This is a genomic window from Bradyrhizobium sp. GW821-FHT13H05 (genome assembly GCF_058804065.1).
The window spans coordinates 673,268-727,798 of record NZ_JBXAPO010000003.1; the positions used below are offsets into that span (position 1 = coordinate 673,268).

The 54,531-nt window shown below is 64.4% G+C and carries 60 protein-coding genes and 1 pseudogene; 28 read left to right on the forward strand and 33 right to left on the reverse strand.

The genetic code is table 11. The annotated features are described in order from the left end of the window. Positions 1–1,009, forward strand: a 1,009-nt coding sequence (locus tag AC1RR3_RS12030; protein ID WP_492822653.1) for a calcium-binding protein, incomplete at its 5' end; no start/stop codon positions are given. Positions 1,010–1,446: 437 nt separating this feature from the next. Here AC1RR3_RS12030 and AC1RR3_RS12035 read toward each other — a convergent pair. Continuing rightward, a complete protein-coding gene (locus AC1RR3_RS12035) occupies positions 1,447–1,617 on the reverse strand; it encodes a hypothetical protein (RefSeq protein WP_492822655.1) in 171 nt (56 codons plus the stop codon). A 246-nt stretch (positions 1,618–1,863) separates the two neighbouring features. On the opposite strand from AC1RR3_RS12035, the gene AC1RR3_RS12040 reads away from it, so the two are divergent. Continuing rightward, on the forward strand, positions 1,864–2,286 hold the full coding sequence (locus tag AC1RR3_RS12040; protein WP_492822657.1) for a twin-arginine translocation pathway signal: 423 nt from the start codon (positions 1,864–1,866) through the stop codon (positions 2,284–2,286). Between the two features lie 21 nt (positions 2,287–2,307). On the opposite strand, the gene AC1RR3_RS12045 is transcribed toward AC1RR3_RS12040, so the two are convergent. Together AC1RR3_RS12045 and AC1RR3_RS12050 are read right to left on the reverse strand one after the other, a co-directional pair. After that, positions 2,308–3,510, reverse strand: coding sequence for an FAD-dependent monooxygenase (locus tag AC1RR3_RS12045; protein WP_492822659.1), 1,203 nt, complete (start codon positions 3,508–3,510; stop codon positions 2,308–2,310). 19 nt (positions 3,511–3,529) lie between these two features. Then, the gene (locus AC1RR3_RS12050; protein ID WP_007602543.1) at positions 3,530–3,775 is read right to left on the reverse strand and encodes a zinc-finger domain-containing protein; all 246 of its coding nucleotides are present in this window, start codon (positions 3,773–3,775) and stop codon (positions 3,530–3,532) included. Positions 3,776–4,080: 305 nt separating this feature from the next. On the opposite strand from AC1RR3_RS12050, the gene AC1RR3_RS12055 reads away from it, so the two are divergent. From AC1RR3_RS12055 to AC1RR3_RS12065, 3 genes are all read left to right on the forward strand, one after another. Then, complete coding sequence (locus AC1RR3_RS12055) at positions 4,081–5,217, forward strand: hypothetical protein (protein WP_492822663.1); 1,137 nt, start codon at positions 4,081–4,083, stop codon at positions 5,215–5,217. A gap of 120 nt (positions 5,218–5,337) precedes the next feature. Then, complete coding sequence (locus tag AC1RR3_RS12060; RefSeq protein WP_492822665.1) at positions 5,338–6,093, forward strand: alpha/beta fold hydrolase; 756 nt, start codon at positions 5,338–5,340, stop codon at positions 6,091–6,093. 793 nt (positions 6,094–6,886) lie between these two features. Beyond that, complete coding sequence (locus AC1RR3_RS12065; protein ID WP_492822667.1) at positions 6,887–7,099, forward strand: hypothetical protein; 213 nt, start codon at positions 6,887–6,889, stop codon at positions 7,097–7,099. A 68-nt stretch (positions 7,100–7,167) separates the two neighbouring features. Here the strand turns inward: AC1RR3_RS12065 and AC1RR3_RS12070 are convergent, their stop codons facing one another. From AC1RR3_RS12070 to AC1RR3_RS12080, 3 genes and pseudogenes are all read right to left on the reverse strand, one after another. Further along, entirely contained in the window at positions 7,168–7,476 is a 309-nt protein-coding gene (locus tag AC1RR3_RS12070) for an ATP-dependent Clp protease adaptor ClpS (RefSeq protein ID WP_492823151.1), read from the reverse strand. A gap of 42 nt (positions 7,477–7,518) precedes the next feature. Further along, a pseudogene (locus AC1RR3_RS12075) lies at positions 7,519–8,808 on the reverse strand (serine hydrolase); the annotation flags it as partial. Positions 8,809–8,931: 123 nt separating this feature from the next. After that, positions 8,932–10,290 (reverse strand): hypothetical protein, encoded by a 1,359-nt coding sequence (locus AC1RR3_RS12080; protein WP_492822669.1) that lies wholly within the window; start codon positions 10,288–10,290, stop codon positions 8,932–8,934. 290 nt (positions 10,291–10,580) lie between these two features. Between AC1RR3_RS12080 and cysE the strand changes: the two genes are divergently transcribed. Both cysE and AC1RR3_RS12090 read left to right on the forward strand, forming a co-directional pair. Then, positions 10,581–11,405, forward strand: a complete 825-nt coding sequence (cysE, locus tag AC1RR3_RS12085; RefSeq protein WP_008140033.1) for a serine O-acetyltransferase — start codon at positions 10,581–10,583, stop codon at positions 11,403–11,405. A 167-nt stretch (positions 11,406–11,572) separates the two neighbouring features. Then, a complete protein-coding gene (locus tag AC1RR3_RS12090) occupies positions 11,573–11,791 on the forward strand; it encodes a DUF3126 family protein (protein ID WP_007602550.1) in 219 nt (72 codons plus the stop codon). Positions 11,792–11,842: 51 nt separating this feature from the next. Here the strand turns inward: AC1RR3_RS12090 and AC1RR3_RS12095 are convergent, their stop codons facing one another. Both AC1RR3_RS12095 and AC1RR3_RS12100 read right to left on the reverse strand, forming a co-directional pair. Beyond that, the gene (locus AC1RR3_RS12095) at positions 11,843–12,238 is read right to left on the reverse strand and encodes a PaaI family thioesterase (RefSeq protein ID WP_492822672.1); all 396 of its coding nucleotides are present in this window, start codon (positions 12,236–12,238) and stop codon (positions 11,843–11,845) included. 191 nt (positions 12,239–12,429) lie between these two features. Further along, positions 12,430–13,131: a hypothetical protein gene (locus AC1RR3_RS12100; protein WP_492822674.1), complete on the reverse strand. Its 702-nt coding sequence runs from the start codon at positions 13,129–13,131 to the stop codon at positions 12,430–12,432. 223 nt (positions 13,132–13,354) lie between these two features. Here AC1RR3_RS12100 and AC1RR3_RS12105 point away from each other — a divergent pair, with 223 nt between their 5' ends. From AC1RR3_RS12105 to AC1RR3_RS12115, 3 genes are all read left to right on the forward strand, one after another. Further along, positions 13,355–13,684, forward strand: a complete 330-nt coding sequence (locus AC1RR3_RS12105) for a DUF6949 family protein (protein ID WP_492822676.1) — start codon at positions 13,355–13,357, stop codon at positions 13,682–13,684. Positions 13,685–13,759: 75 nt separating this feature from the next. Further along, positions 13,760–14,290 (forward strand): gamma carbonic anhydrase family protein, encoded by a 531-nt coding sequence (locus tag AC1RR3_RS12110; RefSeq protein WP_492822678.1) that lies wholly within the window; start codon positions 13,760–13,762, stop codon positions 14,288–14,290. A gap of 127 nt (positions 14,291–14,417) precedes the next feature. Further along, positions 14,418–16,115: a PAS-domain containing protein gene (locus AC1RR3_RS12115; RefSeq protein WP_492822680.1), complete on the forward strand. Its 1,698-nt coding sequence runs from the start codon at positions 14,418–14,420 to the stop codon at positions 16,113–16,115. Between the two features lie 11 nt (positions 16,116–16,126). On the opposite strand, the gene AC1RR3_RS12120 is transcribed toward AC1RR3_RS12115, so the two are convergent. After that, complete coding sequence (locus AC1RR3_RS12120) at positions 16,127–16,291, reverse strand: hypothetical protein (RefSeq protein ID WP_492822682.1); 165 nt, start codon at positions 16,289–16,291, stop codon at positions 16,127–16,129. Then, a complete protein-coding gene (locus AC1RR3_RS12125) occupies positions 16,288–16,518 on the reverse strand; it encodes a hypothetical protein (RefSeq protein WP_492822684.1) in 231 nt (76 codons plus the stop codon). Before AC1RR3_RS12125 ends, AC1RR3_RS12120 begins: the two co-directional genes overlap by 4 nt. A gap of 96 nt (positions 16,519–16,614) precedes the next feature. Here AC1RR3_RS12125 and AC1RR3_RS12130 point away from each other — a divergent pair, with 96 nt between their 5' ends. Both AC1RR3_RS12130 and AC1RR3_RS12135 read left to right on the forward strand, forming a co-directional pair. Next, positions 16,615–16,917, forward strand: coding sequence for a hypothetical protein (locus tag AC1RR3_RS12130; protein WP_492822686.1), 303 nt, complete (start codon positions 16,615–16,617; stop codon positions 16,915–16,917). Between the two features lie 103 nt (positions 16,918–17,020). After that, positions 17,021–17,380 carry a hypothetical protein gene (locus AC1RR3_RS12135; RefSeq protein WP_492822688.1) on the forward strand — a complete coding sequence of 120 codons (360 nt, stop codon included), beginning with the start codon at positions 17,021–17,023 and terminating at the stop codon, positions 17,378–17,380. A gap of 190 nt (positions 17,381–17,570) precedes the next feature. On the opposite strand, the gene AC1RR3_RS12140 is transcribed toward AC1RR3_RS12135, so the two are convergent. The 6 genes from AC1RR3_RS12140 to AC1RR3_RS12165 form a co-directional block, all read right to left on the reverse strand. Beyond that, positions 17,571–18,065: a hypothetical protein gene (locus AC1RR3_RS12140; RefSeq protein WP_492822690.1), complete on the reverse strand. Its 495-nt coding sequence runs from the start codon at positions 18,063–18,065 to the stop codon at positions 17,571–17,573. Between the two features lie 181 nt (positions 18,066–18,246). Then, entirely contained in the window at positions 18,247–18,978 is a 732-nt protein-coding gene (locus AC1RR3_RS12145) for an aspartate/glutamate racemase family protein (RefSeq protein WP_492822692.1), read from the reverse strand. Between the two features lie 21 nt (positions 18,979–18,999). Beyond that, positions 19,000–19,878, reverse strand: a complete 879-nt coding sequence (locus tag AC1RR3_RS12150; RefSeq protein ID WP_492822694.1) for an ABC transporter permease — start codon at positions 19,876–19,878, stop codon at positions 19,000–19,002. Positions 19,879–19,881: 3 nt separating this feature from the next. Then, a complete protein-coding gene (locus AC1RR3_RS12155; protein WP_492822696.1) occupies positions 19,882–20,841 on the reverse strand; it encodes an ABC transporter permease in 960 nt (319 codons plus the stop codon). A gap of 4 nt (positions 20,842–20,845) precedes the next feature. Next, a complete protein-coding gene (locus AC1RR3_RS12160; RefSeq protein WP_492822698.1) occupies positions 20,846–22,135 on the reverse strand; it encodes an ABC transporter substrate-binding protein in 1,290 nt (429 codons plus the stop codon). A 43-nt stretch (positions 22,136–22,178) separates the two neighbouring features. Continuing rightward, positions 22,179–23,165, reverse strand: a complete 987-nt coding sequence (locus AC1RR3_RS12165; protein ID WP_492822700.1) for an ABC transporter ATP-binding protein — start codon at positions 23,163–23,165, stop codon at positions 22,179–22,181. 270 nt (positions 23,166–23,435) lie between these two features. Here AC1RR3_RS12165 and AC1RR3_RS12170 point away from each other — a divergent pair, with 270 nt between their 5' ends. Then, positions 23,436–24,143, forward strand: a complete 708-nt coding sequence (locus AC1RR3_RS12170) for a GntR family transcriptional regulator (protein WP_492822702.1) — start codon at positions 23,436–23,438, stop codon at positions 24,141–24,143. A 17-nt stretch (positions 24,144–24,160) separates the two neighbouring features. Here the strand turns inward: AC1RR3_RS12170 and AC1RR3_RS12175 are convergent, their stop codons facing one another. After that, positions 24,161–24,370 (reverse strand): hypothetical protein, encoded by a 210-nt coding sequence (locus AC1RR3_RS12175; RefSeq protein ID WP_492822704.1) that lies wholly within the window; start codon positions 24,368–24,370, stop codon positions 24,161–24,163. 367 nt (positions 24,371–24,737) lie between these two features. Here AC1RR3_RS12175 and glsA point away from each other — a divergent pair, with 367 nt between their 5' ends. From glsA to AC1RR3_RS12195, 4 genes are all read left to right on the forward strand, one after another. Continuing rightward, positions 24,738–25,733, forward strand: a complete 996-nt coding sequence (gene glsA / locus AC1RR3_RS12180) for a glutaminase A (protein WP_492822706.1) — start codon at positions 24,738–24,740, stop codon at positions 25,731–25,733. A 64-nt stretch (positions 25,734–25,797) separates the two neighbouring features. After that, positions 25,798–27,438: an MFS transporter gene (locus tag AC1RR3_RS12185; RefSeq protein ID WP_492822708.1), complete on the forward strand. Its 1,641-nt coding sequence runs from the start codon at positions 25,798–25,800 to the stop codon at positions 27,436–27,438. Between the two features lie 393 nt (positions 27,439–27,831). Beyond that, entirely contained in the window at positions 27,832–28,395 is a 564-nt protein-coding gene (locus AC1RR3_RS12190; protein ID WP_492822710.1) for an HdeD family acid-resistance protein, read from the forward strand. A gap of 18 nt (positions 28,396–28,413) precedes the next feature. After that, the gene (locus AC1RR3_RS12195; protein WP_492822712.1) at positions 28,414–29,754 is read left to right on the forward strand and encodes a metal-dependent hydrolase family protein; all 1,341 of its coding nucleotides are present in this window, start codon (positions 28,414–28,416) and stop codon (positions 29,752–29,754) included. Between the two features lie 30 nt (positions 29,755–29,784). Here AC1RR3_RS12195 and AC1RR3_RS12200 read toward each other — a convergent pair whose 3' ends face one another. Then, positions 29,785–30,984 (reverse strand): M20 aminoacylase family protein, encoded by a 1,200-nt coding sequence (locus tag AC1RR3_RS12200; RefSeq protein WP_492822714.1) that lies wholly within the window; start codon positions 30,982–30,984, stop codon positions 29,785–29,787. A gap of 641 nt (positions 30,985–31,625) precedes the next feature. Between AC1RR3_RS12200 and AC1RR3_RS12205 the strand changes: the two genes are divergently transcribed. After that, positions 31,626–33,368: a CYTH and CHAD domain-containing protein gene (locus AC1RR3_RS12205; protein ID WP_492822716.1), complete on the forward strand. Its 1,743-nt coding sequence runs from the start codon at positions 31,626–31,628 to the stop codon at positions 33,366–33,368. 136 nt (positions 33,369–33,504) lie between these two features. On the opposite strand, the gene AC1RR3_RS12210 is transcribed toward AC1RR3_RS12205, so the two are convergent. From AC1RR3_RS12210 to AC1RR3_RS12235, 6 genes are all read right to left on the reverse strand, one after another. Then, complete coding sequence (locus tag AC1RR3_RS12210) at positions 33,505–34,131, reverse strand: transglutaminase-like cysteine peptidase (protein WP_492822718.1); 627 nt, start codon at positions 34,129–34,131, stop codon at positions 33,505–33,507. A 330-nt stretch (positions 34,132–34,461) separates the two neighbouring features. Continuing rightward, positions 34,462–35,073, reverse strand: a complete 612-nt coding sequence (locus tag AC1RR3_RS12215) for a PilZ domain-containing protein (protein ID WP_008140941.1) — start codon at positions 35,071–35,073, stop codon at positions 34,462–34,464. 68 nt (positions 35,074–35,141) lie between these two features. Next, positions 35,142–36,308 (reverse strand): MFS transporter, encoded by a 1,167-nt coding sequence (locus AC1RR3_RS12220; RefSeq protein WP_492822721.1) that lies wholly within the window; start codon positions 36,306–36,308, stop codon positions 35,142–35,144. Positions 36,309–36,360: 52 nt separating this feature from the next. Then, a complete protein-coding gene (locus tag AC1RR3_RS12225) occupies positions 36,361–37,608 on the reverse strand; it encodes an MFS transporter (RefSeq protein ID WP_492822723.1) in 1,248 nt (415 codons plus the stop codon). Between the two features lie 241 nt (positions 37,609–37,849). Then, positions 37,850–38,329 (reverse strand): GNAT family N-acetyltransferase, encoded by a 480-nt coding sequence (locus tag AC1RR3_RS12230; protein WP_492822725.1) that lies wholly within the window; start codon positions 38,327–38,329, stop codon positions 37,850–37,852. After that, a complete protein-coding gene (locus tag AC1RR3_RS12235; RefSeq protein WP_492822727.1) occupies positions 38,319–39,257 on the reverse strand; it encodes an acyl-CoA desaturase in 939 nt (312 codons plus the stop codon). The genes AC1RR3_RS12230 and AC1RR3_RS12235 overlap by 11 nt, the downstream gene beginning before the upstream one ends. A gap of 168 nt (positions 39,258–39,425) precedes the next feature. On the opposite strand from AC1RR3_RS12235, the gene AC1RR3_RS12240 reads away from it, so the two are divergent. The 3 genes from AC1RR3_RS12240 (at position 39,426) to AC1RR3_RS12250 (ending at position 41,599) form a co-directional block, all read left to right on the forward strand. Beyond that, on the forward strand, positions 39,426–40,577 hold the full coding sequence (locus tag AC1RR3_RS12240) for a zinc-binding dehydrogenase (protein ID WP_492822729.1): 1,152 nt from the start codon (positions 39,426–39,428) through the stop codon (positions 40,575–40,577). 3 nt (positions 40,578–40,580) lie between these two features. Beyond that, positions 40,581–41,063, forward strand: a complete 483-nt coding sequence (locus tag AC1RR3_RS12245) for a DUF5680 domain-containing protein (protein ID WP_492822731.1) — start codon at positions 40,581–40,583, stop codon at positions 41,061–41,063. A gap of 101 nt (positions 41,064–41,164) precedes the next feature. After that, a complete protein-coding gene (locus tag AC1RR3_RS12250; RefSeq protein WP_492822733.1) occupies positions 41,165–41,599 on the forward strand; it encodes a VOC family protein in 435 nt (144 codons plus the stop codon). 1 nt (position 41,600) lies between these two features. On the opposite strand, the gene AC1RR3_RS12255 is transcribed toward AC1RR3_RS12250, so the two are convergent. The 3 genes from AC1RR3_RS12255 to AC1RR3_RS12265 all read right to left on the reverse strand — a co-directional run bounded on the left by AC1RR3_RS12255 (position 41,601) and on the right by AC1RR3_RS12265 (position 42,742). After that, the gene (locus tag AC1RR3_RS12255) at positions 41,601–41,954 is read right to left on the reverse strand and encodes a cupin domain-containing protein (RefSeq protein WP_492822735.1); all 354 of its coding nucleotides are present in this window, start codon (positions 41,952–41,954) and stop codon (positions 41,601–41,603) included. A gap of 73 nt (positions 41,955–42,027) precedes the next feature. Continuing rightward, positions 42,028–42,528: a hypothetical protein gene (locus tag AC1RR3_RS12260; RefSeq protein ID WP_492822737.1), complete on the reverse strand. Its 501-nt coding sequence runs from the start codon at positions 42,526–42,528 to the stop codon at positions 42,028–42,030. A gap of 34 nt (positions 42,529–42,562) precedes the next feature. Next, a complete protein-coding gene (locus AC1RR3_RS12265) occupies positions 42,563–42,742 on the reverse strand; it encodes a hypothetical protein (protein ID WP_492822739.1) in 180 nt (59 codons plus the stop codon). 113 nt (positions 42,743–42,855) lie between these two features. Here AC1RR3_RS12265 and AC1RR3_RS12270 point away from each other — a divergent pair, with 113 nt between their 5' ends. Then, positions 42,856–44,850, forward strand: coding sequence for a DEAD/DEAH box helicase (locus AC1RR3_RS12270; RefSeq protein WP_492823153.1), 1,995 nt, complete (start codon positions 42,856–42,858; stop codon positions 44,848–44,850). Between the two features lie 77 nt (positions 44,851–44,927). Here the strand turns inward: AC1RR3_RS12270 and AC1RR3_RS12275 are convergent, their stop codons facing one another. Beyond that, positions 44,928–45,224 (reverse strand): hypothetical protein, encoded by a 297-nt coding sequence (locus AC1RR3_RS12275; RefSeq protein WP_492822741.1) that lies wholly within the window; start codon positions 45,222–45,224, stop codon positions 44,928–44,930. Between the two features lie 126 nt (positions 45,225–45,350). Beyond that, a complete protein-coding gene (locus tag AC1RR3_RS12280) occupies positions 45,351–45,857 on the reverse strand; it encodes a GNAT family N-acetyltransferase (RefSeq protein ID WP_492822743.1) in 507 nt (168 codons plus the stop codon). A gap of 138 nt (positions 45,858–45,995) precedes the next feature. Between AC1RR3_RS12280 and AC1RR3_RS12285 the strand changes: the two genes are divergently transcribed. Continuing rightward, positions 45,996–46,385: a COG4315 family predicted lipoprotein gene (locus tag AC1RR3_RS12285; protein WP_492822745.1), complete on the forward strand. Its 390-nt coding sequence runs from the start codon at positions 45,996–45,998 to the stop codon at positions 46,383–46,385. Positions 46,386–46,512: 127 nt separating this feature from the next. On the opposite strand, the gene AC1RR3_RS12290 is transcribed toward AC1RR3_RS12285, so the two are convergent. Then, positions 46,513–46,941, reverse strand: a complete 429-nt coding sequence (locus AC1RR3_RS12290) for a cupin domain-containing protein (protein WP_492822747.1) — start codon at positions 46,939–46,941, stop codon at positions 46,513–46,515. A 63-nt stretch (positions 46,942–47,004) separates the two neighbouring features. Further along, the gene (locus AC1RR3_RS12295; RefSeq protein WP_492822749.1) at positions 47,005–47,559 is read right to left on the reverse strand and encodes a PAS domain-containing protein; all 555 of its coding nucleotides are present in this window, start codon (positions 47,557–47,559) and stop codon (positions 47,005–47,007) included. A gap of 453 nt (positions 47,560–48,012) precedes the next feature. On the opposite strand from AC1RR3_RS12295, the gene AC1RR3_RS12300 reads away from it, so the two are divergent. After that, positions 48,013–48,837, forward strand: coding sequence for a rhomboid family intramembrane serine protease (locus AC1RR3_RS12300; protein ID WP_492822751.1), 825 nt, complete (start codon positions 48,013–48,015; stop codon positions 48,835–48,837). 188 nt (positions 48,838–49,025) lie between these two features. Continuing rightward, a complete protein-coding gene (locus AC1RR3_RS12305) occupies positions 49,026–49,454 on the forward strand; it encodes a CBS domain-containing protein (protein WP_492822753.1) in 429 nt (142 codons plus the stop codon). A gap of 6 nt (positions 49,455–49,460) precedes the next feature. On the opposite strand, the gene AC1RR3_RS12310 is transcribed toward AC1RR3_RS12305, so the two are convergent. Beyond that, a complete protein-coding gene (locus AC1RR3_RS12310) occupies positions 49,461–50,492 on the reverse strand; it encodes a patatin-like phospholipase family protein (protein WP_492822755.1) in 1,032 nt (343 codons plus the stop codon). Positions 50,493–50,739: 247 nt separating this feature from the next. Between AC1RR3_RS12310 and AC1RR3_RS12315 the strand changes: the two genes are divergently transcribed. Next, a complete protein-coding gene (locus tag AC1RR3_RS12315) occupies positions 50,740–51,813 on the forward strand; it encodes an RgsD C-terminal domain-containing protein (RefSeq protein ID WP_492822757.1) in 1,074 nt (357 codons plus the stop codon). Between the two features lie 3 nt (positions 51,814–51,816). On the opposite strand, the gene AC1RR3_RS12320 is transcribed toward AC1RR3_RS12315, so the two are convergent. After that, positions 51,817–52,710: a LysR family transcriptional regulator gene (locus AC1RR3_RS12320; RefSeq protein ID WP_492822759.1), complete on the reverse strand. Its 894-nt coding sequence runs from the start codon at positions 52,708–52,710 to the stop codon at positions 51,817–51,819. Between the two features lie 101 nt (positions 52,711–52,811). On the opposite strand from AC1RR3_RS12320, the gene AC1RR3_RS12325 reads away from it, so the two are divergent. Both AC1RR3_RS12325 and AC1RR3_RS12330 read left to right on the forward strand, forming a co-directional pair. Continuing rightward, positions 52,812–53,795: an aldo/keto reductase gene (locus tag AC1RR3_RS12325; RefSeq protein WP_492822761.1), complete on the forward strand. Its 984-nt coding sequence runs from the start codon at positions 52,812–52,814 to the stop codon at positions 53,793–53,795. A 261-nt stretch (positions 53,796–54,056) separates the two neighbouring features. Next, complete coding sequence (locus AC1RR3_RS12330; protein WP_492822763.1) at positions 54,057–54,296, forward strand: hypothetical protein; 240 nt, start codon at positions 54,057–54,059, stop codon at positions 54,294–54,296. Positions 54,297–54,531: the final 235 nt, after the last annotated feature.

Here is a 54,531-nt window from a genome sequence, read left to right on the forward strand (position 1 = left end):
ACCGTCCACCGGCGACAGCTTCACCGTGCTCTGGCAATTCTACGGCAACACCTACGGCCTTGGCAGTATCAAGTTCGCCGACGGCACCGTTTGGGACCGGACTGCGATCACATCAAACGCGTGGATTCGCGGCACTTCCGGCAACGATTCGATCGGATTGCCTTCCGACGGTGTGACCGTCGACCCGGGCGCGGGCAACGACAGCCTCAGTGTCCGCGACAACGGCTCCGATACGATCGTTTTCTACAAAGGGGCCGGTCACGATACGCTCGACAATCCCAGCTCGGGCTATAACCGCGACGACACGCTGGTTCTGCTCGACATCAATCCCTGGGATGCCCAATTCACGCGCAGCGGCGATTCCATGACGATGACGGTCGCTTCGACCGGCGACTCGTTCCAGGCCTTCTTCCAGTTCTGGGGGAATGGCAGTCAGATCCAGGGCCTGACACACGTGCAGTTCGCCAATGGCGCCAACTGGAGCCGTTCCAACATCCTCGATGCAACGTCAACATTCACTTGGGCGGGGAGCACGGCCAACACCACGCTCACAGGCAATGACTATGGCTCGAACATCTTCCAGCTCGGCTCGGGGGCTGAGACGGCCTATGGCGGAGCGCGAAGCAATGTCTATCAAGTCACCACAAGCACCGGTCAGGCCCAGATCAACCTGTCATCTGCGACCGGTTCGAAGAATGAGATCGATGTCCTCGGTAACGTCACGGATGAGAACCTTTGGTTCGAGCAATCGGGCAACGACCTGAAGATCGATCTTCTTGGGACGAACACGAGTACCACGATTAGCAACTGGTTCTCGGGAAGTTCGGGCGCGCTCCAGGAGATCACCGCCGGCGGCCTCAAGATCGATAGTCAGATCTCGCAGCTCGTGCAGGCAATGGCGACGTATTCGGCAAATAATACAGGGTTCGATCCGACCAACCCGAGCATCCAGGCTCTGCCGAACGATGCCGTGCTCCAGAACGCGGTGGCCGCGTCATGGCATGCGTAAAGTCGACGATTAAGCCACGTCCTTTCGGGGCGTGGCGTCCCGACCGCAATATTCATCGCCCCCTGGTTTGGACTGGTGCGGGCGGCCGGACTCGAACCGGCACAGGCCTTGCGGCCCCACGGATTTTCTTACCACTTCGGCTTTCGCCGCCGCCCATCCGGCGTTCGTGGTCTGGACTATCCCTTCACCCTGGCGGGTGTCCGCTGTAGGTGCTGCCCGTCTAGTCTCTACACCTTCCCCCGGGCGGGGGCTTGGCTCGGGATTGCCAGTGAAGGTTTCCCCGACTTTGAGCAGTTCTGCTCCCAAGGTTTCCCCCAGGGCACTCAATGGCTTAAGTCCGATGCGTCTACCAGTTCCGCCACGCCCGCATCGGCTCATCTATACGGCGCAAATAGCCTAAGGCAAAGAGAATACAGGCGATTCCGCACACGGTTTGATCAGACTAGCGCAGGGTCTCCCAGCTTGCCTCGGCGGATTTCCGCCACGTCCTTCTTCGGAAGCCTCTTCTTGCGCACGTTGATGGCGCCGGCGTCCAGCACGTCCTTCAGGTGGACGGCGGAGTACTTCTCGATCATCTCCACACTGGTCCGGCAGCTCTTAGCCAGCATGTCAATGTCGGCACCCTCCGTCAGGCGGAAGCAGGATGTCGGTGTGTCGCAGGCTGTCAAGGAAGCGTGCCGCTTGATCCAACGAGATCAAACACTTAAGTCCATCACCGGCCGTCTGGAATTGGCGCCTTGCGGGCCGGGTGGGTGGTTCTTCCTTGAGCGAGCCGGCCGCACAAGGCAAAGCCTCAATCCGGACATCTGTTGCTGCTTTAGGCATTCTCAATCCACGGGGACTATTCATCCGATATGGCTGCTTCGCTTTTCTCACCGCTGCGCTGTTGCGGCGCGCTTGTTGTGCTGCTCGCGGGCGCGGGGCTGTCCGGCTGTGCCGGCTTGAGCGAGACGGTCGCCCCGGCGTTTGCCGATCCCGCGGCATACGAATTGTACGACTGCAAGCAGCTCGAGACCGAGCGCAAGTCGCTCGCCAACCGCACCGCCGAGTTGCAGAAGCTGATGGAGAAGGCCGAGACCGGGACCGGCGGTGCCGTCGTGTCCGAGCTTGCCTATCGCAACGACTACGTCGCGGTGCGCGGGCGGGCGCAGCTGGCCGATGACGCCTGGCGCCGCAATAGGTGCCGGGAGACGCCGCCGAATGCTGCGCCGGTGTCCTCGGCTCCGCAGCGGCCGGACATCAAGCCCGCCCCAAAATCAGGCGGCACCAATCACTGAGTCTATACGGCTGCGTTCGTCTCAGACGCGCCAGCCGTAGATCCAGTCCTGCCGCGCCAGCATGCGGTCCGGGCCGAGCGCGCGGATCGCAACGTCGCGCGCGATCGCGAGCGGCCCCTTGAGATGATAGATGCGGCCCTGCTGCCGCGCGGTCCGCTGCACACGGCGCACCCGCGCCTGTCGTGCACGGCCATATTGCTTCAGCGCCGCGGTGATATCAGCGGTGCTCTCGGTGGTCTCCAGGCTCAAATGCTGCGCCAGCACGGCGGCATCCTCGATCGCCATGCCGGCGCCTTGCGCGGCGAAGGGCAGCATCGCATGCACGGCGTCGCCGAGCAGCGCGACCGGGCCGTTGCTCCAGGGGCAGCCGTCGGGCACGCCGAACAGCGCCCATTTGCGCCAGCTGTCGACCGTGGACAGCATCATCCGCGCCGCCGGCGGCCAGCGCGGCGCGGCGAAGGCGTCCATCACCTCCAGCGCATCGCCCGGCGTGCTCCAGCCCGGCCTGTTCCAGGTGCCCGGCAGCACCGCGACCACGTTGATCTGGCGCCCACCCGCGATCGGATAGGCAACGAGATGGGCGTTCGGGCCCATCCAGAGCTGCACCCGCCGGGCGGTAAAATCCTTCGGCAATTGCGTGGCGTCGAGCGTGCCGCGCCAGGCGATCAGCCCGGAGAAGCGCGGCCGCACCTCGGGAAACAGATGCTGGCGGACCGTTGACCAGATGCCGTCGGCGCCGATCAGCGCGCTGGCGAGATCGCTGCGGCGGATCGTGCCGCTGCGATGGACCACCGTCAGTCCCTTGGCGTGAGGCGCGACGTCTTCGAAGGTTGCACCCAGCTTCAGGTCGATATCGGGATGGTCGGCAACGGCGCCGGCGAGGGCGGATTGCAAATCGGCGCGGTGCACGACCCAATAGGGGGCGCCGGCCCGCGCGGAGGCGGTGTCACCGAGCGGCATGCGCAGCAGTTCGCCGCCGGCCCGCGCGCTCATGATCGAGACCGCTTCCGGGACGACGGCACGCAGCTTGAGCCGTTCGGCAAGGCCAAGCTCGACCAGCACGCGGCTGGCATTGGGGGAGAGTTGCAGGCCGGCGCCGACGTCCTCGAGCCGCTCGGCCTTTTCCAGCACGACGATGCGGAAGCCACGGGCCGCAAGCGCAAGCGCGGCCGTCAGTCCACCGATGCCGGCTCCGGCGATGACAATCGTTCGGGAGAGCGCCACCCCTGACCGATGGACGCGGTCAGGCCACCTTGTCCTTCAGGACGCATTCCGGCGGACGGGCTTCGCCGGCCTTCAGGTCCGCCGCGAAGCGGTACAGCGTCGAGCAGTAGGGGCAGATGATCTCGTTGTCGTTGCCGAGGTCGAGGAAGACGTGCGGATGATCGAACGGAGGGTTGGCGCCCACGCACATGAACTCTTGCGAGCCGATCTCGATGACGGGCACGCCGGCATCGTTATGGAAGTGCGGGACGACATGGTCGGACATCGTAACTCATCCTGGAGTGGCAGTGGCGGCAGACACAATCAACGCTGACGCGGTATCTTTTGCGACGCCGCGGACCATACTGGGGGGTACGGGTGATTGCTAGTCCAGTGGAACCGAAAGGTCCGCATTGCCCCATGCTCATTTGCTCATGCAAATTCGACACAATCTTGCCGCCTGAGAGAAGCCCTTCTTTCGTCGGGGACGTTGTGTCGCAATTTGGGCATACTATGTCTGTGGACGAGCGCATTTGCGACGAAAGACGAATCATCAGGCGCAGGATCTCAAGGACCGTCCGGGCTTTCAGCATGAAGTGGCTGCGAATCAGCACAGCGTTGACCGGTATTGCCGCATGCAGCTTCCTGCTCGCGCAGGTAGCGCCGCAGGCCCGTGAAGCCGGCGCGATCCTCGCCGCCCAGGACGATCCGGCCGCGCTGTCCGAGCTCAGGCTCGACGCGCTGCTGCGGCAGAACGACCATCTGGTGCAGGACAATATCGAGGCAGCCCTCGCCGCGGGCGACGCCGATCTCGCCGACAGTTTTGTTGCGCTGGCGCGCGAGCGCAACATCGCGCTGTCCGACGACCTGCTCAATCGCGTGAGCGACGCGGTCAAGGACGAAAATTCCAGCTCGCACTTCGCCAAACGGTTTGCCACCGGACTCGTGACCGGTACCGCCGACGACGTCGCGAGCCTGTCCGGAACGGTGGCCGGCGATCTCTTCGTGATCGGCGACGTCAGGGACGTCGTGCGCGAGGGCAAGCACCTGGCGATGGGCGAGGAGACCGATCGCCTCGTGCTCGGCCTTGCAACTGCCGGCCTTGCGGTGACCGCCGTGACCTATGTGTCGGTCGGAGGCGCTGCGCCCGTGCGCGCCGGGCTGACCTTGGTCAAGGACGCCCGCAAGGTGGGGCGGCTCGGTGAGGGGCTTGCGGCATGGGCCGGCCGGTCCGCGCGCGAGGTGGTGGACGCGCCGATGCTTCAGAACGCGGTCGCCAAGGGTTCGGTGTTTCGCCCAGGCGAGACCGTGAGCGCGATCAAGGCAGCGTTCCGTGCGGAGAAGGCCGGTGCGCTGGTTCGGCTCGGCAAGGACGTGACGCGCGTTGCCGAGAAGACCGGCACGCGCGGCGCCATGGATACGTTGCGCATTGCCGAAGGCCCCAAGGACGTCGCGCGCGCGGCCCGGCTTGCGGAGGCGCAAGGCAGCAAGACCCGCGCGATCATGAAGCTGCTTGGTCGCGGCGCGCTGCTGCTGATTGGCGGCGCGTTCGATCTGGCGCTCTGGCTGTTCGGGGCGGCACTGACGCTGTTCGGCCTGTTATCCTCGATTAAAGCCACCACCGAGCGCCTGACGCAAGCCTGGTGCGATCGCAGACGGGCGCGGCGGCTGCGCCGGGCGCAAATCGCAGCCGAAGCCGCTCTGGCGGACGCGGCGCTGACCGCCTGAAGCGCGATCATCGCGCTTCAGGTTATAGTTTGAGCATGATCCTGCCGGAAAACCGCTGCACACTTTTCCGGATCATGCTCTAAGATCAACCTCTCCCCACAACGACTTGCGGAACTGATGATGCCGAGCTTTCACAACGGCGCCGTTGAAATTGCCTATCTCGACGAAGGCGAGGGCGATCCGATCATCCTGGTGCACGGTTTTGCCTCCAGCAAGAACGTGAACTGGGTCTATCCGACCTGGGTCTCGGAGCTGCGCAAGAACGGCCGCCGTGTGATTGCGCTCGACAATCGCGGCCACGGCGAAAGCGCAAAACTCTACGAACCCGCGCAATATTCCATTCCCACCATGGCCGGCGACGTGCTGGCGCTGATGGATCATCTCGCGATCCCGCAGGCCGACATCATGGGCTATTCGATGGGGGGCCGGATGACGGCCTGGCTCGCCCTGAACGAACCGCAGCGCCTGCGCTCGGCGATCCTCGGCGGCATCGGCATCGGCGGCCTGATCGAGGGCAGCGGACCCGGCGAGAACGTCGCCAAGGCACTGGAAGCGCCTTCGCTCGACGACGTCACCGATCCCGTCGGACGCACCTTTCGCGCGTTTGCCGATCAGACCCGCTCGGACCGCGTGGCGCTTGCCGCGTGCCTGCGCGGCACGCGCGAGCTGATGACGAAAGAGCAAGCTGCGCGCATCGACGTGCCCGTGCTGATCGCAGTCGGCTCGACCGACGACGTCGCGGGCTCTGCCAGCGCACTCGGCGCCATCATTCCGGGCTCCGAAGTGCTCGACATTCCGAACCGCGACCACATGCGCGCGGTCGGCGACAAGGTCTACAAGTCGGGCGTACTCGACTTCCTCTCACGCCGCGGCTGAGGTTCGTTGTCTGAGGCGATGAGGTCAGGGGGCGTCTACCCCTTCGGGGCAGCCATCCACTCCTTCAAGAATGCGCAGAAATCTGAAGTCTGCTAAGGGATTGGCGATCAGCGAAAAGTTTTCGGTCCGCTCCCATCAGCGGACGATGACTAATCGTCCGCAAGCGAACGGCGGTGGGTTAGCCAATAGTCATTCTGCCACGCCTCGTAGCCAAGCAACTCGCCAAACCGCCTTTCGCGGTTGTCGGACCAAGCTCCGGGCTCGCTCAGAAGCGTAAGCATTGCATCAACCCGCCACTCGTGGCCCGGTAAGGCGTAGAATAGCCTCCGGTATTTGAGCTGCGGCAGGTCAGGGCACGGTTCAATCACTTCGTGTCTTATCAGCCGGCCTACAGCAACATGCCTATCGAACAGCCGCCAATATCGAATACAGATGTCTGGCTCATCACCAACGACATCCATGAAATATGCGAGGGGCTTCGTCCCTCTCAGCATTAGGCCGAGTTCTCTGTTGGTGTGAACCAAATAGGGCAGCTGACGAAGCCATTCGCGGTGCATGTTCGGCATCTTGACTGCACATCGTTAATTTCCGCTAAGGGGCAAGAATATGAAGAGCTCAGCCCGAGCAAATCTTGTCCGCATGCCTCATAAGCGGACCAGGTGGAGCGATGCTGCCACTTCGCCGAAGGACCACTAACGGAGCAGTCGTGCTCTAGCCATTTGGAAGGCTTTTTGGTCGAAAGGCAGGTATGCTGCAATTTGCAAGGCAAGCCCTATACCCGTGAGATGGTTCTATGGACGCAAAATCAGCCGCACGATTTAAACAGCACGTAGAGCGGGCCATTGAGGAGATGTCCCTGGCGCTCACGCTCGCCAAAGACGCCTCTCCAACAGATGAGTTTCTGGGATTGAGGACATCGGTGGGCGATATCATCGCTCGGATAGACACCGTGCTTCAGGACAACATCTACAAAGATCATCCCGGTCTGGATGGCATGAAAGACTGACCCTCATCGGAAGATTTCCTGGCGCGAAAATGCCGTCCCGACTTAATGGTTGCTACGCGCTCGGGAAATTAACCGGCGGACGCAATTCGCTCGCGTACGCATTGCAGTGGATGGCCGTGCTGGTGTGCCAGCTCGGACACCTCTGTCATCTTGGCATCAGCGACGTCGTGGCGGTAGATGCCGCATGTACCGACACCCTTCTCATGAATCTCAAGCGTGATCCGCGTTGCTGTCTCACGGTCTTTGCCGAACACCCACTCCAATATGAAAATCACGAACTCCATCGGCGTCGCATCATCATTCAGAAGCTGTACCTCACTCAGCAGTTCCGAGACCATGTCGGAGCCGTTGTGAGGTTCGGTGTCCTTCGCCTCAATTCGTTTCGGCGCGGCGCGGTCACCATTCTGGTGCAAGACAAGTCCGTCGATCGCGCCCTCGAGATTACGCGTAAATGTCATGCTGATCCCGGCGACCTTGGCGAAAAACTCATTGGGCGCCCACGGAAAAATCGGGAACGCGCCTTGTCCTGTGGCCCGCGCATAAAGCCCGTTGTTAATCCGACGCAGGTACAGCAGGAAGTTCTCGGCCAACTCGTAGGTCCCGACATATTCATCAAGTGACGCACCGGGAAGGACGATTGCCTTATATGCCGGCGAAAGCGGTGCATCGGAATCCAGCGTGGCGAATCCCAGATCATCAGGATCCGCAAACGTATTGGTTAGAACGACAACTCCTCGTTTCCGATCAGCTGTGAAACCGAAAAAGCTTCGGTAGCCACCGGTTCCGCCGTTGTGCCAGACGATTCCCTTATCGGTCTTCGTCCACGCCAGGCCGACTTTCGCGGTGTCACCGCGCGGCTGTTGCGCGAAGTTCATCGCGGCGGCCAATACCGGCTCACCGATGCCCATGTTGGCCTTCAGATAGCGCAGCATGTCATGAGCCGTGGAACGGAGGGCGCCAGCTCCTGCCAATGCGCCCAGGTCCCAGTTCTTTACCACCTTGCCTTGGTCGTCGTGACCAGGAGCGAGATGAGCACGCATTGCGGCCGTGAACGCCGTGCCGGTCATTGTCATGCCGAGCGGTTTCAGAATGCTGTCGCTGATGAGTGCGTCATAGGTGGTGGCCCCGGACTGGGCAAGCGCATGGCCCAAGAGCCCATATCCCAGATTAGAATATTCGTACGAGGCCCCCGGATCGCGTGGGAGTTGGTATCCCGCAAGAAACACATTCATCTTCGCCGCGTCGTAGTCGGCATAGGGATTGGCTGGGTCCTGTGGCGTGAAGTTAGATGGCATTCGCGGTAAGCCTGACTGATGCGTGGCAAGGTCGCCGAGCGTAATGGCTCTGTCGTCGCGGGACGGGATTTTGAAGTCCGCCAAAAGTTCTGCCACCGGCGTGTCGAGCGTCAACCGGTCCGACAGGATTGCTTGCGCCAAGAGTGTAGCCGTGAAGGTCTTCGTGATCGAGCCGATTTCGTAGACTGTTTCGCCATCAGGCGCGTTGCCATCATCGAGTTTGCCGAAGGCCACAACCTCGCTCATGTCGCCATCCGCGATGGCGAACACGAGGGTCTGGTAAGTGCCTGCCTCAATCCGTTCCTGTGCTGCCTTTTCGACCCGCTTCGGCAGGAGTGCGATGTCCGCTGATGTGCTCTTCATGGAGCCTACCCCTATGGCGCAATGTCGTCGGATCGCGCAGCGCGACGACATGCTACTCTGGTTCTTTGCCGACGCGGGCAGGCTGTTGAGCGCCGAGTCATTTCTGGATGTTCCTTTTCGATGAAAGCGATCGCTGCTCGGGCGAAGCCAAGCGCGACGATGCTCACCCCAATCTCATCCCGCCTTGCCGTCATCCCCAAACCGCCGCCCCACCGCCATCAGCACCACGAAGGTCGCAACCCACACCATCCGCGCGCCGTAGCGGTCGTGCGGGCCGGAGATCACGGCGCAGATGAAGGCGTTGCCGAGCAGCGCCAGCGTCACGGTCGCCGCCAGCAAGGTCAAATCGTCGAGCCGGCGGCTCGCGAGAGCGTTGCCGAGCAGTGCGACCAGTGCCAGCATCGAGGCCAGCGCCACCGGCACGTGCAGCCAGTTGATCGCGGTGAAGTCGAGCTGCCAGTTCTGCTGCCGCGCCGCGCGCATCGGCGCGGCCTGGGCGGGGATGTAGCGCTCGATGATGCCGCGGGTGTGCGGGATCCAGCCATTGGTGCCTTCGCCGGTCGCCACATGCAGCAATTGCTGCCCCACCGCCCGCAGCGCCGCGCCGGCCTGCCAGGCCGGATAGTCGGCGAGCGATTGCACGACGATGGTGCCCATCTCGTCGTCCATGCCCTCGAAGCGGCCGAGCGTGTTGAACATGCTGTGGCCCCACAGGAACTCGTCGGCGGTCGCCGGCAATTGGTTGCGATAGGGACAGAGCTTGAAGTTCTCGCGCGGGCAGTGGTCATTGAGAAAGCGTGCGACGATGCCGTCCTGCATCATGCGGCCGAAGGCGACGCCGGTGCCGCCGGGTGTCCAGGCCCATTTGCCCGATAGCGCGTGGTTTGCCGACACCAGCATCAGGCCGCCCACCACAATGGTCAGGCTCGCCTGCGCCAGTCCGGCCAGCGGCAGGCGCGCGCCCAGGAATGGCCGCATCGTCCAGCCGGCGGCGCAAAGCCCGAGCAGCACCCCGAGCGTGGCGCTGTGGGTCGCGGCGGCAAAGGCGGTGAAGACGAACAGCGAGATTTTTTCGAGCGGTGATGTGCGCTGTGCCCCAACGACCAGGAGAAACAGCGACAGGATCGACAGCCCTGCGAAGATGTCGGTGAGCAGCATGCTCGCAAGCCAGGGCAGCGCAGTCGACAGGATCAGCAGCAGGCTGATCGCGACGAAGCGGAACGTCTGCATCATCGAGAGCACGCGCAAGGTGAGCTGGAGCAGCCACAACGTCGCCAGCGACTGGACCGCGAGATTGATCCAGAAACCAGAGCTCTCGCCATAATGCAGATAGAGGCCGAACACGGTGGAGCGGCTGGGGACGAGATAACCCTCGTACCAGCGCGCCAGATAACCGCCGGTATCCCATTGCAACAGCGGATAGCTGTTCCAGAGTGCCGGCGCGATCATCAGGAGGGGCAGAGCCAGAGCGGCGAGCCGCAGCCAGAAGGTATCAGCGGCGCGCGCGCGCAAATGGTCGGTGGTGGTGGTCAAATCCGCTCCGTCGTCGCTGGCGACCATGCCCGCAATAAGGGTTGGGGGAGAATTCACCAATAGTTTGACGCCGCCCGGCTTGAATTTGCCAAAAGCCTGACCATTTTTAGCCGACCTTGCCGCCTGGGGGCGTCAGAAGAAACTGTTGTGTTTCAACGTGTTGGCGTGCCCCCGCGGGGCAAGGTGCTGTTCACTCTCAGGCAAGCCCGTCAGGACTTTGTCGCCTAGACTGTGCTATAGAACCCGCAAAACGCGCTCATTCGAAAGAGCAGATCCCAGAGAGAAAATCCATGGCAGTGCATCAGGTCAATCCGGGAGGAAAGCTCGCCTCGCTCGATCCGATCTGGGATCGGATCCGCGGCGAAGCGGAGGACATCGTCCACCGCGAGCCCGAGCTTGCGACCTTCATCTATTCAACGGTGCTGCATCACAGCCGCCTGGAAGATTCGGTGGTCCATCGCGTTGCTGATCGCCTCGATCACGCCGCGCTGTCGGGCGATCTGGTGCGTCAGACCTTTGACGAGGCGCTGCGCGACGACCCCGATCTCGGCAACGCCTTCCGCGCCGATCTCGTCGCCGTCTACGACCGTGATCCCGCGACCTCGCGCTTCATCGATCCCTTGCTCTACTTCAAGGGTTTTCACGCCATCCAGACCCATCGCCTCGCGCACTGGCTCTGGCTGAAGGGCCGCAAGGACTTTGCGTATTATCTGCAGAGCCGCGCCTCCGCGGTGTTCCAGACCGACATCAATCCCGCCGCGCGCATCGGCCGCGGCATCTTTCTCGACCATGCCACCGGTTTCGTCTGCGGTGAAACCGCTGTCATCGAGGACGACGTCTCGATCCTGCACGGCGTCACGCTCGGTGGTACCGGCAAGGAGAACGAGGACCGTCATCCGAAGATCCGCCACGGCGTGCTGATCGGCGCCGGCGCAAAAATCCTCGGCAATATCGAGATCGGCCATTGCGCGCGCATCGCCGCCGGCTCGGTCGTGGTCAAGCCGGTGCCGCACAATGTCACGGTCGCGGGCGTGCCCGCCAAGATCGTCGGCGAGGCCGGCTGCGCCGAACCGTCGCGCACCATGGATCAGATGATCAACGCCATGGGGCTTTGACAAGGTGGGGCTTTGACAGGATGGGGCTTTGATAGGGGCTCTGAGCTTTTGACAGGGCCGGATTCCCCGGTCCTGGTCGTCCCCAAATTCTTTGGCAATTGATGCTGGCGGTTCGTCGCGTCTCGTCCTAAAACCCCGCCAACCCAGATTTCGATTGGAGACTTGCCGTGGACGTCAAGGAAGTAAGGAAGCTCGACGCGTATTTGAAGCGCGTATTCGGCAATCCCAAGATCCGCGTCGTGCCGCGGCCCAAGAAGGACGATTCTGCCGAGGTCTATATCGGCGAGGAGTTCATCGGCGTGCTGTTCGTCGACGACGAGGACGATGATCGTTCGTTCCAGTTCCAGATGGCGATCCTCGAAGACGATCTCGTCGATCAGGAATAGTGCGGCGATCGTGTCGCTCAACGGGGCCGCGCGCGCCGCGACCCCGTCATTCTATTTCCTTGCAAGAATGCGCAGCCGCGCCGTGGCATCGGCGACAGTGATGCCCTCTGCATCGACGAGGTCGGCTTGCACGACCATGTCGCGCTCCGTCCGCTCGATGACCCGTGCTCGCGCCGTGATCAGTCCGACCGTTGCGGGCTTCAGGAAGCGCGTATCGAGGCTCTTCGTGACCACGGTCAGCTCAGGCGATAACGCAGCGAGCGCGCAAATCCCGGTGGCGGAGTCCAGCATCGCTGCCAGAAATCCGCCCTGGATCGTCCCGTGCCTGTTGGTGAAAGCCGGCTGAGCCTGGAAGCGGATCAGCGCATGCCCGCTCTCGTCGAAGCCAAGCCATTCCCGCCCCAGCAACTGGGCACCGGGTGGGAGACCTGCTGCCGCATCGTTCAAGTCGATCGCCCCATCATGGCATCATGCTCCTGTTTTGCCCGACGGGTCAAGTCGAACTTCGAAAAATACGAAAATGCTCGATGCTGCCGAGGCTTGGCTACTGTGCATGGGGTTGTTTTCGATATTTTCGCGTCGACAGGCTCCAGCTCGTCCGGGCGCACCGATATCGCGACGGGGCGTAGAGACCGCACTCAGCCCTTCGGCCCGCGTAGCTGCGCCGTCAGCTTGTCCATCGCTTCCGCCGCGTCGCGCCATTGTGACAGCCAGCTGCGCGGAAAGCGGAAGGTGAGGTCGGCGCCGCCGACCCGGCGCTCGGAGAGGCACATGCCGGGCGTCGCCGTATCGCGCGTGCAGCGCGCGGTCAGCGCCGGGCTTGCCGCGGAATAGAGATCCTCGCTGCCGTAAGGCGTCTCGGCGCGGAACATCCGCATCGTCAGCCCGTCATCCGGACTGGTCGAGGCCTGGTCGAGATAGCGCGGATAGATCGTCGCAGTCCGCTGTTCGGGCGCGAGCGCATCGTGATGGGCCGCGATCGACAGGAAGATGCGGTCGATCGGCTGCATCGTCGTTTCCACCGCATCGGCGGTGACGTGTTTCGGCGCGCCGGGCGGCTCCAGCGAGGGATAGAGGAAGTCGAGGTCGATGCGCTCCTGCGGTCCGGAGTGCCGCTGGATCTTCATCCGGATCGCCGCCGCCGGCAGGTTGAACAGCGTGCCGCCGACGCTGACCGGCAGCTTGTCCGGTGCGCTCGCGCCGCCCGCGCCCCAGGTCGGCCACAACAGATAGGCGACCAGCGCGAGCGCACCCACCGCGGCCGCAGCGCCGAGCACGATCGGCACGACATGCGCCCGGGCGCGGGGAGAGCGAGGGGAGGCTGCCGAAAACACCGTCATGATTGAAGCGCGCGTGGAACCCGAAGTCGGCCGGTGGCCGACGAATCAGCGGCGAATATGCCATGCGGCGGCGAATTCGCGGAGCGTTCCCGGCTGCGGGGACCGGGGAGGGCCCTGCGCGGGCCGGGCGGCGGCGTTAACCTTCGCTTAAGGATAATGTAGCGTTAACCGGCACTTTTTGTCACAGGAAGGCTCCGGCGTTGCGTAAAGGCGGACCGTTCCGATGACACCTGAAGCTCTCAATACATTCTTCTCGATCTTCATTGGTTTCGCACTCGCGGGCGCACTCGTGAGCGGATACCAGGCGGTCGCACAGCGGCCGGCCGGCTTCGGCCTGTTGCAGGACGGCGTGGCGCCGAAGACCTTCGCGGCGGTGCCGTTCCTGGTGTTCGCCGCGCCCTTCATCATCATGCGCAACACGCTGCGCGGCATGCGGGTGGAAAGCCGCCGCGTCGAATTCGTGATGATGGCGACCGTCATCGCCGGCTTCTGGAGCATGATGAGCGGCACCTTCTTCCTGATGACGCTGCGCGCGACCGGCGTGCTGGGCTGATATCGCCTTCGAGGCCGCCCTTTGCTTCAGGGCCGCCGTTTCGCTATGGCTGAGTCAACCTGACAGGAGACCTCCATGGCGATCTACGAGCTCGACGGGCAGGCGCCCGATCTTCCCGCCGACGGCAATTACTTCATCGCGGAGACCGCCACCGTGATCGGCCGCGTGCGCCTGAAGCCGGGCGCGAGCGTCTGGTTCGGTGCCGTGCTGCGCGGCGACAATGAGTGGATCGAGATCGGCGAGGGCGCCAATGTGCAGGACGGCTCGACCTGCCATACCGACCTCGGCTTTCCCATGGTCATCGGCAGGAACTGCACCGTCGGCCACAACGTCATCTTGCACGGCTGCACCATCGAGGAGGGCGCGCTGATCGGCATGGGCTCGATCGTGATGAACGGCGCCAGGATCGGCCGCAACAGCATCGTCGGCGCCGGCTCGGTCATCACCGAAGGCAAGGAGTTCCCCGAACGCTCCCTGATCATCGGCTCGCCGGCGCGGGTGATCCGCACCCTCGATGACGCCCAGGTCCAGAAGATGGGGAGCGCGGCCAGGTTCTATGTCGCCAACGGCCCGCGCTTCACGAAGGGGTTGAAGCGGATCGGCTGAGACGCCGATGCCGCCCCCGGACTGGCTTTGCCGCGGTTCCGTACCGTAAAAATACCGGCGCGAACTTTAAGCCTCCGCTAGCGCTACAAGGGTACCGTGGAGCCTTCTCAACCAGGGAGGCGGCGCCATGGACGCTGCGGCGCTGGGATCCCGGCTCGATGCCGGAACCCAACTTTTGAAGAAGTTCGTTCGTTTCGCGCGCGGCGCGGATACGCTGAGCGTCGCGGAGAAGGTCTACAGCATCGCCGGCTTCCTGGCGATCGTGACCACCTTTCTGCTCGTGATGTCGATCCAGTCGGTGCGCTTGCAGACGACCTACCGTCACATGCATGCCTCTTCCGCCGAGGCGGCGATCAGCGTCGGACGCATCAACACGCTGATCTACGCCATCGTGATGGAATCGCGTGGCATCTACATGTCCGGCGATCGCAGCGCGATGAAGCAGTTCGCCGACGGGCTGGTGCGCCGCAACCGCGAGCTCGCCGACGCCGTGAAGAACATGGAACGGACCGTCGGCAACGACGACGCCGCGCAATTCGCCGGCTTCCGTCAGCGCATCGCCAATTTCATCGAGTTCCGCCAGGAGCTGGCGCGGCGCGGGCTCGAGATCAGTGCGGCCGCAGCGCGCGAATTGGGCGATAATGATGCCAACCGGACGCTGCGCAACAAGCTCAACAGCGATCTCGAGACGCTCGAAGGCATCTACAGGGAGCGCGCCCGCCAGGCGGACGAGCTCGCCAACGAAAATCACTATGCCGCCGCCTATCTGTTCGTGCTTGGGCTCGCGGCTCTCCTTCTGGCGGGGCTGAACGTCGTCGTGATGCGCGGCTCGGTGGTCGGGGCACTCGCCGAGATTACGCAGGCGACCGACCGGATCGCGGACGGCGACGTCAAGAGCAAGGTGCCGCATCTGGGCCGTCATGACGAGATAGGGCATCTCGCGCGCGCCGTGCAGCATTTCCGCGATGCGGTGGCGCGTATCTTCGAGCTGGAAGAGCTCGAGCTCGGCACCGCGCAGGCGCGCGACGCGGCGATGACCGAGCGCGACCAGTTCAACGACAAGTACCAGGCCAAGAAGTGGCAGCTGTCGGCTGCGATCAACAGCATGCCGCAGGGCCTGATCATGCTCGACGCCAAGGCGAACGTGGTCGCGATGAACGGCAACTACCGGCGGATCTACAATCTGCCCGAGACGATCCAGGCCGGATCGACGACGCTCGAGGAAATCCTCCAGCACCGGGTCAAGAGCGGCTTGTTCAGCGGCGACATCGAGAAATTTCTCGCGGCGGTACTCGGCCGGATCGCGCGGCGCGAGCCGGCAACCTCTGAACTCACCTTGAACGACGGACGCATCATCAGGATCTACGAGCGTCCGATGGATGGCGGCGGCTGGGTGTCCGTGCAGGAGGACGTCACCGAGCAGCGTCAGCGCGAGCGCATTCTTCAGCGCATGGAGCGTTTCCTCGCCACCATCATCGAGAACGTGGCGGAGGGCATCATCGCCAAGGATGCCCGCAACCAGCGCTACGTCTTCGTCAACAGGGCCGCCGAGAAGATGATCGGCATGTCGCGCGGCGAGATCATCGGCAAGACAGCGCGGGAACTGTTCTCGCCGGAGGCCGCCGAATTGATCGAGCGGCGCGACCAGCAGCTTCTGTCGCAGAAGCAGCAGCTCGAACCGATCGTCGATACCATCGACAATCCCACGCGCGGTCGCCGCGTGATCTCGGCCCGGCGGGTCCAGATCGGCGGCGCGGGCGAAGAGTCCCACATGTTCGTGACCATGGTCGAGGACCGAACCGAGACGATGGTGGCGGCCGCGTAGCAAGCGACGCGTCAGCTTCCTTCGGATTCGCGCGCTTCGATCGCGCCCGCGACCTTCTCGTGGCCGGCGGCCCAGAGCGCATGCTCGTCGCTGCCGTTGAGGTAGGGATTGGCCTCAGCCGGGATGTTTTCGCGCGCGGCGCGTTCGCCCTCTGCAAAAGGATCTCGATCGGTCATCGTGGTCTGGCCTTTCTGGCTTTGGGACGCGCGGACGGCTTGTCCGCTTCACCACTGAGCCTGGCGCTCTTGCGCAGCGCGGCCCTGAGATCGATCGGGATGCCGTGCTTCTTCAACAGGTCGGTAAAGGCTTCGTCCGCGAGCTCCTGAAACGTTGCCATCCTGTCGCGCCCCAATTGCTTCAGCTTGTTGAACGTATCCTCGTCGAACGCGATCAGTTTGCGCATGATCGTGGCAGCCTCCTCGTTTCAAGCTGATGTGACCGGGTTTGTTCCGGAACGGGTCCCGGCCCGGGCCGTTGACAGGCCAAAGGAGCATTTCCGATGGCCAGATCGTCTGCAACCGTCTCAATCAAGACCTTGATCGTGATCTTCAGTCTTGCGGCGATGCCGGCCGTATCGTTCGCGCAAGCGACCGGCGGCGCGGCGGGATCGACCGGCGGCGCCGCCAACGCGCCGCCGCCGCCGCCCGGGACCAACAGCCTGGGGACCGCTCAATCATCCGGCGCGAATACGGCTCCTGGCGTCACCACCGGCACCAGCGCAGGTGCTTCGGCCGACGCCACCGTCAATACCGAAAACCGGATGCTCGACAAGAAGCTGAAGAGCATTTGCCGTGGCTGCTGATGCTCGCGCGGAAGTGAGGCAGCGTGGCTGTCAGGAATGCCTCGATGGCATTAGCTTGATCGTGCGTTGAAGCGTGGAGCGTGTCCACGCGGAGGATCGAGTGATGTTACGTAAGATGATGATGGCGGCGCTGGCCGTTGTGGCAGTTGGGTTGTCGACGCCGCAGGCGGCACAGGCGGGCGGTCACGGCGGAGGCGGCTGGGGTCATGGCGGCGGTGGCTGGGGCCATGGCGGTGGCCACTGGCACGGCGGCGGCTTCTGGCCTGGTGTCGCTATCGGCGCGGGTATCGCCGGCGCCGGTTACTATGGCGGCTACTACGGCTACGGTTACCCCGCCTACGGCAATTCCTATTACTATGGTACCGGCTACGATGATGGCGGTTATGGCGGCTGTTACGTCGTGCGCAAGCGCGTGATGACGCCTGCGGGATGGCGATACCGTCGCGTCGACGTCTGCGAGTGAGGCGGAAGGACCTGCGGGCCCACTAAAAAACAAGGTCGTTGACGCAGTATACCGTCAACGACCTTGCCAGCCCCGGATATTGAAATCGGCTCACGCCATCCGGTGAGGGCGAGCATCGCGCGGAATCATACGGGCGAATGTGATCCAGTTCACAAGTGGAAAAAATTAGAGTCGCCGCGCGGAGGCCCGCTCAGCCGCGCGAGCGCTTGCGCGCGCTGGCATGGACGCGGTGCCGCACCGGTTTCTTGCGGGTAACCGACGGCGTCTCGGCCTCGGAGGTCCGGACGCTGGCAAAGGACTGCCGCAAGCCGTCGATGGACTCGTTCAGGGTCGCCACCTGCTCCGAGAGGCGCTTGGTGTCGGCCTGCTGGGACGCGAGCAGTCGCTTCACGGTCTGGAGCTGGTCCTGCACGACCTGGAGCTGGTCGATCGATTCCTGCTGGGTCGCCTCCAGCCCCTTGGTCTTCTCGACGAGCTGCTCGGAGGCCTGGGCGGTGCGGGTCTGGAGCTGCCGCGACGCCACCACCCGGTCGGTCTCCGGCGCAGAGCCCGTATAGGCGCGCCAGATCGCGATCGAGGTCACGCCGGCGATCAGCAGGAGAAGGGCGGCCGCCGTCAGCGCGATGGGCTGGGCGCCGAGGCGAAGCAGGGGGTTGGACGGTGCGTCCTCTGCGAGATCGATCATCGCTGACAAAACCCAAATTGAAACTTGGTGAGTGGCGAAGACCGGCAGCCCGAATACGGCGGCCGGGATGTCCCGAAAGTGTTACTGTTCGGCAACAATTGGGACCAAAAAGAGGCTGAAGGTCAAAAAAGGCGGCGTGGACCCGGCTTTGCACCCCGGCGTTTGCAGCGGATCGCGGGATTCAGGGCTGAAACGGCGAAAATGGCCCGGAATAGGTCTTCGGTCGCGGCGCCGCATACGGCCCGAGGCGGGAGGTCTTCAGGCCCAGCCGCACCAGTGATTCCGCCAGCGTCACCGCGGCGGCGACGCCGTCGACCACGGGCAGGCCGTGCGTAGCGGCGAGCTCATTGGCGAGATCGGCCATGCCGGCGCAGCCGAGGACGATCGCCTCCGCGTGGTCGTCGCGGATCGCGGCGGTGATTTCCGAAGAGATTTTTGCGAGCGCATCAGTGTTGCGCTCTTCCAATGCCAGCACCGGGACCTCGGCGGCGCGAACGCGGGCGCAGCGCTCGGCGAGGCCGTACTTCTTCAGGTTATGCTCGATCGGCACGATCGAGACGCCGAGCGTCGTCACCACGGCAAAGCGCGCCGCGATCAGGCTCGCGATGTGGAAGCCGGCTTCGCCGATGCCGATCACCGGCGCTTTGGCAGCGGCGCGCGCGGCATCGAGACCGGTGTCGTCGAAGCAGGCGATGATGTGGGCATCCGCGCCGTCGCGGTCTGCGTCACGAATGCAGCCGAGCATTCCGGGGACGGCGAAGGCTTCGTCATAAAAGCCCTCGATCGAGACCGGGCCCATGGTCGGCTGGCGCGCGTCGATCGATGTGTCGGGCAGCGCGACGCTGCGCGCCGCAGCAGCGATCTTCGCTGTCATCGACGCGGTCGTGTTGGGATTGACGACGTGAAGTCGCATCGCGATCAGACAAGCCCCTTGTCAGACAAGCCCTTTGCCGGCGTCCGAACCCTTGGCCGCCTGCCGCTTGTTGAGCACGTGGATGGTGCCGAGCGCAAGGCTGATCACCGTGAACGAGACGGCGGAGATCACGGTGCCGAGCGCGTAGATGTCGGGGTTCGTCACGGTGGTGGTGAGGCCCTGCAGATCCAGCGGCAATGTATTGACCGCCCCGATCGCCTGGCTGGAGCGCGCCAGCTCGTCCCAGGACAGCGTGAAGCCGAACAGGCCGATACCGATCACCGAGGGCAGGATGATCGGCAGCACGACATGACGGAAGGCCTGCCACGGCGTCGCGCCGAGATCGCGCGCGGCTTCCTCCAGCCTGGGATCGAAGCGGTTGAAGATCGCAAACATGATCAGCAGGCCGAACGGCAGCGTCCAGGTCAGATGTGCACCGAGCCCGGAGGTGAGCAGGCCCATCGAGGTCTCGAAGTTCTCGTTCCAGTGCGCCTTGATCAGATCGTCGATGATGCGGAATTCAAGCGAGATGCCGAGCGAGGTGATGATCGAGGGCACGATGAGGCTCGCGATCGCAGAGTAAAATAGAATGCTTTGCGCCTTGAACTTGCGCCGGAAGGCCATGCCGGCGGCGACCGACAGCACGACGGTGACGATCATCACGATGATGCCGAGCAGCAGCGAACGGCGGAAGGCCGCCCCGAGATCGACGATGCCGGTGCCCTGGAACAGTTTTGCGATCCAGAAGGTCGACACGCCGTTCATCGGGAAGGTGAGGCCGCCCTGCGGGCCCTGGAACGACAGCACATAGATCGCGATCATCGGGCCGTAGAGGAACAGCGTGTAGGCCGCGAAGAAGATCGCGAGCACGTAGAACGAGCGCGGGCGTCCTTCCTTCATGCTCTAGAGCTCCTTCTTGATGTCGACGATGCGCGACATCATGGTGATGATCAGGAACGTAATGATGAGCAGGATCACGGCATTCGCAGCGGCCGCCGGGAATTGCAGCGCGTTCACCCGGGTCTCGATAATCTTGCCGGCAGCTGCAATCTGCTGGCCGCCCATCACGCCGATGGTGATGAAGTCGCCCATCACGATGGTGATGACGAAGATCGAGCCGATCACGATGCCGGGCTTGGCGAGCGGGATGATGACGTTGACGAGCGTCTGGAAGCCGGTGGCGCCGGCATCATAGGCGGCCTCGATCAGCGACTTGTCGATGCGCACCATCGAATTGAAGATCGGCACCACCATGAAGAAGGTGAAGAGGTGCACCAGCGCCAGCACCACGGAGAATTCGGAGAACAGCAGCCACTCCAGCGGCTGGTTGATCAGCCCTGTCTTGACGAGGCCGGAGTTGACCAGGCCATTGCGGCCGAGCAGCGGAATCCACGCGATCATCCGGATCACGTTGGAGGTCCAGAACGGGATCGTGCAGAGCAGCGACAATCCCATTTGCCAGGTCTTGGACTTGACGTGGAAGGCGAGGAAGTAGGCGACCCAGAAGCCGATGAAGAGTGTGATCGCCCAGACCATGAAGCAGAGCTTCAGCGTCATCACATAGGTTCGCCCGATCGTGCAGAGATCGGGGAGCTGCGCGATGCAGCCTTCGAACGTGTCGGTATAGCCGCGGCCCGAGAAGGCCGGCAGCAGCTGGTATTCGTTGTAGTCCCAGAACGAGACGATGACGACGAACACCAGCGGGATCAGGAAGAAGGCGAGAAACACCAGCATCATCGGCCCGGCCTGGAGCCAGGAGACGAACGAGGGCGACAGGCGCGCCGCCTTGGTGCGGCGCGCCGTCTCCGATCCCCGGCCAAGGTCCGGAGATGCCTGTTGCAGGATGTCCTCTGAGGTGTCCATCACGTCAGGCCGCGATGAACTCGTTCCACTTGCGGACCATGTAGTCGTTCTCGTCCATCACCGCGTTCCAGCAGGCGACACCGCCCATGCGGTCCTCGTAGGAGCCGCCGTCACGCACCGCGCCGGCCTTCTCCAGCAGCGAACCGTCGGGCGCCTTGATGTCCTTCTCGGCCGGCTTGCCTTCCATCCAATAGGCCCACTCGTAGGGCTCCATGTGCGCCTTCGCGGTGGAGAGCACGGCGGAGTAATAGCCCTGGCGGTTGAGATAGGCGCCGGCATAGCCGGACAGGAACCAGTTGACGAACTCATAGGCCCATTCGAGCTTCGCACCCGAGACGCCCTTGGAGACGCAGAAGCCCGAGGCCCAGGAGCGGTAGCCTTCCTTGAGCGGCTGGAAGGTGCAGGCGATGCCCATCGAGCGCACCTTCGTCACCGCCGGCGACCACATCGACTGGATCACCGTCTCGCCCGAGGCCATCAAATTGACGCTCTCGTTGAAGTCTTTCCAGAAGGCGCGGAACTGGCCGGCCTTCTTGGCTTCGGTCATCACCTTCATGGTGAGATCGATCTCTTCCTTGGTCATGTTGCCCTTGTCGGCATATTTGTACTTGCCGGTGGCTTCGACGACCATCGCGGCATCCATGATGCCGATCGAGGGGATGTTGAGGATCGAGGCCTTGCCCTTGAATTCAGGGTTGAGCAGCTCGGACCACGAGCTGATCGGGCGCTTGATGATGTCGGGGCGGATGCCGAGCGTGTCGGCGTTGTAGACGGTCGGAATCAGCGTGACGAACTCGGTCGCCGACGTCGCGAACTTCTTGGAGTCCTTGCCTTCGAGATAGAGCACCTTCCAGGGCGCGGTGCCCTGGTTGCCGATCTTCTTGCCGCCAGGCGTCTGGCCCTTGGTGAAGACCGGTGTGATGTTGTCGAATTCCTTGATCTTCTTGGCATCGAGGGCAAGGATGTTGCCCGACGGCACCAGCTTCTTCAGCGAGAAATATTCGGTGTCCAGCACGTCGAAGGAGTTCGGCTGGGTCATCACGCGCTTGGTGACGTCGTCGGTGGTCGCGGTGATGTATTCGATCTTGATGCCGGTGTCCTTCAGGCACTGCTTGGAGATGTCGTCGCCCTCGTTCACGGCGGTGCCGAGATAGCGCAGCACCTTCGGCTCGGCCGACATCACGTAGGGGAAGCCGGTGATGGCGCCGGAGCCGGCGGCGAGGCCGGCGAGACCCGCGGTGCTCTTCAATAGCGTGCGGCGGCTGACGCCGGTCTTTCTGGTCGTCTCGGTCATATCGCTCACTCCTCTGTGTTGCGCATTTTCTAAGATGAAGGCGCTATTGCAGGCGCTGCGCCTTGGCGGGATCCCAGGTGGCCAGCACGCGATCGCCCGGACGGAACGGGTGAACGTCGAAGGCGGCCTCGGAAACGTGGGAGAACAGGGACGTGCCGTCGTCGAGCGTCAGCGAGACGGCGACATAGGAGCCCTGGTACTCGGTCTGGGTCAGCAGCGCCGGCGCGCCGAACGCGCCGTCAGTGAACGGCACGATGCCGAGCTGATCGGCGCGCACGGCGATGAGCTTGCCGGCGTCGCTGAGGACGTTGTGGCCGCCGATGAAGCGCGCCACGAATTCGGTGCGGGGGTGGTGGAAGATGTCGCGGGCCGAGCCCTGCTGCTCGATCTTGCCGTGATTCATCACCACGATGTGGTCGGCGAGCGCCATCGCCTCTTCCTGGCCGTGGGTGACCTGGATGAAGCTGATGCCGAGCTCGCGCTGGAGCCGCTTGAGCTCGCCGCGCATCTTCACCCGCAGGAACGGATCGAGCGCGGACAGCGGCTCGTCGAGCAGCAGGATCTGCGGCTCGGTGATCAGCGCCCGCGCGAGCGCGACGCGCTGCTGCTGGCCGCCGGAGAGCTGCGCCGGCAGCCGCGCCGCATAGGGGGTCATCGCGACCAGCTCGAGCAATTCGCCGGCGCGCTTGTGCCTGGTGGCGCGGTCGACACCGCGCATTTTCAGGGCAAACGCGACATTGTCGAGCACCGTCAGGTGCGGAAACAGGGCGTAGGACTGGAACATCATCGCGGTGCCGCGCTTGGCGGGCTCGAGGTCGGTGACGTTCTGCGGGCCCAGGATGATGTCGCCCTCGCTGACCGCCTCATGGCCCGCGATCATGCGCAGGGTCGAGGTCTTGCCGCAGCCGGAGGGGCCGAGCAGGCAGCAATAGGTGCCGGCCGGGATCTTGAGGTTGACGTTGTCGACGGCCAGCGTCGTGTCGTAGCGCTTGGTGACGGCGACCAGTTCGAGAGCGGCAGGAGTGGCCATGGCGTGTCCGCTGGGAGGGCGATGCTCCGACTTTCTCCGCAAGGTCCGTGCCAACCGCCCGGAGACTGCCGAATTCCAAAACTGTGCAGTGGAGTCAGCTCGTTAGATCGAATCCGGCGCAACGGCGCGGCGCGCGGCGTGGGCAGCAATATGCACACAAAATGTGCTCGGATTGTATAAAGTTTCGCCTGTGATTGGATACAGCTCGTCGACTAACATTCGAGACCGAACGTCGCCGATCGAGCCCTCAAGCCCAAGCCCCTCGAAGTGATGGCCGCCAACACCCGCCCAAAATCCGATGCGCCAGACGCGAGCGATCGCGTCAGCCGTATCAGGGAAGGCGTGACCGCGGCGATCCTCGAACATCGCCTGCTGCCGGGCACGAAGCTCGGCGAGGACGAGATCGGCGAGATCTACGGTGCGAGCCGCACGCTGGTCCGCACCGCGCTCCAGCAGCTCGCGCATGAGGGCATCGTCAACATCGAGAAGAACCGCGGCGCCTTTGTTGCACGTCCGACGCCAGCCGATGCCCGCGAAGTGTTCGAGGCGCGCCGCCTGATCGAGCCCACCATCGTCGACCACGCGATCGACGCGGTCTCGCCGGCCTGGCTCGATCGCCTCCAGCGTCATCTCACCGAAGAGCGTGAGGCGGAGCTGCGCGGCGACGCGCGCGCTTCGGTCCGCCTTTCCGGCGAGTTTCACAAGCTCGTCGCCGAGATGTCTGGCCACAGCATCTATCTCGGCTTCCTGAAGGAGCTGATCGCGCGCTCTTCGCTCATCATCCTGCTCTACCGCCGTCACGACACGCCGGCCTGCGGCACCGATCATCACGCCGGCATCGTCACCGCGATCCGCAAGCGCGACAAGCAAGCCGCTCGCGCGCAGATGCTGTCGCATCTGAACGAGATCGAAGCCGAGCTGTTCCTGAAGGATCCCGCCGCTGACGAGTTGCGGCTCGCGGACGTGCTGGGCGCGTAAGCGAACCGCACGGTCGTCTATGGCAGCGAAGATCCTTCGTTTCGCCCGACGATCTTCAGCACCAGCAAGCCGGCGCCAAGCACAAGGAAAAGGATGCCGACGAAAGTCGTGCCGCTGGATTCAAAGGTTACGCCGACCGCGGTCAGCAGACATCCGATGATGATTGCGAAGAGTCCGCCGAGTTTCTTGACCAGCAGGACGTGTCCGTCACTCGTTTGTGCCGCCATGTTGCGCCTCGCACTTGATAAGCGGTCTGCTTTCAAAACTCGCCTCTGGCCCCATCCCGTTGAGCAGGCCGCGAGATATCGTACGCCTGTGTGAGGTGGTTGCAATCTTGCGTTGATCATAGGTTAGACATGATGTCGGCCTTTTGATTAGAGTTCGATGCAAGCGAGACAGAAGAGCTTACGTATTTGCCGCAAATTGCGACGCGAATGCACAGTCCGCGCATCCCTCATGGAGTCGTATGGCTGAGTTGCAAAATCTTCCTATGGTTGCAAATTGACTCCGCGAGGACGTAGGCATCAACTTGAGGCAGTGTCGAGTTCTAGAACGGAGCCGACAGCAGTTGAATCCGTTCTGCGGAGTTCTGCCATGGCACTAGCTCTGGCTGACGAACGAGAGACCGCCTACGTTTCGACCGGCCACTTGCCCGCTCCCGAGATCGTGCAATCGCTGGTGAACGAGGCTCAGCGGCGCTTCAAATCAAATCGTGACGGTGACAATTCGCAGGTCTATCCGGCGCTTGCCCGGGTTCCGGGCGATCTGTTTGGCGTCTGCGTCGTCGGAACCAGCGGGCAGGTCTACGGTGCTGGCGACGTCGACCACGAATTCTCCATCATGAGCGTGTCGAAGCCGTTCCTGTTCGCGCTGGTCTGCGAGACGATCGGGCCGGAGCAGGCGCGCGCCAAGCTTGGTGCGAATGCGACCGGGCTTCCGTTCAACTCGCTCGCTGCGGTCGAGCAGGGCAGCGGTCGCACCAACCCGATGGTGAATGCCGGCGCGATTGCGACAACCAGCCTCGCGCCGGGAGCTACGCCCGCAGCGCGGTGGGCGTTCATCCATGACGGGCTGTCGCGCTTTGCCGGCCGCAAGCTGCCGCTCAACGAGGAGGTCTACGCGTCAGCGTCGCAGACCAATTTCCGCAATCGCAGCATCGCGCGCCTCTTGGAGAGCTACGAGCGCATCTATTGCGACGCGAAGGAAGCGACCGACCTCTACACGCGGCAGTGTTCGCTCAATGTGAGTGCCCGCGACCTCGCCGTGATGGGGGCGACGCTGGCCGACGGCGGCGTCAATCCGGTCACCAAGCAGCGCGTGGTCGATGCCTCGGTCTGCCATTACGCGCTGGCCGTCATGATCACGGCCGGCCTCTACGAGACCTCGGGCGACTGGCTCTACGACATCGGCCTGCCCGGCAAGAGTGGGATCGGCGGCGGCATCGTCGCGGTGTCGCCCGGCAAGGGTGGCTTCGGCACCTTCGCACCGCCGCTCGATGCGGCCGGCAACAGCGTGCGGGGACAGCTCGCCGCAAAGTTCCTGTCGCAGCGGCTGGGCATGGATCTGTTCGTATCGCAACCGGAGCAATGAATGCGAGAGCGATCGGCGGGCCCCCGCCCGACCGATCGCAATGCCGATCAAGCCGGAGGACGTCATGGCCACACAGACAATCTCGATCGGCGGCATCCACCAGGAGGAGCGTGCGTCATGGATTCCCATGATCTCGATTGCGCTCGGCCAGATGATCATGTCGTTCAACGTGGCCTCGCTCCCGGTCGCGATGGGCGGCATGGTCGCAAGCTTCGGCGTCGCGCCGACCATGGTCGCGACCGGCATCGTGGCGTACTCGATGCTGGTTGCGGGTTTCGTCATGCTCGGTGCCAAGCTCGCGCAGCGTTTCGGCGCGTTGCAGGTGTTTCGCATGGCCGTCGTGCTGTTCTTTGTCTCGCAGCTGATGATGACGTTCAGCCCCTCGGCCGCGGTCATGGTCTCGGCGCAGGCGCTCTGCGGCGCCGCTGGCGCAGTGATCGTGCCTTCGCTGGTGGCGCTGATCGCCGAGAACTATGCCGGTCGCCAACAGGCAACCGCGCTGGGCGCGCTCGGCTCGGCCCGTGCGGCCGCCGGCGTGCTCGCCTTCGTCATCGGCGGCGTGCTCGGGACCTATATCGGCTGGCGACCCGCGTTCGGCATCCTGATCGCGGCTTCCGCCATCGTCTTCCTGATGAGTTTTCGGCTCAAGCCGGATCACGGCCGTAGCGATGTGCAGATCGACCTCGTCGGCGTCGCGCTCGCAGCAAGCGCGATCATCCTCATCAGCTTCGGCTTCAATAATCTCAACGGCTGGGGCCTTGCGGTTGCGACGCCGAATGCGCCGTTCGATCTGCTCGGCCTATCGCCGGCGCCGTTCATGATCGTGCTCGGGATCGTGCTGGGCCAGGGGTTCCTGCTCTGGACCCACCGGCGGCAGGCCGCGGGGAAGACGCCGCTGCTGGCGCTGGAGGTGGTGGATTCGCCGCAGGAACGCTGCGCGGTCTTTGCGCTGTTCGCGGTGGTGGCACTGGAGGCTGCACTGAACTTCACCGTGCCGCTCTATATCCAGATCGTGCAGGGACGGTCGCCGATCGCGACTGCGATCGCGATGATGCCGTTCAACCTCACGGTCTTCTTCTCGGCGATGCTGATCGTCAATGTCTACGAGCGGCTGACGCCGCGCCAGATCGGCCGTTACGGCTTTGCGTTCTGCACCATCGCGCTGGTCTGGCTCGCCTTCGTCGTGCGCAACGACTGGAGCGAGGTTCCCGTGCTGTTCGGGCTGGTCCTGTTCGGCATCGGCCAGGGCTCGCTGGTGACCTTGTTGTTCAACGTCCTGGTGACGGCGTCGCCAAAGGCGCTTGCCGGGGACGTCGGCTCCTTGCGCGGCACCACGCAAAACCTCGCCGCTGCGGTCGGGACCGCGGTGGCCGGGGCGCTGCTGGTCGGCCTGCTCAGCACCATCGCGCTCGGCAAGATCACGGCGAGCCCCGTGCTGACGCCGGAGCTCCAGGCCCAGGTCGATCTCGACAACATCACCTTCGTCAGCAACGACCGGCTGCGCAGCGTCCTCGAACGCACCAGCGGCACGCCGGAGCAGGTGACGGAGGCGGTCCGGGTGAACACCGAGGCGCGGCTGCGGGCGCTGAAGATCGGACTTCTCATCATGGCGGGCCTTGCGCTGATCGCAATCATTCCGGCCGGACGGCTTCCCGATTACCTGCCGGGCGAGATCCCGAGCGATGAGACCAAGGCAAGGACGTGAGCTGGAAGTCGCGGGCAGGGGACTTTGCGAAGGAGAGCCCCGGAGATGAGATCGTTGAGTGAGATGGATCGCCGCCGCGCGCTGCGCACGCTGCTTGGAGGCGTGGTCCTCGCAGGTGCAGGCGTGAGCCTGTGGTCGCAGGACGCAGCTGCTCTGCCTGAGGTGCCGCCGAACGCTGACGCGCCTCCGGTCAAACACGAAGCCGCCAGTCGCATTTATGCGCAAGCCGCCCGTCCGTTACCGGCACCGGGCCATCGTCCACCACACCGACCGCCGCATCGTCCGCCGTCGCGTCCGCCCTCTTGGCATCGGCGACGCCGGCGCTGGGTGTGCTGGTGGCATCGTAGCCGTCGCCATTGCGGCTGGCGCTGGAGATAACCGAAGGAGGACGTCATGACGACCTACGATCACAGCGCGCCGATGGGCGCAACCCGACTGCCGCAACCGTCCCGCTGGGTCTGCGTCCTGCTCGGGCTCTTCATGGTCTTCACAGGGCTGATGGTGCTGGGCGACGTTGCGTTCTTCACCGTGGTCAGCGCGCTCTTCATCGGCTGGATGGCGATTGCCACCGGCGCCTTCGAGATTTTTCACGCGTTCTGGACCAAGGGCTGGGGCGGCTTCGTCTGGCAGGTGGTGCTCGGCATTCTCTACATCGCCTTCGGCATCATCCTCGTCAGCCAGCCGCTGACCGGCGCCTTGTTGCTGACCTATGTGCTGGGCCTCGCGCTCCTGATCTCCGGTGTGGTCCGCATGCTGATCGGCATCGGCCGCTGGCAACAGGGCGGCGGGATCATGCTGGCGTCCGGGCTGTTCGGCGTGCTCGCGGGGCTGGTCATCCTCACCGGCTTTCCGATGACCGGGCTCTGGGTGCTGGGACTGCTGCTCGGCATCGATCTGTTGTCGCACGGCATCGGGTGGCTGACCTTTGCGTGGCGGCCCGTGGCGGCAACGGCATAGTCGGCGTGGAGACTGAACATGTCGGGATCGAATGCGCGGGCCGGCCTCGTGGCGCTGCTCGCGGTGCTTCTCTGCAGCGCGTTGCCTGCGCCGGCCCAGCAGAATTCCTCGGTCCTGTTCCGCAACGTCAGGATATTCGACGGAAGGAACGCTGCGCTTTCGGCCGCGTCCAATGTCCTCGTCAGGGATGGGAAGATCGAGAAGATCTCGATCACGGACATCGCGGCCGCCGGTCAGGTGATCGACGGTGGCGGCCGCGTGCTGATGCCGGGGCTGATCGACGCGCATTGGCATGCGATGCTGGTGCGCCCGACGCCGATGGCCGCGCTCGCGGGCGATATCGGCTACAACAATCTGCTCGCCGCCAGCGAAGCAACCGCAACGCTGATGCGCGGCTTTACCACCATACGCGACATGGGCGGCCCGAGCTTCGGCCTCAAGCAGGCCATTGACGAGGATCTCGTCGCAGGCCCCCGCATCTATCCCTCCGGCGCCATCATCACCATCACCAGCGGCCATGGCGACTTCCGCCAGCTCTCCGATCTGCCGCGCACCATCGGCGGCATGCTGAGCCGCATGGAGCGGATCGGCGGCAGCATGGTCGCCGACAGTCCCGACGAGGTGCGCGTGCGCGCGCGCGAGCAGCTCATGCAGGGCGCTTCCCAGGTCAAGCTCACCGCGGGCGGCGGGGTCGCATCGCCCTTCAGCCCACTCGACGTCTCCACCTTCACCGAGCCGGAGCTGCGCGCGGCAGTCGAAGCCGCCGACAATTGGGGCACTTACGTTGCCACGCACGCCTATACGCCGGTCGCGATCCAGCGCTCGATCGCAGCCGGCGTCCGATGCATCGAGCACGGCCACCTCATGGACGAGGCGAGCGCAAAGCTGATCGCGGAGAAGGGCGTCTGGCTCAGCACGCAGCCGTTCCTGGATCTCTCCGGCGCCGCGGCGCTCGGCCCTTCGGAGCAGGACAAGATGCGGCAGGTGGTTGCCGGCACCGACCGCGTCTACGCTCTTGCGAAGAAGTACCGCATCAAGACCGCCTTCGGGACCGACGTGCTGTTCTCGAAGGCGCTGGCGGACAAGCAGGGCTCGATGCTGGCCGCGCTGACGCGCTGGTACACGCCGGCCGAAGCACTGGCCATGGCGACGTCCACCAATGCCGAATTGCTGAGCCTGTCCGGCTTGCGCAATCCCTATCCCGGCAAGCTCGGCGTGGTCGAGGAGGGGGCGCTCGCAGATCTCCTCCTGGTCGACGGCAATCCGCTCGACAACATCGCCCTCGTCGAAGATCCCGCGAAGAATTTCGTGGTCATCATGAAGGGCGGCAGGGTCTACAAGAACAGCCTTGCGCGCTGAGGTGAGGGGCCTGTTTGCCGCATCCGGCGACTATGCCTCGACCGCGAGCTCCTTACGCACCAGGCTGACCCAATAGGTCGAGCCGAGTGCCAGCACGTCATCGTTGAAATCATAGAGCGGGGTGTGCAGCCGGTGGCAGGGGCCGTCCTCGGCGCTGCCGTTTCCGATCCGGATGAAGGCGCCCGGGCGCTGCTCCAGCATGAAGGCGAAGTCGTCGGCACCGGTGTTGAGCGGGATGTTGGTGTCGACCTTTCCCGCGCCGACGATGCCGGCCGCAACCTCCGACGCGATCGCGACCTCCGCTGCGGTGTTGACCAGCGGCGGATAACGGCGCTTGTACACGACCTCGGCGGTGCAGCCCTGGATCGCCGCAACGCCTTCGGCCAGCTGCCGCAGCCGCTGCTCCAGAATGTCGCGCACGGCGGGCGAGAAGCAGCGCGCGGTCCCGGTGATCACGACCTCGGCCGGGATCACGTTCGGGGAGCTGAAGGCGCCGGCTTGAATATGTCCGACGCTGAGCACGGCCGGCTCCACGGCCGGCACGTTGCGGGCAACGATGGTCTGGACGCCGAGGATGAAGTTGGCGAGCGGGATGGTGGGATCGGTTGCGGTGTGTGCGCCGGATCCACCGTGGCCGCCGCTGCCGCGGAAGGTGACGATCCAGGTGTCGCTTGCGGCCAGCGCCGGGCCCTGGCGGATACCGAACTCGCCGGCGCGCAGTCCGGGCTGGTTGTGCATGCCGTAGACCGCGTCGGTCGGGAAGCGCTCGAACAGGCCTTCCTCCAGCATCACGCGGGCACCGCCCAGGCCTTCCTCCGCGGGTTGGAAGATGAAATGCACGGTGCCGCCGAAATCCCTGTTCTCGGCGAGGTAGCGCGCAGCACCGAGCAGCATCGCCGTGTGTCCGTCGTGGCCGCAGGCGTGCATCTTGCCCGGGACGGTCGAGCGATGCGCAAACTCGCTCTTCTCCTCGATGCGGAGCGCGTCCATGTCGGCGCGAAGCGCGATGGCGCGCTGCCCGGGCCGGTTGCCCCTGAGCGTGCCGACGACACCGGTCCCGGCGATCCCCTCATGCGTCTCGATCCCCCAGTCGCGCAGCCTGCCGGCCACCAGCGCCGCGGTCCGCACCTCCTCGAACGCGATCTCCGGATGGGCGTGAATGTCGCGCCGGATGGCGATCAGCTCGCCCTCGAAAGTCTTGATGGCGGACAGGATGGCGTTGCTGGTCATGATCGTGGCAATTCCGGATTCGGGTGAGGTGAGGCGAGACGCAAGCCCCGATTAGCCGGCCGGACTCGAACGGGGAAGAGGCACGCGCGCACAGGAGGCAGGCATCGATTGCGCTGCTCGCGGAAACCCCGCGAAAAATTTCGTGGTGATCATGAAGGACGGCAAAGTCTACAGGAACATCCTGGCACGCTGACGCGTGCATAAACCGGTGTGGCCAGCGACATTGGACGTCTTCTAGTCCCGCTCAACGGGAACCGGCTTTTTTCGCCGCGAGCCGGGCTCGATGTCCGGCGTTGCGCGAGGTGGCGCGGAGCTTGTCACAATCTCGGGCCTGTCATCCGACGCGTGACTTCTAAGCGTCTCCAAAACCAGAAAGAATTTCTCGGCTAGCATGAGTCAAGCTCGTTGAGGCGTTCACATCGGTTTCGATCAACGCGAGATTCGATGGCAATTCGATCACTTGCTATGCGCCGCCGCAATTTAATTCGCAGCGCCGTACGAATTATGACAGTCCAAATCGATGTCTGGCGTGCGGCAGGTGCATGTGGACCATGACGCGCTGCGACGTAACGTGACTATTCCTTGCGAGCCTGACCGGCTATATGCTGGCGCTCTGTCATCGAATTGTCATGTCACCGGAAATGCTGAAATCAGACGCTACGCCGGCTCGCAAAACTGTGGGCGCGCCGGACGGGAATCCTGTCTCGAAAGACAACAAGAGGACGCAAGTCGCCGGCGGTTTCCTCAGGCCGCGCGAATTCGGCCTGGAACCGACGGTCTTCGAGAGCGGTGTCGCGGATCAGGGGCCATCGCATGACACGGCGCCTGCACCGGAACCAACCCACGCGAGCGCCGCTGCGCGCGCTGCGGGCGAAATCGAGCTCAAGCTTCTCGTCGATGCCGATTGCATGGCGGATTTCAACGCCGCGCCCGTCATCGCCGCCAACGCGCGCAACAAGGGTTCGCGCAAACATCTCAGGTCCGTCTACTACGATACGCCCGAGCGGACGCTTCGGCGCAATGGCTTGAGCCTGCGCGTTCGCCAGAGCGGCGCGCGCTTTGTGCAGACCGTGAAGACGGACGCGGCGGATGATCCGCTGCGCCGGGGCGAGTGGGAGGCAAGCGTGCCCTCGCTCGTGCCTGATCTCGCTCTGGCGATGCCCTTCATTCCGGAGAAGCTTCGCACCCACCTCGAAGCGCATCCGCTCGAAGCCGTCTTCACCGCCGACATCCATCGTCACGCGCGGATGATCGACCTGCCGACCGGCACGGTCGAGATCGCCTTCGACCAGGGCGAACTGATCGCCGGCGACTGTTCGTTTCAGGTGAGCGAGATCGAACTCGAATTGAAGAGCGGAAGCGCCAGCACGATCTACGAGATCGCGCTGCGGCTTGCGGAGCATGGCGCGGTGAAGCCGTCGATCCGCACCAAGTCGGCGCGCGGCTTCGACCTTGCCGCGGGCAAGCCGCCGGCGGCGCACCGCCCGCGAAAACTTCGCCTCGATCCGTCAGTCACGCTCGACGAGGGCTTCGCGACGATCTTGCGCTCCTGCTTGCTTCATCTGCTTCAGTCGCTGCCGGCGGCCGAGGACGGGCGCAACCCGGAAGGCGTCCATCAGCTGCGCGTCTCGCTGCGCCGGCTTCGTTCTGCGCTCGACCTGATGCGATCGGTCGGTGCGCTCAGCAATCTCGATGCGCTGCGGTCGGAAGCCAGATGGCTGGCGCAAGACCTCTCCGCCGCGCGCGACTGGGATGTGTTCCAGCTCGAGACCCTGCCGACGATCGCAAAGGCCTGTCCGTCGGTTGCCGGCTTCGGTGCGCTGGGCCGGGCTGCGGCAGAGCGTCAGTCCGACGCCTATCGCAAGGCGCATCATGCTCTCGACGATCGTCGCTGTGCCGTATTCCTGATCAGTCTCGGTAGCTGGATCGAGACGCGGGGCTGGCGCAACGATGTCGCGGCCGAAGATCTCGGCCAGCTCTCTGAGCCTGCCGTCAATTTCGCGCAGCGCATCTTGTCGGAACAATATGCCAAGGTGCTCAAGCGCGGCCGGCGCTTCAAGTCGCTTCCTGCCGAAGATCTGCACCGGGTGCGGCTCGCGACCAAGCGGCTGCGCTATCTCGGCGAGTTCCTGCTGCCGCTGTTCGCGGATCGCAAATCCGCGAAGAAGTTCTCGCGCCGGCTCGCCGCCTTGCAGGAGGAGCTTGGCGCCTTCAACGACATGGCGGTCACCGCATCATTGCTCGACGGGCTCGGTGCCGAGCCCGACAGCGCCATTGCCGCGGCCGCGATCGCCGGCTGGCAGGCGCGTGCATCGGTCGGCGTGCAGCCGGCTCTGCAGGGCACATGGCGCGATTTCACCGCCGCGCGGGTACCGTGGTCGTAACAGGGCTGATCGCACATCCCTAAAAAAGTTGCGGCCAGCCATTGGGGGATGGCTGGCCGCGCGCGAACCGGTCTGGGACGGGGAGGGGTGGGGATGTGACCGGGTCGCGTAACCTGTTGTCTCGTTCCTGATCGAACTACTGATCTCTTGCGCTGGCGGTGGAGACCGCCGGCTTGGTATCGCCGAGCGAGACCCAGACGTTGGGATCGCTCTGTGACTGGCGCTTGACGAAGCGGTAGCCGGTCTCCGTCCAGGCAACGACGTTCTCGTTCTGATTGTCGAGAACGAACTCGCCCTTGTCGGTCTTCACCGTCAGCACCGCGTGCCCTTCGCCCTTCTTGTCGCGCACGACGGTGATGAGCAGGGCCTCGCGAGGCCAACCGGCATCCATCAGCATCTTGCGCTTCAACAGCACGTAGTCTTCACAGTCGCCGTAGCCGTCTGATGGCAGCGACCACTTCTCGATCACGCCCCAGTGCTCCTGGTCGGTCAAAGGCTTGACGGTCTCGTTGACCCAGCGATTGACCTTGACGAGGTCGCGCCATGCAACCTGTGACATCACGATGTCGCGCGGCTGCGTCGGTGCGCCCTGGCACTGAGCGGCGTTATCCGCACAGAACTCGACCCAGCCGATCGGCGCGCGCGTGGTGTCGCCGAGGCTTGCGTAGAGCAGACGGTTCTCACCGGCCTGCACCGTCGCGCTGATCCCGAAGAGCATGGCAGCGAGCGCCAAACCCTTCCCCTGTCCCCTGAAGTCCAACATTGCGGCCCCCGTTTCTTGTTGGGACCACATTTCGCACGGAGCTTTTGAGTTGCCGCTAAGTCGACCAAGTCAAGTCGAGACGAATGCAAGTAAAATGCGCGGCGAATTCGATCTATACTTGAATCGAATTCGACTAAAATTTGAGAATACTGCAATTGATTCAAATTTTATCGATTAACGCGGAAACGCTGGCGGAACTGATGCTTCCACGCGCGCGAAGGTCACGCGTTAACCCGCGCACGGCCGCTATCGGGCACGAAAAAGGCGGCGTCCGCCTCGCGGAGGCCGCCTTCTGGGCTGGAAATACGGTGGTTTTCGCGCGCTATGGCTTTACCGCGCGGTAACGCTCTCTTCGAGTGTCTCGATCGGCTGCGCGTGAACGAACTCCAGCGCGAAACCGTCTTCGAGGTTTCGGACCACGCGGCCCTGGACGCGGCCGAGCAGAACCGTCGATTTCAGCGGCGGGCGGTTCTCGGCGGCAATGGCGGCGCCCGACAGCGAGAGGTCGATGATGCGGCAGGTCATCTTGGTGCCGTCCTCGAGCGTCAGCACCGCGATCGGGTTGCGCGGCACGATACGGTCGTGGCGACGGTCTTCCGGCAGATTGAGGATGTCGCGGTTGGCGAGCCAGGTCAGCTGTGCCGCGAGCTTGTCGCGCTTCCGGGGCGTTGCGCCGATCGTCATGGCGAAGCCATTGTCGATGATGCGGGTGATCTTGCCCTCGACGCGGCCGATATGGTCGAGATAGGCGACCACGCGGTCGCCGACATTGCCGATCCCAGGGGCGAGCAAAGCGAGGCCACCCGGCGACATGTTGATCACCTGGCAGGGGAATTCCCGGCGGTCCGGCAGCATATAGCGGCCGAGCAGGTGCACCTTGACCCGCTGGAAACGCCGACGTTCCTCGGCGGCCGGAAGAAATTTTTTGTTCGCCAACGCCATTTTCACTACCCGACCCCCCGCCCGGGCGGAGTCCGGACGACCCTAAGGCGCATAGGGTTAATGCCGCGTTAGGATTGGGCGTGTCGATGACGGACAGACACAATTCGCTCGAAAAGCCACATCAAGGGCGGGCAGGCCAGCACTGTCAGCGCACCGAGGTCGAGCGCGACCGCGGCGGTCCCGGCCGACTTGGCGAGCCGGCCCGCCACCGCCGGTCCCAGCATCATCGCGGCATAGAAGAGTGTGTAGAACACGCCCATCCCGATCGCCCGCGTCTCGGGGGCAAGCACGCGGGCGGCGAGGCTCATGATCGGGCCGGCCGGATGGCCGCCGACCAGGCCGATCAGGACCAGGATCGTGATCACCGCATCCGAACGGCTCAGCCAGGCGAGCAGGGCGGCCATCGCGAGGCTGGCCGCGATCGCCAAGATAAAGGGCCGCTTGAAGCGGTCAGCGAGATAGCCGCCTGTCGGCACCGAGATCACCGACAGCCACATCACGACGCTGATCGCCGAGCCTGCGGCGGCGATGCTCCAGCCCCGTTCGGCCAGCAGCGAGGGGCCGAACGAGAAGATCATGGCGAAGCCGACATTATAGAGGCCCCAGATCAGGCCGGCGACGATCACCGCCAGCAGCGCGAGGGGATCGAGCCGGCCTGAGCCGGCCGCGCTGACTGTTGCGCCCGGCGGCGGCTGGTAGAGCGTGATCAATCCAATGCCGATCGCGGTCAGTGCGGCGGCTGCGAGAAACACGGCGCCTGCGCCATAGGCGGTGCCGATCGCCGGCAGCACCAGCAGCGAGACCGCAATACCCGCCGGCCAGGAATTGACGAAGATCGCCATCGCGGTTGCGATCTCCTTACCCGCGAACCAGTCGGTGCCCATCTTGGTGAGCTGCACCGTCAGCAGCACGCCGCCGGCGCCGGAGGTGAGGCGGCCCGCCATCTGCCAGCCCCAGACGTCGGTGGTGGCCATGACGAGGCTGCCCGCCGTCATCAGCAGCAGCGCCGCGATGGTCGTGGGCTTGTCGCCGAGGGTTCGGCCGATGGCGCCGCCCGGCAGCGCCAGCACCACGCCCGGTGTGAAGTAGAGTCCGATCAGAATGCCGATATCGGCGAGCCCGACGCCAAAGCGCTGTTGCAGCAGTGGCGCCACCGCAGCCACGCTCTGGAACTGGAACGCGATGGTGAGGCGAGCGACGAACAGGATCGCAAGTATGCCCCAGCGATTGCGCAACGCCTCATCTCCCCAAGCCCTGTGCCGAGCGTGCGGTGGGGAGAGGCCGGAGTCAACCGGCCGCCTTCCTCGTCGCGCGCTGATAGAGAAGACACAACAACGCCAGCAGCACGGCGGCCGAAAGCCCGAGCGACCAGTGAATGCCGATTGCCGCGCCGGCCACCCCGACCGTGATGCCGCTGAAGGCCCGCATGCCGAGCCCGGCCATATTGTAGAGGCCGACGACCCGGCCGCGGATGTCGTGCGGCGCGTTCAGTTGCACCAGCGCCTGCGCCATGGTGTTGAACGACAGCTCGAAGAATCCCGCGAAGAACAGCAGCACGATCGCGACCGGATAGATCCGCACCGCGGCGAAGCCGAGCAGCGCCACGCTCCAGAGCATCGCAAGCCAGATCGCGGTGCGCGGCGTCCCCTTCAGGCGTCCCCAGGATTCCAGCGCGATGCCCGCGAGCAGCGCGCCGCCGGCATCGGCCGCCAGCAGCACGCTGTAGGAGACGCCGGGATCACCATGGCCGAGATCGCCGGCAAAGCCCGGCATCTGGGCGTGATAGGCATTGCCGATCATGAAGGAGGTGAGGCCGGCAAGCCACGTCATCGCGGTCAGGACCGGCTGCGTGCCGATGGCCCGGATGGTCAGCATGATGTCGGCGAGGCCGCGCACGGCGAAGCGCCGCACCGCGACGCTGTTGTCGCGCACCGGCGCCCAGAACAGCCACAGCAACATCGGCAGGTAGAACAGCGTGTTGAAGATGATGCCGTGCGAGGTGCCGAGCGTCAGCATGATGATTCCGCCGACCGCAGGCCCGACCAGAATGCCGAGATAGCGCGCCATCGCGTTCAGCCGCACCGCGCTCGGAAGATCTGCCGGGCCGACGAGATCGTAGAGCAGCAGCTGGTTCGGCGTCTGCCAGAGCACACCGGCGCAGCCATGGATCACCAGCAGCAGCATCGCGTGCCACATCTGGATCGTGTCGGTGATGAAGAAGAAGCCCCAACCGGCCGAGGCCACGATGAACAGCAGCATGCCGCACTGGATGATGCGGCGCGGATCGAACCGGTCGGCGAGCCCGCCCACCGCGACCGAGAACAGCAGGAACGGCAGCCAGTGCGACAGCACGGCAAAGCCTCCCAGCGTCGGCGAATGGAATTTCTGGAACACCACCCAATAGCTGATCACATGCTCGATATTGTCGGCCATCATCGCCAGCACGTAGGCGGTGAACTGCAGCCGGTACGGCACGGACTTCATCGCCGCGAACGAGCCGGAAGCGGCGACAGGATTTTGGGGGAGAGGGTTCAAGGGGCACCTGGGCGGGACTATTGCGGCCTTACACGTTCGCCGCCGACCGCTCAAGACACTTGGGTGTGCTCGAGGTGCGCGCTCTTGCGCGCCTCGAAGGATGGGCCGCGGGCGCCTGTGGCCCGTCCTTCGAGGCTCCCCTTGCGACGCTGACGCATCGCAAGGGAGCACCTCCAGCGACAACCGCTTCGCGGTTGCGCGGGGATGACGGCGGTGGTTGTGGCGGGCTACGAACGCGCTTCTAACCTAGCGCCTTTACATATACCGCATACGGCACGCCCAAAATATCCGGCGCCTCGCGAACCCGGACAAACCCCATCCGCAGATACATCGGCAGCGCGACTGTCATGATCGGCGTCGTGTGCAGGGCAATGACGCCCGACTGGTCGCGCTCGGCGCGGCGCAGGCATTCCTCGGTCAATTGCCGGCCGATGCCTTTGCCACGCGCCAAGGGATCGACCACCAGCATGCGGATGACGGGCCAGGCCGGCTCGAAGAAAGCCGGCTTCGGCGCTTGCGGACCGACATAGGCGACAGCGCCGACGATCTCGCCGCCATCTTCGGCGACGATAATCTCGCCGGATTTGGCAAGTTCGGGCATCTTCGCAACATTGGCGGTGAACAGCGGCCAGTCGGAATAGTCCTGCTCGAATTGCGCGAACGCGGCGAGTGCGACGCGCACGATCGCTTCCGCATCCGCTGGCTGATAGTCACGCAGCATCGGCTGTGTTCTCCCGCAGCTTCGCGCTTGTCAGCCGCCGCAGACCGGGCCGATCCGGCAGATTGTGCGGCGTCCTGACGTTTCCGGCGAGACCGACAGTTTCAAGCGACCGGATCAGCCACCAGCCGGGATCGACTTGTCCCGGCAACAGTCCCATCTTCGCCGAGCCGGGATAGGCATGATGGTTGTTGTGCCAGTTCTCGCCCATGCTGATCAGCGCCGCGAGGCGGACATTGTAGCCCTGGGCGGCGACACCATCGACGACCCAGACCTGATCGCCTCTGGTGTGGGAGAAGTGGCCGACCAGCCAGTGCCCGGTCACGCAGACACTGACGCGCACACAGATGCCCCAGACCAGCCAGTCCACACCGCCGATTGCGAGGAAGAGCACGGCCCACGGCAATTGCTGTAACATCCATGTGCGCTCGACGAAGGCGTAGAGCCGGTCATTGGCGAGCCGCGGCTCGAGCTTGAAGCCGGGTGGATGGCGCAACACCAGGTGGCAATGCAATTGCCACCAAGCATCGCGCCAGAAGCCGGCGCGATGGCAGGAATAGTCGTGGCAAGCGGGCTGGCGCTGCGCCCAGTCGCGGAAATCATGCAGGCGGATCATGCCATAGGGGCCGGCCATGCCGACAAGCGTGCCGAGATAAACCAGGAGATGTTCGAGCCAGAGCGGGCAGTCGAAGCTGGCATGGATCAGCTTGCGATGCATGCCGACGGAATGTCCGCAACAAAGCGTGATGGCGCTGGTGACGATGAAGAGCGCGAACGCCGACCAGGAGAAGCTGATGGGTCCGAGCGCGATGGCGGCTGCCGTCATGCCTGCCAGCCACAGCGATTTCGCCGGTGCCCATTGCACGGTGCCGTCCAGCGGATCGGTGTCAGGCGCGACGACGATTCGTTCCGAGCCCGGTCGCAAATCCATGGTCTGATCCCGGCAGAGTTCCGAAGCAGGTGGTGCTAGCGCGCCAGCCTGCGGATACAACTGCGGCGTGTCAACGGGCGCGTTGGTATTTGCAACGTCGCACGGCTGACATAGGCTGATCTCAGCCCGCACCATCAATCATAACAGACGGGCATCGAGGACACGTCCATGGAACAGATCCGCGTCTGCACCCACGCAGGGCCGGGGAGCGAGCCCGTCATCAAAACCGTGCCGTGGCCGAAGGTCGGCCGTAAGGCCGCGTTGATCAAGGTCGGCGCCTGCGGCGTCTGCGGCACCGATCTGCATATCCTCAAGGGCCATTGGCCGAAGCCGCTGCCCTGGCCGTTCACGCTCGGTCACGAGCTCGGCGGTGTCATCGTCGAATGCGGTGACGAATTCACCGAAGACTTCATGAGCAAGCCGCTGAAGGTCGGATCAAAGGTGATGATCCCGCCGCTGATGCCGTGCGGCCGCTGTTATTACTGCATCCATTATCCGCAAGTAGCCAACAAGTGCCTGACGCCGGTCTATTACGGCCGCTATCTCGGCTTCGACAAGGCGCCGCACATGTGGGGCGGCTGGGCCGAATATGTCTATGTCGATCTCGACATGCTGCCGGGCACCAAGATCTACAAGCTGCCGGACGACATGTCGCTGCGCCTCGGCGCGCTGTCGGAGCCGCTGACCTCCTGCATCCGTGCTTTCAACCGTGCCAGCCGCGCCGGCGGTTTTTCCTGGGGCGATACGGTGGTGATCCAGGGCTCGGGCCCGATCGGCATTTTGGCGGTTGCGGCCGCAAGGGAGATGGGGGCAGGGCGCGTCATCTGCGTCGGTGCGCCGGAGGAGCCGCGGCTTAAGCTCGCGCGCGAGTTCGGCGCGGAGGCGACGGTCAGCATCGAGGAGCTGACATCGCCGCAAGAGCGCATCGCGCGCGTGCGCGAGATCGTTGGCGGCTTCGGCGCCGATCTGGTGATGGATTGCTCGGGTCACCCCTCAGCCGGCCCCGAAGGCATCGAGATGCTGCGTGATGGCGGCACCTATGTCGAGATGGGCCAGTTCACCGACGCCGGCTCGATCGACACCTCCTGGCACCGCATCTGCACCAAGGACCTCAACGTGCTGGGATCCTGGGGCTTCACCGGCAACGATCTGCCGCTCGGCGTCGACATGCTCTACCGCACGGCGGGCAAATACCCCTGGCTGAAGATGCAGACGATCTATCCGTTCACGGAAGCGGGCGTCGCGCAGGCGGTGAGGGATGCGATGGCGATGAAGACGGTGAAGTCGACCATCGTGCCGTGGCCGGAGCTGGTGGACTAGCCGATGGTGTCGATCCCGCACGATCTCTCAGCGTTCCTGGTCGAAGCCAAACGGCGCACTTACGCCGGCCTCGACGACGACGCCACCGTGGCCGCGCCGCTGCTCGCCGGCTCGAAACAGCTCGAGCATCGCGCGCCGCCTTATGCCTATCGCGATATCTATTTCGGGATGGGATTTTTCGTTGGTCAGGAGACCGTGTCGCGGGACGGCCGCGTCATCTGGTCGATGAGCTACAGCGGCGGCGCCCGCGCGGAGATCACGGACCGGGACACTTTCCTCGCGATCTACAAATTCCTGCGCCAGGCGCTGCTGGGTGTGTGCGTCGAGGAACCTTACCGGGGACCGGGCCGGTTCGAGCAGGCGGGCATGGTCTACCGCAACGAGGTCGAAGGCGCGCTCGACCGTTTCCATGGTGTCGAGACGATCGCGCGGCATGATGGCACAGCGCTGTATGAGCTGCGCTATAGTGGCGGATTGTTGCGATAAATGATCCGTAGCCCGGATGGAGCGAAGCGTAATCCGGGATTCTCGCCCGAGGCTCCCCGTATTCCGCTTCGCTCCATACGGGCCACGAGGCGGAGTTTGGAATGAACGACGAGACGACAGACGAACAGACATCCGAACCAAGCCGGCGCTCCCCCTTCCGCGCCATCCGCGCGATCGACTACACTGTCATCTTCGTGCGCGACATGCCCGCGATGCGCCGCTTCTACGAGGACGTGCTCGCCTTATCCCTGTTGCGCGAGCTTTCGCCGAACTGGATCGAGTACGGCATGGGTCCCAATACGCTGGCCCTGGCGAGGCCAGGCCGCACCGCGACTGACGCGCCGATTCCGCCCGGCACGGCCTCGCTGCAACTGGCCTTCAAGGTATCAGCGGCCGAAGTCGACCAGTGCGCCGACGAACTCGTGCGGCAGGGCGTGGCGCTACTCTCGCCGCCGACGAACCAGTCGTTTGGCCATCGGACGCTGTTTTTCCGCGACCCCGATGGCAATCTATTGGAGGTCTACGCGGAGATCTGATCTAGGCGAGCTTGCGCGCTGCTGCAGTGGCCTTGTCGCCCGTGTTCGGTGTGCCGGTCGGCTCGATGAGCATGAGGTGAACCTCTTCGCGCGCCACCGGGCGATGCTCGACTCCCTTGGGTACGACGTAGAGTTCGCCCGGACCGAGCGTTACGGTGCGGTCCCGCAATTCGATATCCAGATGGCCCTTCAGGACCAGAAAGAAATCGTCGGTGTCGTCATGCCTATGCCAGGTGAACTCGCCCTTCACCTTCACCACCATCACGTCGCAATCGTTGAAGGTCGTGATCGTGCGCGGAGACCAGAAGTCTTGAAAGCTCGCGAACTTGTCGGCAAGGGATATTGCGTCGGCCATATGTCCTCTCGTTCTGGTTTCTCGTGAGCACGATTTGGGATCGAATGGCCGACGTGACAAGGCGTGCATCCGGTCAGTGGCTCTCCTTCACCACCGTCGCGCCCACCACCCTGGTGCCCTCCAGCTCCCGCACAATCCGCTCGTCCGGCCCGACGACACCGAGATCGAACTCTCGCTCCGGCGTGACAAGGATCATGCGCTGGCCGACGATCACCAGCACCGTCATGTCGTTGTGCTCACCTTCCACGGCCCACGTACGGATCTCGTCGGCGTAGGGCTGCTTGCGCCAGGCATTGGGAGAGCCCGGGTCGCATCGGACCTCGATGCCGTCTTCGGACGTCGTCAGGACCAGCTTTGACCGGCTCGGCTTCCAGCGCTCGTCGAGGAGATCGCTTGCGAGCCCCAGGCAGGCGAAGTCCTCGCATTCGGCTGGCCGCTCGGCGTAGACCCTGCAGCCGCGGCCGGGTTTGCAATGCCGGCACCAGCTGCCGGCCGGCTTGGCCAAGGCCTCGATGGCCATTACCTTGCAGCAGAGCGTGCAATCGCCGCAGGTGCGTTTGACGAAAGAGGTCATGCGCGCATTTCCGGCACCTCCGATCGCGCATATTTTAAGCGAGGTCGCCGCGAAAATCTGCCGCTTGGGTGCAAAATTTCGCTATATGCAGCAAAACGGCCAGAAAACGCTGGATGTAGTGGGTTGAGCGGCCGGTAAGCTTATTCTCGATGTCGCCAAAGCCATGCGTCATAGGCATGGTGATTTGCCCGCGCATGGCGTAAAGAGCGTCCAAATCAAATCACCACGCGTGCGGCCGGACTATTTGCCGCCTACGCAGCTTCAGGTCGCGCGGCTCGACGTTCCGCGCCTGGACCAACCAAGGTTTATCCCGTGTCCTTCCCGACCATGAGTCCGCCGCTCGCCCGAGCTTTGGCCGAGCGCAACTACGACCGTCCGACCCCCGTTCAGCTCGCCGTGCTCGCCGACGAGGCCGCCGACCGCGACCTCCTGGTTTCGGCCCAGACCGGCTCCGGCAAGACCCTGGCCTACGGGCTGGCCATGGCCAAGGACCTGTTCAAGGATCTGCTGGGTGACGCCGAGCGATTTGAACGCGCAGGCGCACCGCTCGCCCTGATCGTGGCGCCGACCCGCGAGCTCGCGTTGCAGGTTCAGCGCGAACTTGCCTGGCTGTATGAGCATGCGAACGGGCGCGTCGTCTCCTGTGTCGGCGGCATGGATCCACGGCGCGAGCAGCGCGAGCTTGCAGCCGGCGCTCACATCGTCGTCGGCACGCCCGGCCGATTGTGCGATCATTTGCGGCGCAACCGTCTCGACATCTCGGAATTGAAGGTCGTTGTGCTCGACGAGGCCGATGAGATGCTCAATCTCGGCTTTCGCGAGGACATGGAATTCATCCTCAAGACCACGCCGGAGACGCGCCGGACGCTGCTGTTCTCGGCGACGTTTCCGCGCGGCATCGTGGCGCTGGCCAAGCAATACCAGCAGCAGGCGTTCCGGATCGAGGTCGCCGGCGATGAGGGCGGTCACGCCGACATTGAATACCGCGCCATCCGGGTCGCCCCCGGCGATGTCGAACATGCGGTCGTCAACGTGCTCCGCTTCTACGAGGCGCCGAGCGCGCTGGTGTTTTGCAGCACGCGCGATAACGTCAGGCATCTGCAGGCGGCGCTGCTGGAGCGCGGTTTCTCCGTGGTCGCGTTGTCAGGCGAATTGACGCAGAACGAGCGCACCACAGCGCTCCAGTCGCTCCGGGACGGACGCGCCCGCGTTTGCGTCGCGACCGACGTTGCCGCGCGCGGCATCGACCTGCCGAGCCTCGATCTCGTCATCCATGCCGACCTGCCCAACGACGCCGAAGTCATGCAGCATCGCTCGGGTCGCACCGGGCGCGCGGGCCGCAAGGGGACAAGTGTCCTGCTGGTGGTGCCGGCACGACGGCGGCGCGCCGAGCTGCTGCTCAATCTCGCGGGCGTCGACGCAAACTGGGGCACGGCGCCGCAGGCCGACGAAATCCGCAAGCTCGACCACGCGCGCATGAAGGACGTGCTGTTCACCGAGGAGACGACACCGGACGATCTTGCGTTGGCGCAGGCATTGCTTGCCGAGCGGTCGGCCGAGGACATCGCCGCGGCGCTGGCGCGGCTTTATCGCGCGCGACTGCCGTCGCCCGAAGACATCATCGATCCCGGCGAGCGAACCAGCCGGCCGCGCGATGATCGCGGTCGCGACAAATTCCAGGATAAATTCCAGGACAAATTCCACGATAAATTCCAAGACAAATTCCACGACAGGGGCGGAGAAGATCGCCCTGAACGGCCCCGGCCCAAATCGGGAAAATCGTCGTCGAAGCACGGCATGGCCGATGGCAGCGTCTGGTTCCGCGCCAACATCGGACGAAAAAAGAATGCGGAAGCGCGCTGGCTGCTGCCGATGATCTGCCGTCGCGGCGGCATCGACAAGGGCGACATCGGTGCCATCAAGATCATGGACACGACGACCGAGTTCGAGATTTCCGAGCGGGTCGCGGAATCCTTCGCGGCCAAGATCAAGCGTCCGGACAAGGAAGACAATATCCGCCTCGAGGCGATGACGGATGCGCCGCAACGGCATGCGCCTTTGGAAGAGCGGTCAAAGCCGCCGCGGCGCGAGAGCAGCGAGAGCGATCATCGTGAACGTCGCGACGATCGCCCGCGCGATGCGGGATTCAAGCCGCGCGGCAAGGATTTCGGCGAGCGCGGGCCGAAATTCGACGACGCTCCTTCGTTCGGACCGAAAAAGAAGCACAAGAACAAGCCGGGCCACGCCGAGCCGTCAGTCACGCCATGGGCCGTGAAGAGCGCGCCGGGAAAGAAGAAGGCGAAGAAGAAGCATCGCGGCTGAACTGCGCCTGACCGCGCAGACAGCAACGATGCCGCCGGATTGTAGCGGCGGCATCGTATAGAACGTCAGGTGTGAGTTCAGCGGCCACCACCACCGCCGCCTCCGCCGCCACCACCACCACCACCGCCGGCATCACGCAGCGACGTATTGTAGCGCGGGTCGGTCTGCCTCATGTAGATCGGCGAGATGTCGTGGTCAGTGCGAACGACCCGGCGTCCGCCCTGCTGCGTGGCTTCGATGAAGCCCATGCAGCCTTCGAAGAAAGCGGTGTCGCAGCCATAGGTCCGGACCTGCCCGGCGTTGGCGCTGGTGGCGCTGACCGCGGTCGTCGCAGCGAATGCAATCAAAGCAAGTTTCGACAATGTAAGTTTCATGGAAATTCTCCAGCCTCGATTTGGCGAGACCGGAACGGCTCGCACAGACCTTCGACGGGGGCTCGCTGTGTCAGGTTCGAGGGGGCGCTTCACGCTCGCGTGAGCCGGGCTGCGAGGGGAGGGACGTTACGTCGCAGCGAGATCGCGCAGCATGTAGGTCGCATTCGCGCCGTAGGATACGAGCTTGGCGCGCAGTTTCGCATCCGCCGCGACGGGCCGAAAGCCGAGCCGCTGCCACAACGGCCGCGTAGCGTAGACCGAGACGAGTGCGAGGGTCGTGACGTGTGATGCGCGTGCCAGCGCCTCGATGTCGGCAACATAGTCGCGCGCAACGCCGCCGCGAAAATCGGGCAGCACGGCAACGTCGTGCACGTAGATGCAGTCGGCATGGCCGGGGAGTCGTTCGAGGAAACCATCGAGTGGCGGAATCCGGTGCAGCGCCCAGGGGTGTGCGAGGCCGTAGCCAACGATCTCATCGTCCGTGAGGAGCACGCGGCAGCCTTCGGGATAGAGCCGCATCTTTTCAGCGAATACGTCGGGACGTTCCGGAAGATCCGGATGAATGTGCGCCGCGATCGCGCTGATCGCCGGCAGGTCGGAAACGCGCGCGGGGCGCCAGTGCGGCTTGGTCATATCGGTCCGTCTCACGCAGTCCAGTTTATTCCGCCGCGTCGACGCGTGCAGCGAAAAATATCGTCGCCGCTGCCCGAGGAATACGGCGCCTCGTGCGGCGTCCTACTCATGCAAGCCAATTGCATGACAGGAGAGACCATGACGACATCCCCGATCCGCCTCGCGCTCACGCTCGCCGTGTCGCTCGCCATCATTCCCGCTGCCTTCGCCGCGCCGCCGACCAAGACCGGCAAGACCGACAAGGGCAATGTGCTCACCGACGCCAAGGGCATGAGCCTCTACACCTTCGACAAGGATGCGGACGGCAAGTCGGCCTGCAACGGACCGTGTGCGACGAACTGGCCGGTGCTGAAGGCCGAGGCCAGCGATGCCGCCGGCGACGGTTATACCATCATCACGCGCGACGACGGCTCCAAGCAGTGGGCCTACAAGGGCAAGCCGCTCTATACGTTCGCCAAGGACACCAAGCCCGGCGACGTCACCGGCGACGGTTTTCTGAACGGTGCGTGGCATCTGGCGATGCCTTAAGACTCGCGTGCCCCGGACGCAGCGCAGCACGCAGTGATGCGCTGCAGAGCGGGGGCCCTTCGCCGCGATGCGGTTCCTGGCGGGGCAGTAAAGGTGCCCCGCAGTTCCCTCGAGCGGCGAGCCTGGCTCACGCAGCCGGCGCCGGCACCAGTCCGTAGCGCAGCATCGTTTCCTTCATCTTCACGGGATCGGGCGGTGCGCCTGTCGACAGCAGCGCAGCCATTTCCGAGAAATATTGCGGGCCCAGCACCCCCGGGCTCAGGATGCACAGGCATGTCGCCGGCCTCGTCGAGCGATTGGTAAAGCCGTGCACGATGCCGCGCTTGATGAAGACGGAGTCACCGGGGCCAAGATCGGTCTGCGCACCGTCGATCGTCCAGGTCGAGACGCCTGATAGCCCGTAGATCGTTTCGTCCCAGCGGTCGTGATAGTGCGGGATCGGCATCCGCGCATTCGGCTGCTGCGTCATTTCGAAGATATCGACGCTGCCGCCGGTGTCGTCCTTGCTGTGCAGGAAGCGGAGCTCAAGTGCGCCGAAACTGATGACGTCGGGCATGGTTGGTTCATTCCAGGTGAGAGGGGCGTCGCGATGCGGCGCTCGCTCACATCGAAACGAAAGCTACCGCAGCCCCTCATACACCATCAGCCCGCGTGCGATCTGCAATTTGCGGATCGCGCGCGGCAGCAGTTTCTCGGGCTGGTGCAGATAGCGCCAGGAGGTGAGGGTAAACGGGCCAAGCGCGCCGCATTCGTCGTTGAACGGCGCCAGCACGCCCGTGACGCTCACCGGCGTATGCGGGCGGGCATTGAAGGGCAGCAGCAGCAGTTCGAGATGCGCCTTGCTGCCGTCCTCGCGCGCGGCGGTGATGCCGGCGATCGCACCCAGCGTCTCGTCCGCGACGATTGTCGTGATCTCCTCGATCTCGCTGCGGCTGGCTTCAGTGAACAGCGCCGCAAAGCTCTGGTCCTTGAGATCACACCCCGCCAGCGCGCAGACGCGGGTGCCGGCGACGCGGAACGGGAAGCCGAGGTTGGGCTCGCTGGCCAGCACGAAGATGTCGCCGAGCAGCTCGCGGACCGCGGCCGGATCGATCTCGGCCCTGTCAGGGGCCCGCGCAGTGCCGCGCTTCTTGTCCCAATATTCGAAGAACGCGCGGCTCGACGGATGTTTCATGACTGAACGCTTTACCCCCGGGCGCATCTCGCGGGACAAACCTGTCCCGCTTCAGTGCACCCGCGATCCCTGTGTTGTTGTGCAGGAGGGGCTTTGCAGCGTCCATGCCGCGAGGGCGTTTTCGGCACCCTTAAGGCTGGCTTTGCGTCGTTAACGTTAAATTAACTATGCGCTTTGCGTGTCCGGCAGCCCTGCTATGGTGACCGCGGTCGCAAGCCTCGCCGCTTTTCTCCAGGTTCTCGGCGGGGCCTGTACACAGGCGTCAAACAGTTTGGTCACGGGCCGCGGGGAGGGGTGGGGATACTCCTTACTCCTCTCGGCACCGGAAGACCGACACGGACAGGCAGGGCTTTCCCAGGGCTCTGCCTTTTCCTTTTGTGCACTTGCGCAAGGCCCGTAAAGGCGACTATCTCCAAGCCTGTCGCGCCGATCGCGCCTGAAAGCGAAGCTGCCTTGGATTCCCCGCCGCAAGATTCGTCGCCGCAAGGTCCCCAACCGGACCTGCCGGCCGTCACCGAGGAGGCTCCGCGCGAGCCGATCCTGACGCTGCCCGTGGCGCTGACCGCCTATATCATCCTGCTCGCGGTGATCCATCTGCGGGTGCTGCTGCCGCCGGAGCTGGAGAACTGGACCATCGACGTCTTCGGCTTCATCCCGAAGCGCTACGATTCCTCGCTGCTCAATCTGGAGATCCCCGGCGGCGCCGGCGCCAAGGTCTGGACCTTCGTCACCTATTCGCTGCTGCACGCCAATCTGACCCATCTCGGCTTCAACGTGCTGTGGCTGCTGCCGTTCGGCAGCGCGCTGGCGCGGCGTTTTGGTACGCTCAGGTTCTTCGTGTTCCTCGCGGTGACGGCGGCGGCCGGCGCGCTTGCCCATCTTGTCACCCACGAGCATGCGGTGGCGCCGATGATCGGCGCCTCGGCCTCGGTGTCGGGTGCGATGGCAGCCGCGATCCGCTTTGCCTTTGTCCGCGGCAGCTTCCTGTCGTTCAGCCGATCGGACGCCGATACCGCCGCAAGGGTTCCAGCGCTGCCGCTGTCGCGCGCGCTGCGCGACGGGCGGGTGGTCGGCTTCCTCGCGGTGTGGTTCGGCGTCAACATCATCTTCGGCGTCGGCGCGATCGGGATCGATGCCGAGACCACCAGCGTCGCCTGGCAGGCCCATATCGGTGGCTTCGTCGCCGGCCTGTTGCTGTTCGCGCTGTTCGATCCCGTGCCGCGTGTGCGAAGCGATGCTGCGGATGCGTCATCACAGGACGTTTCAGACCGTATTTGAAGCGGCGCTTGCGGCGGGGCCCGAATTCATCCATCATTCCCGAGAAGAATGTCGAAGCTGCAAGCCGCTAGCGGCGATGCTTCGCAAAGCGCCTGAGCGTGAAACCGGCGCCTAAACTGTTAGTTGAAGACTCGAAGAACAAGTCCGGACTGCCAAAAGGCGGACGGCTCCGATTCAGGGAGGCGACAATGACGGTACGTTCCATTCTCAACACCAAGGGCCACCAGATCATGAGCGTCGAGCCCGACGCCAAGCTGGCCGTCGCGGTCAAGCTGCTCGGTGAGAAGAAGATCGGCGCGGTGCTGGTGATGAACCAGAGCCGGCTCGAAGGCATCCTGTCCGAGCGCGACATTGTGCGCGTGATCGGCGCGCGCGGCGCCGCGGCGTTGGAGGAGCCGGTGAGCGAGGTCATGACCCGCAAGGTCGTCACCTGCAAGGAGACCGACACGGTCGCCGAGCTCATGGAGATGATGACGACAGGCAAGTTCCGCCATCTGCCCGTGACCGACAACGGCAAGGTGGTCGGGCTGATCTCGATCGGCGACATCGTCAAGCGCCGCGTCCAGGAATACGAGTCCGAGCAGGAAGCCCTGCGCGACTACATCAAGACGGCCTGACCGGCATCACTCGCTGGCTTTGGGCGCCGCGCCCTCGGGCGGCGGCGCCAGCACGTGGATCGCCTCCTGGATCGATTCCAGCGCGCGCTCGGCGGCGCGCGCGCCGTGCGCGATCAGATCCTCGGAACGGTGGAAGTCGAACCAGCCGAAATGGCCGACCCGCGGCGAGATCAGGAGATCCGGCGGATCGCCGGCGAGGCGGGCACGGGTGATGCGGTCCTGCATGATGTTGAAGGCATCGACCATCACCGAGGAGATGCCGGGGCGTCCCACGCTGCCGAAGAACTCGCGCTTCATGGTCTTCTCTGCCGAGAACAGCCGCGGGAAGCGCCGCTTGGCGGTCGTGGTCTCCTCGGGCACAGTCTCGACCGGCGCGGGCATCGCGCCGTGCGAATAGATCGTCGTGGAATGGGTGAAGATGTCGCTGGAAAGATTTGCGGCAATGACGATTTCGGCGCCGAGCGCGCGGGCGGCCGAGACCGGCACCGGATTCACCAGCGCGCCGTCGACCAGCCAGCGGTCGCCGATCAGGATCGGCGCGAAGATGCCGGGCAGGGCATAGGAGGCGCGCATCGCGTCGACCACGCGGCCGCGCGTCAGCCAGATCTCGTGGCCGGTGCGGACCTCGGTGGCCACGCTCGCGAACTTGATCGGCAGGTCCTCGATCAGGATCTGCCCGATCGCCTCCTCGAGCCGGGTGGCGAGCTTCTCGCCGCCGAGCAGACCCGAGCCGTTGAGGCGGATGTCGAGATAGCCGAGGATGTTGCGCATGCCTTGCAGGCTGCGTCCCCAGTCTTCCAGCGTGTCGAGCCGGCCGGCCGCATGGAGGCCGCCGACCACGGCGCCGATCGAGGTGCCGACCACGACGTCGGGCACGATGCCGTTGGCGATCAGCGTTCTCAGGATTCCGATATGGGCAAAGCCGCGCGCCGCGCCGCCGCCGAGTGCGAGGCCGATGACCGGCCGGCGGGTCGCGCCGAGGCCGACCTTCTCGCCATTGGAGCCGTTCGCACCGCGGCCCTTCAAGATGTCCAGCACCAAAACTCTCCTACGCCGGGGCCAGCCCACACCACCAGACTAGGCACCGCACTTGCACTTCGCCATATCAGGGGCGAAGCATGGTTTATGCCGCTTTGGAAAGGGCGCTGGGCAGGAGTATGACGAGGGGCGGTTGCCTCCAGTCTAATCACGCAGGCGTCATCCGGGTTCCATAGAACCGTGGGGCCGTATTTCCTGGGATATCAGAGGCTTGAATTTGCCGCGTTTTCGGTGAAAAGCAGGAGACATGACACGCGGGGGTGACGGCATCATCGGATGGCGGCGCAGCGGCAGGCTGCTGCCGGCGCTGATCCTCGCTGCGTGCCTGGTTACCTCAGGCCAAAGTGCTGCGCAGGCGCAGCTTTTCTCCGATCGTCCGCCGCCGGTCCCGCCCGCCTCGGTGCCCGACCCCGGCGGCGCCGTCAGCCTCGCACCTCCCTCCGGCCCAGGCGCCGGACCACCGAGCCTGCCGCCGACCCTGATGCAGCCGGCGACGCCCAGCATGCCGCCGCCTGCGGTCACGACGGTGCCGTCGGCTCCGCCGCTCAACGCGGCCGTGCCCGGCCAGGGCGTGCTGTCGCTGACCGCGAAATACGGCAAGGACACGCCGCCGATCACCAGCGGCCTGGTCTGGCGCGTGTTCGCCGACCGTCCCGACGAGAACGGCACCTTCAAGCTGATCCGCGAAGACCGCAGCGCCACGCCCAATATCGTGCTGCCGCCCGGCAATTACGTCGTGCACGTCGCCTTCGGTCTCGTCAGCGCGGTGCGCACCGTCAGCCTGAAGGCCGAGACCGACCGCGAATCCTTCGTGCTGCCGGCAGGCGGCCTGCGCATCGAGGGCCGCGTCGGCACCAGCCGCATCCCGCAGAACCAGATCTCGTTCGCGATCTACAAGGGTAGCCAGTTCGAAGCCGGCGAGCGCGCCTCGCTGGTGCCGAACGTCGCCGCCGGCGACGTCGTGCTGATTCCGGAAGGCACCTACTACATCATCTCCAACTATGGCGACGCCAATTCGGTGGTGCGCTCGGACATCCGCGTCCAGGCCGGCAAGCTCACCGACGTCACCATCACCCACCGCGCCGCCGTGATCACCCTCAAGCTCGTCAGCGACAAGGGCGGCGAGGCGCTCGCCAACACCGCCTGGTCGGTGCTGACCCCCGGCGGCGACGTCATCAAGGAATCGATCGGCGCCTTCCCGCGCGTGGTGCTCTCCGAAGGCGAATACCGCGCCATCGCCAAGAACGAGGGCAAGGTCTACGAGCGCGGCTTCAATGTCGTGAACGGTGTCGACGGCGAAGTCGAAGTCGTCGCGCGCTGATTCCTACTTCCGATACCTCAGCGCCTCCACCAGCACCGCAAACGCCGGCGTCGGCTGCCGCCGGCTCGGGTAGTAGAGGTGATAGCCCGCGAACGGCGCGCACCAGTCGGCGAGCACGCGGATCAGCCGGCCGTCGCCGATCTCGCGCTTCACGATGTCCTCCGGGACGTAGGCAAGGCCCATCCCCGCCAGCACCGCATTCATCCTGAGCAGGCCGGTGTTGAACACCAGCTGGCCGTCGACGCGCACCCTCATGGCGCGCCCGCGCTTCTCGAACTCCCACGCATAGATGCCGCCATAGGTCGGCAGGCGCAGGTTGATGCAATTGTGCTCGGTGAGATCCTGCGGCTGCTTTGGCTTGCCCCGTGCGGCGAAATAGCCGGGTGAGCCCACGACCGCCATGCGCATCTCCGGCCCGATCCGCACCGCGATCATGTCCTTGGCGACCTGCTCGCCGAGGCGTACGCCGGCGTCGTAGCGCTCCGCGACGATGTCGGTCAGGCCATAGTCGACGACGAGCTCGACCTTGATATCCGGGTAGCGCGGCAGCAGCTTGGCGAGCGCCGGCCACAGGATGGTCTGCGCCGAATGTTCGCCGGCGGTGATGCGGACGATGCCGGCCGGCGTCTCGCGCAGCGCGGTCAGCGCCGACAGCTCCGCGTCGATCTCCGCAAAGCGCGGCCCGATATTGCGCAGCAGCCGCTCGCCGGCCTCCGTCGGCGCGACGCTGCGGGTGGTGCGGGTGAGCAGCCTCAAGCCCAGCCGTTCCTCCAGGCCGCGCACCGTGTGGCTGAGCGCCGACTGCGAGACCCCGAGCTGGGCGGCGGCGCGGGTGAAACTGCGCTCGCGCGCGACCGCGAGGAAGGCGAGCAGGTCGTTGACGTTGGTGCGGGCCATTCATGAATCCGGATCATGAGTACATGCCGCTTTTATCACCTAATCGCAGACCGGCATGCGGCTTAAGTTCGCAGCCGACGTGATTTTGAAGGAGAGCTGCGATGCAGATGCGAAAATTGGGCAAGAGCGGTCTGGAGGTCTCGGCCCTCGGCCTCGGCTGTATGGGATTGAGCTACGGTTATGGGCCGGCGACCGAGACGTCGCAGGCGGTCGCGCTGATCAGGACCGCGTTCGAACGTGGCGTGACCTTCTTCGACACCGCCGAGGCCTACGGTCCGTTCGCCAACGAGGAGCTGTTGGGGGAGGCGCTCCAGCCATTCCGCGACAAGGTCGTGATCGCCACCAAGTTCGGTTTCAAGGGCGGCAAGGTCGAAGCCGGTCTCGACAGCACGCCCGCCAACGTCAAGGCGGTGGCGGAGGCCGCCTTGAAGCGGCTGAAGACCGACCGCATCGATCTGTTCTACCAGCACCGCGTCGATCCCGACGTGCCGGTCGAGGACACCGCGGGTGCGGTGAAGGATCTGATCCGCGCGGGCAAGGTGCTGCATTTCGGCATGTCGGAGGCGAGCGCGCCAACCATCCGCCGCGCTCATGCGGTACAGCCCGTTGCCGCGTTGCAGAGCGAGTATTCGCTGTGGTGGCGCGAGCCGGAGCAGGAGATCCTGCCGACGCTGGAAGAGCTCGGCATCGGCTTCGTTCCGTTCAGTCCGCTTGGCAAGGGCTTTCTGACCGGCGCGATCACCGAGAGCACCACGTTCGATGCAAACGACTTCCGCAACATCGTACCGCGCTTCTCATCCAGCGCACGCAAATCCAATCAGACACTGGTCGAGCTGCTCGGGGAGATCGCTGCCGCGAAAAAAGTGACGCCGGCGCAGATCGCATTGGCCTGGCTGCTGGCGCAGAAGCCGTGGATCGTGCCGATTCCCGGCACCACCAAGCTGCACCGGCTCGAGGAAAATCTCGGCGCGGCGGTGGTAACGTTGTCCCAAGCCGATCTTTCGGCCATTGCAGAGGTGCTGGCCAAGGTCGCGGTGCAAGGTGATCGCTATCCCGCTCATCTCCAGGCGCGAGTCGGCCGCTAGAGACTGTCATCAGACGCCCGGTGAGCGTTCGCTTACCGGGCGTTGTCGTGTTGTGTTCCGATTTGCATAGCCTTGTCAGCGCTATCAAGCTGCTTCGCAAGGCCGACGAACACCGGGAGCATCAGCTTATTCCGGACGCGCCGCGACTTTGTCACGGCCGGTGGAAGATACGTATTTCCGATAATCAATTTTATTCTCTTTCCATCCTGCTGGGTTATATGTCGGGCATCCGCCCAATGGGGGGAGGCCGGAGCAGGTGGGTTGACCTGCGAGACCGGCGAGGAGCAGGGGGCCAAGCCTGTCGGCATGTTCGAAGTGATCCTTACCAGGCGCAAACGGTTTGGTTGGCGGTGGCAGGTGTGCGACCAGTCCGGCAAGATATTTGCCGACGGGTTCGAGCGCACGCGGCCGGCCGCCAAATATCATGGCGAGCGCGCGTTGTTCTTCCTGCTGTCGCAGGCTTATCTGCGCAACCGCTCGGCGGCGTCCAGCGAGGACTAGCCCCGGTCCGCAGTTCCGTAGCCCGGATGGAGCGCAGCGCAATCCGGGGCCGACAAGATGTCGCGTTGCCCGTCGGGCAAAACACCCAATATGACCGTCAATCTGCGCCCGCAAAAATATTCCACTTTACCGAAATTCGGAATTGGCGGATAGTGCGCGCACTCCGGCCCAAGGAAGAGGGGCGTATCGCGATCGCCACGAACGCGGGCCGGGCGGCGGTGGACGCAGATGGCGT

Bases quoted from the DNA above. Each gene is read 5' to 3' on its own strand.
- AC1RR3_RS12035 (WP_492822655.1), bottom strand. From the start codon at position 1,617: ATGCTGGCTAAGAGCTGCCGGACCAGTGTGGAGATGATCGAGAAGTAC.
- AC1RR3_RS12040 (WP_492822657.1), top strand. From the start codon at position 1,864: ATGGCTGCTTCGCTTTTCTCACCGCTGCGCTGTTGCGGCGCGCTTGTT.
- AC1RR3_RS12050 (WP_007602543.1), bottom strand. From the start codon at position 3,775: ATGTCCGACCATGTCGTCCCGCACTTCCATAACGATGCCGGCGTGCCC.
- AC1RR3_RS12055 (WP_492822663.1), top strand. From the start codon at position 4,081: ATGAAGTGGCTGCGAATCAGCACAGCGTTGACCGGTATTGCCGCATGC.
- AC1RR3_RS12060 (WP_492822665.1), top strand. From the start codon at position 5,338: ATGCCGAGCTTTCACAACGGCGCCGTTGAAATTGCCTATCTCGACGAA.
- AC1RR3_RS12065 (WP_492822667.1), top strand. From the start codon at position 6,887: ATGGACGCAAAATCAGCCGCACGATTTAAACAGCACGTAGAGCGGGCC.
- cysE (WP_008140033.1), top strand. From the start codon at position 10,581: ATGGCAGTGCATCAGGTCAATCCGGGAGGAAAGCTCGCCTCGCTCGAT.
- AC1RR3_RS12100 (WP_492822674.1), bottom strand. From the start codon at position 13,131: ATGACGGTGTTTTCGGCAGCCTCCCCTCGCTCTCCCCGCGCCCGGGCG.
- AC1RR3_RS12105 (WP_492822676.1), top strand. From the start codon at position 13,355: ATGACACCTGAAGCTCTCAATACATTCTTCTCGATCTTCATTGGTTTC.
- AC1RR3_RS12110 (WP_492822678.1), top strand. From the start codon at position 13,760: ATGGCGATCTACGAGCTCGACGGGCAGGCGCCCGATCTTCCCGCCGAC.
- AC1RR3_RS12115 (WP_492822680.1), top strand. From the start codon at position 14,418: ATGGACGCTGCGGCGCTGGGATCCCGGCTCGATGCCGGAACCCAACTT.
- AC1RR3_RS12120 (WP_492822682.1), bottom strand. From the start codon at position 16,291: ATGACCGATCGAGATCCTTTTGCAGAGGGCGAACGCGCCGCGCGCGAA.
- AC1RR3_RS12125 (WP_492822684.1), bottom strand. From the start codon at position 16,518: ATGCGCAAACTGATCGCGTTCGACGAGGATACGTTCAACAAGCTGAAG.
- AC1RR3_RS12130 (WP_492822686.1), top strand. From the start codon at position 16,615: ATGGCCAGATCGTCTGCAACCGTCTCAATCAAGACCTTGATCGTGATC.
- AC1RR3_RS12135 (WP_492822688.1), top strand. From the start codon at position 17,021: ATGTTACGTAAGATGATGATGGCGGCGCTGGCCGTTGTGGCAGTTGGG.
- AC1RR3_RS12140 (WP_492822690.1), bottom strand. From the start codon at position 18,065: ATGATCGATCTCGCAGAGGACGCACCGTCCAACCCCCTGCTTCGCCTC.
- AC1RR3_RS12145 (WP_492822692.1), bottom strand. From the start codon at position 18,978: ATGCGACTTCACGTCGTCAATCCCAACACGACCGCGTCGATGACAGCG.
- AC1RR3_RS12150 (WP_492822694.1), bottom strand. From the start codon at position 19,878: ATGAAGGAAGGACGCCCGCGCTCGTTCTACGTGCTCGCGATCTTCTTC.
- AC1RR3_RS12155 (WP_492822696.1), bottom strand. From the start codon at position 20,841: ATGGACACCTCAGAGGACATCCTGCAACAGGCATCTCCGGACCTTGGC.
- AC1RR3_RS12160 (WP_492822698.1), bottom strand. From the start codon at position 22,135: ATGACCGAGACGACCAGAAAGACCGGCGTCAGCCGCCGCACGCTATTG.
- AC1RR3_RS12165 (WP_492822700.1), bottom strand. From the start codon at position 23,165: ATGGCCACTCCTGCCGCTCTCGAACTGGTCGCCGTCACCAAGCGCTAC.
- AC1RR3_RS12170 (WP_492822702.1), top strand. From the start codon at position 23,436: ATGGCCGCCAACACCCGCCCAAAATCCGATGCGCCAGACGCGAGCGAT.
- AC1RR3_RS12175 (WP_492822704.1), bottom strand. From the start codon at position 24,370: ATGGCGGCACAAACGAGTGACGGACACGTCCTGCTGGTCAAGAAACTC.
- glsA (WP_492822706.1), top strand. From the start codon at position 24,738: ATGGCACTAGCTCTGGCTGACGAACGAGAGACCGCCTACGTTTCGACC.
- AC1RR3_RS12185 (WP_492822708.1), top strand. From the start codon at position 25,798: ATGGCCACACAGACAATCTCGATCGGCGGCATCCACCAGGAGGAGCGT.
- AC1RR3_RS12190 (WP_492822710.1), top strand. From the start codon at position 27,832: ATGACGACCTACGATCACAGCGCGCCGATGGGCGCAACCCGACTGCCG.
- AC1RR3_RS12195 (WP_492822712.1), top strand. From the start codon at position 28,414: ATGTCGGGATCGAATGCGCGGGCCGGCCTCGTGGCGCTGCTCGCGGTG.
- AC1RR3_RS12200 (WP_492822714.1), bottom strand. From the start codon at position 30,984: ATGACCAGCAACGCCATCCTGTCCGCCATCAAGACTTTCGAGGGCGAG.
- AC1RR3_RS12205 (WP_492822716.1), top strand. From the start codon at position 31,626: ATGCTGAAATCAGACGCTACGCCGGCTCGCAAAACTGTGGGCGCGCCG.
- AC1RR3_RS12210 (WP_492822718.1), bottom strand. From the start codon at position 34,131: ATGTTGGACTTCAGGGGACAGGGGAAGGGTTTGGCGCTCGCTGCCATG.
- AC1RR3_RS12215 (WP_008140941.1), bottom strand. From the start codon at position 35,073: ATGGCGTTGGCGAACAAAAAATTTCTTCCGGCCGCCGAGGAACGTCGG.
- AC1RR3_RS12230 (WP_492822725.1), bottom strand. From the start codon at position 38,329: ATGCTGCGTGACTATCAGCCAGCGGATGCGGAAGCGATCGTGCGCGTC.
- AC1RR3_RS12235 (WP_492822727.1), bottom strand. From the start codon at position 39,257: ATGGATTTGCGACCGGGCTCGGAACGAATCGTCGTCGCGCCTGACACC.
- AC1RR3_RS12240 (WP_492822729.1), top strand. From the start codon at position 39,426: ATGGAACAGATCCGCGTCTGCACCCACGCAGGGCCGGGGAGCGAGCCC.
- AC1RR3_RS12245 (WP_492822731.1), top strand. From the start codon at position 40,581: ATGGTGTCGATCCCGCACGATCTCTCAGCGTTCCTGGTCGAAGCCAAA.
- AC1RR3_RS12250 (WP_492822733.1), top strand. From the start codon at position 41,165: ATGAACGACGAGACGACAGACGAACAGACATCCGAACCAAGCCGGCGC.
- AC1RR3_RS12255 (WP_492822735.1), bottom strand. From the start codon at position 41,954: ATGGCCGACGCAATATCCCTTGCCGACAAGTTCGCGAGCTTTCAAGAC.
- AC1RR3_RS12260 (WP_492822737.1), bottom strand. From the start codon at position 42,528: ATGACCTCTTTCGTCAAACGCACCTGCGGCGATTGCACGCTCTGCTGC.
- AC1RR3_RS12270 (WP_492823153.1), top strand. From the start codon at position 42,856: ATGAGTCCGCCGCTCGCCCGAGCTTTGGCCGAGCGCAACTACGACCGT.
- AC1RR3_RS12275 (WP_492822741.1), bottom strand. From the start codon at position 45,224: ATGAAACTTACATTGTCGAAACTTGCTTTGATTGCATTCGCTGCGACG.
- AC1RR3_RS12280 (WP_492822743.1), bottom strand. From the start codon at position 45,857: ATGACCAAGCCGCACTGGCGCCCCGCGCGCGTTTCCGACCTGCCGGCG.
- AC1RR3_RS12285 (WP_492822745.1), top strand. From the start codon at position 45,996: ATGACGACATCCCCGATCCGCCTCGCGCTCACGCTCGCCGTGTCGCTC.
- AC1RR3_RS12290 (WP_492822747.1), bottom strand. From the start codon at position 46,941: ATGCCCGACGTCATCAGTTTCGGCGCACTTGAGCTCCGCTTCCTGCAC.
- AC1RR3_RS12295 (WP_492822749.1), bottom strand. From the start codon at position 47,559: ATGAAACATCCGTCGAGCCGCGCGTTCTTCGAATATTGGGACAAGAAG.
- AC1RR3_RS12305 (WP_492822753.1), top strand. From the start codon at position 49,026: ATGACGGTACGTTCCATTCTCAACACCAAGGGCCACCAGATCATGAGC.
- AC1RR3_RS12315 (WP_492822757.1), top strand. From the start codon at position 50,740: ATGACACGCGGGGGTGACGGCATCATCGGATGGCGGCGCAGCGGCAGG.
- AC1RR3_RS12320 (WP_492822759.1), bottom strand. From the start codon at position 52,710: ATGGCCCGCACCAACGTCAACGACCTGCTCGCCTTCCTCGCGGTCGCG.
- AC1RR3_RS12325 (WP_492822761.1), top strand. From the start codon at position 52,812: ATGCAGATGCGAAAATTGGGCAAGAGCGGTCTGGAGGTCTCGGCCCTC.